This window comes from Pseudomonas sp. Irchel s3b2 (assembly GCF_900187445.1).
Lineage (GTDB): Bacteria > Pseudomonadota > Gammaproteobacteria > Pseudomonadales > Pseudomonadaceae > Aquipseudomonas.
In genome coordinates, this window is record NZ_FYEB01000013.1 from 1 (window position 1) to 56,077 (window position 56,077).

At 59.3% G+C, this 56,077-nt stretch carries 52 protein-coding genes and 2 pseudogenes (1 of these 54 cut by a window edge); 25 read left to right on the plus strand and 29 right to left on the minus strand.

Features of this window, described 5'->3' with window-relative positions; translation table 11 throughout:
- Nucleotides 1–203 precede the first annotated feature (203 nt).
- A complete protein-coding gene (locus tag CKW20_RS22355) occupies nt 204–1,868 on the plus strand; it encodes a SulP family inorganic anion transporter (RefSeq protein ID WP_095054826.1) in 1,665 nt (554 codons plus the stop codon).
- Between the two features lie 51 nt (nt 1,869–1,919).
- Here the strand turns inward: CKW20_RS22355 and acnB are convergent, their stop codons facing one another.
- Complete coding sequence (acnB, locus tag CKW20_RS22360) at nt 1,920–4,520, minus strand: bifunctional aconitate hydratase 2/2-methylisocitrate dehydratase (RefSeq protein ID WP_095054827.1); 2,601 nt, start codon at nt 4,518–4,520, stop codon at nt 1,920–1,922.
- A gap of 406 nt (nt 4,521–4,926) precedes the next feature.
- Between acnB and CKW20_RS22365 the strand changes: the two genes are divergently transcribed.
- A complete protein-coding gene (locus CKW20_RS22365; RefSeq protein ID WP_048394589.1) occupies nt 4,927–5,397 on the plus strand; it encodes a DUF1289 domain-containing protein in 471 nt (156 codons plus the stop codon).
- Nucleotides 5,398–5,516: 119 nt separating this feature from the next.
- Here the strand turns inward: CKW20_RS22365 and CKW20_RS22370 are convergent, their stop codons facing one another.
- Complete coding sequence (locus tag CKW20_RS22370; RefSeq protein ID WP_095054828.1) at nt 5,517–6,380, minus strand: universal stress protein; 864 nt, start codon at nt 6,378–6,380, stop codon at nt 5,517–5,519.
- Between the two features lie 161 nt (nt 6,381–6,541).
- Here CKW20_RS22370 and CKW20_RS22375 point away from each other — a divergent pair, with 161 nt between their 5' ends.
- Complete coding sequence (locus CKW20_RS22375) at nt 6,542–7,150, plus strand: tRNA-(ms[2]io[6]A)-hydroxylase (RefSeq protein WP_095054829.1); 609 nt, start codon at nt 6,542–6,544, stop codon at nt 7,148–7,150.
- Between the two features lie 196 nt (nt 7,151–7,346).
- On the opposite strand, the gene CKW20_RS22380 is transcribed toward CKW20_RS22375, so the two are convergent.
- The 4 genes from CKW20_RS22380 to CKW20_RS22395 all read right to left on the minus strand — a co-directional run bounded on the left by CKW20_RS22380 (nt 7,347) and on the right by CKW20_RS22395 (nt 10,710).
- On the minus strand, nt 7,347–7,835 hold the full coding sequence (locus CKW20_RS22380) for a GFA family protein (RefSeq protein WP_095054830.1): 489 nt from the start codon (nt 7,833–7,835) through the stop codon (nt 7,347–7,349).
- A 233-nt stretch (nt 7,836–8,068) separates the two neighbouring features.
- Entirely contained in the window at nt 8,069–8,686 is a 618-nt protein-coding gene (locus CKW20_RS22385) for a DNA-3-methyladenine glycosylase (protein ID WP_095054831.1), read from the minus strand.
- 75 nt (nt 8,687–8,761) lie between these two features.
- Nucleotides 8,762–9,574 carry an isocitrate lyase/phosphoenolpyruvate mutase family protein gene (locus CKW20_RS22390; RefSeq protein ID WP_095054832.1) on the minus strand — a complete coding sequence of 271 codons (813 nt, stop codon included), beginning with the start codon at nt 9,572–9,574 and terminating at the stop codon, nt 8,762–8,764.
- Nucleotides 9,575–9,618: 44 nt separating this feature from the next.
- Entirely contained in the window at nt 9,619–10,710 is a 1,092-nt protein-coding gene (locus tag CKW20_RS22395) for a bifunctional transcriptional activator/DNA repair enzyme AdaA (protein ID WP_095054833.1), read from the minus strand.
- 127 nt (nt 10,711–10,837) lie between these two features.
- On the opposite strand from CKW20_RS22395, the gene CKW20_RS22400 reads away from it, so the two are divergent.
- Entirely contained in the window at nt 10,838–11,251 is a 414-nt protein-coding gene (locus CKW20_RS22400) for a VOC family protein (protein WP_095054834.1), read from the plus strand.
- A gap of 3 nt (nt 11,252–11,254) precedes the next feature.
- On the opposite strand, the pseudogene CKW20_RS29345 reads toward CKW20_RS22400, so the two are convergent.
- Nucleotides 11,255–11,356, minus strand: a pseudogene (locus CKW20_RS29345) (LysE family translocator); the annotation flags it as partial.
- A 26-nt stretch (nt 11,357–11,382) separates the two neighbouring features.
- Nucleotides 11,383–12,132: a nucleoside deaminase gene (locus CKW20_RS22405; protein ID WP_176466946.1), complete on the minus strand. Its 750-nt coding sequence runs from the start codon at nt 12,130–12,132 to the stop codon at nt 11,383–11,385.
- Nucleotides 12,133–12,323: 191 nt separating this feature from the next.
- Between CKW20_RS22405 and CKW20_RS29640 the strand changes: the two are divergent.
- A pseudogene (locus CKW20_RS29640) lies at nt 12,324–12,464 on the plus strand (hypothetical protein); the annotation flags it as partial.
- A 34-nt stretch (nt 12,465–12,498) separates the two neighbouring features.
- Here CKW20_RS29640 and CKW20_RS22410 read toward each other — a convergent pair.
- Together CKW20_RS22410 and CKW20_RS22415 are read right to left on the minus strand one after the other, a co-directional pair.
- Entirely contained in the window at nt 12,499–13,119 is a 621-nt protein-coding gene (locus CKW20_RS22410; RefSeq protein WP_095054836.1) for a LysE family translocator, read from the minus strand.
- Between the two features lie 103 nt (nt 13,120–13,222).
- Nucleotides 13,223–14,161 (minus strand): LysR family transcriptional regulator, encoded by a 939-nt coding sequence (locus CKW20_RS22415; RefSeq protein WP_095054837.1) that lies wholly within the window; start codon nt 14,159–14,161, stop codon nt 13,223–13,225.
- 92 nt (nt 14,162–14,253) lie between these two features.
- Between CKW20_RS22415 and CKW20_RS22420 the strand changes: the two genes are divergently transcribed.
- The gene (locus CKW20_RS22420) at nt 14,254–15,285 is read left to right on the plus strand and encodes an aldo/keto reductase (RefSeq protein WP_095054838.1); all 1,032 of its coding nucleotides are present in this window, start codon (nt 14,254–14,256) and stop codon (nt 15,283–15,285) included.
- Nucleotides 15,286–15,346: 61 nt separating this feature from the next.
- Here CKW20_RS22420 and CKW20_RS22425 read toward each other — a convergent pair whose 3' ends face one another.
- A complete protein-coding gene (locus tag CKW20_RS22425) occupies nt 15,347–15,559 on the minus strand; it encodes a DUF1059 domain-containing protein (protein ID WP_095054839.1) in 213 nt (70 codons plus the stop codon).
- A gap of 238 nt (nt 15,560–15,797) precedes the next feature.
- On the opposite strand from CKW20_RS22425, the gene CKW20_RS22430 reads away from it, so the two are divergent.
- Nucleotides 15,798–16,385 (plus strand): LysE family translocator, encoded by a 588-nt coding sequence (locus CKW20_RS22430; protein WP_095054840.1) that lies wholly within the window; start codon nt 15,798–15,800, stop codon nt 16,383–16,385.
- 18 nt (nt 16,386–16,403) lie between these two features.
- Here CKW20_RS22430 and CKW20_RS22435 read toward each other — a convergent pair whose 3' ends face one another.
- Entirely contained in the window at nt 16,404–17,237 is an 834-nt protein-coding gene (locus CKW20_RS22435; RefSeq protein WP_095054841.1) for an AraC family transcriptional regulator, read from the minus strand.
- A gap of 34 nt (nt 17,238–17,271) precedes the next feature.
- Nucleotides 17,272–17,775 carry a VOC family protein gene (locus CKW20_RS22440; protein WP_095054842.1) on the minus strand — a complete coding sequence of 168 codons (504 nt, stop codon included), beginning with the start codon at nt 17,773–17,775 and terminating at the stop codon, nt 17,272–17,274.
- 283 nt (nt 17,776–18,058) lie between these two features.
- Between CKW20_RS22440 and CKW20_RS22445 the strand changes: the two genes are divergently transcribed.
- From CKW20_RS22445 to CKW20_RS22460, 4 genes are all read left to right on the plus strand, one after another.
- Entirely contained in the window at nt 18,059–18,514 is a 456-nt protein-coding gene (locus CKW20_RS22445) for a (2Fe-2S)-binding protein (RefSeq protein ID WP_007906916.1), read from the plus strand.
- Between the two features lie 23 nt (nt 18,515–18,537).
- On the plus strand, nt 18,538–20,706 hold the full coding sequence (locus CKW20_RS22450) for a xanthine dehydrogenase family protein molybdopterin-binding subunit (RefSeq protein ID WP_095054843.1): 2,169 nt from the start codon (nt 18,538–18,540) through the stop codon (nt 20,704–20,706).
- 1 nt (nt 20,707) lies between these two features.
- Entirely contained in the window at nt 20,708–21,286 is a 579-nt protein-coding gene (locus CKW20_RS22455; protein ID WP_095054844.1) for a hypothetical protein, read from the plus strand.
- A gap of 73 nt (nt 21,287–21,359) precedes the next feature.
- A complete protein-coding gene (locus tag CKW20_RS22460; RefSeq protein WP_095054845.1) occupies nt 21,360–21,953 on the plus strand; it encodes a GGDEF domain-containing protein in 594 nt (197 codons plus the stop codon).
- 123 nt (nt 21,954–22,076) lie between these two features.
- Here CKW20_RS22460 and CKW20_RS22465 read toward each other — a convergent pair whose 3' ends face one another.
- Nucleotides 22,077–22,502, minus strand: a complete 426-nt coding sequence (locus CKW20_RS22465; protein ID WP_095054846.1) for a VOC family protein — start codon at nt 22,500–22,502, stop codon at nt 22,077–22,079.
- Nucleotides 22,503–22,616: 114 nt separating this feature from the next.
- On the opposite strand from CKW20_RS22465, the gene CKW20_RS22470 reads away from it, so the two are divergent.
- On the plus strand, nt 22,617–23,483 hold the full coding sequence (locus CKW20_RS22470) for a LysR family transcriptional regulator (RefSeq protein ID WP_095054847.1): 867 nt from the start codon (nt 22,617–22,619) through the stop codon (nt 23,481–23,483).
- A 76-nt stretch (nt 23,484–23,559) separates the two neighbouring features.
- Here CKW20_RS22470 and fabI read toward each other — a convergent pair whose 3' ends face one another.
- The 8 genes from fabI to gloB all read right to left on the minus strand — a co-directional run bounded on the left by fabI (nt 23,560) and on the right by gloB (nt 34,360).
- Nucleotides 23,560–24,354, minus strand: coding sequence for an enoyl-ACP reductase FabI (gene fabI, locus CKW20_RS22475; RefSeq protein WP_095054848.1), 795 nt, complete (start codon nt 24,352–24,354; stop codon nt 23,560–23,562).
- 20 nt (nt 24,355–24,374) lie between these two features.
- Nucleotides 24,375–25,985, minus strand: a complete 1,611-nt coding sequence (locus tag CKW20_RS22480) for an ABC transporter ATP-binding protein (protein ID WP_095054849.1) — start codon at nt 25,983–25,985, stop codon at nt 24,375–24,377.
- Between the two features lies 1 nt (nt 25,986).
- Nucleotides 25,987–27,006, minus strand: coding sequence for an ABC transporter permease (locus CKW20_RS22485; protein WP_030130410.1), 1,020 nt, complete (start codon nt 27,004–27,006; stop codon nt 25,987–25,989).
- Nucleotide 27,007: 1 nt separating this feature from the next.
- A complete protein-coding gene (locus CKW20_RS22490; RefSeq protein WP_095054850.1) occupies nt 27,008–28,081 on the minus strand; it encodes a microcin C ABC transporter permease YejB in 1,074 nt (357 codons plus the stop codon).
- Nucleotides 28,082–28,085: 4 nt separating this feature from the next.
- Nucleotides 28,086–29,927 carry an extracellular solute-binding protein gene (locus CKW20_RS22495; protein ID WP_095054851.1) on the minus strand — a complete coding sequence of 614 codons (1,842 nt, stop codon included), beginning with the start codon at nt 29,925–29,927 and terminating at the stop codon, nt 28,086–28,088.
- Entirely contained in the window at nt 29,924–31,756 is a 1,833-nt protein-coding gene (locus tag CKW20_RS22500) for an extracellular solute-binding protein (RefSeq protein ID WP_095054852.1), read from the minus strand. Before CKW20_RS22500 ends, CKW20_RS22495 begins: the two co-directional genes overlap by 4 nt.
- Nucleotides 31,757–32,041: 285 nt before the next feature.
- Nucleotides 32,042–33,493 (minus strand): transglycosylase SLT domain-containing protein, encoded by a 1,452-nt coding sequence (locus CKW20_RS22505; RefSeq protein ID WP_095054853.1) that lies wholly within the window; start codon nt 33,491–33,493, stop codon nt 32,042–32,044.
- A 99-nt stretch (nt 33,494–33,592) separates the two neighbouring features.
- Nucleotides 33,593–34,360 carry a hydroxyacylglutathione hydrolase gene (gene gloB, locus CKW20_RS22510; protein ID WP_095054854.1) on the minus strand — a complete coding sequence of 256 codons (768 nt, stop codon included), beginning with the start codon at nt 34,358–34,360 and terminating at the stop codon, nt 33,593–33,595.
- Nucleotides 34,361–34,425: 65 nt separating this feature from the next.
- Between gloB and CKW20_RS22515 the strand changes: the two genes are divergently transcribed.
- The 5 genes from CKW20_RS22515 to CKW20_RS22535 all read left to right on the plus strand — a co-directional run bounded on the left by CKW20_RS22515 (nt 34,426) and on the right by CKW20_RS22535 (nt 39,864).
- Nucleotides 34,426–35,184, plus strand: coding sequence for a class I SAM-dependent methyltransferase (locus CKW20_RS22515; RefSeq protein ID WP_095054855.1), 759 nt, complete (start codon nt 34,426–34,428; stop codon nt 35,182–35,184).
- Between the two features lie 92 nt (nt 35,185–35,276).
- The gene (rnhA, locus tag CKW20_RS22520) at nt 35,277–35,729 is read left to right on the plus strand and encodes a ribonuclease HI (protein ID WP_003180633.1); all 453 of its coding nucleotides are present in this window, start codon (nt 35,277–35,279) and stop codon (nt 35,727–35,729) included.
- Nucleotides 35,730–35,957: 228 nt separating this feature from the next.
- Nucleotides 35,958–36,716: a DNA polymerase III subunit epsilon gene (dnaQ, locus tag CKW20_RS22525; RefSeq protein WP_095054856.1), complete on the plus strand. Its 759-nt coding sequence runs from the start codon at nt 35,958–35,960 to the stop codon at nt 36,714–36,716.
- 263 nt (nt 36,717–36,979) lie between these two features.
- Nucleotides 36,980–39,235, plus strand: a complete 2,256-nt coding sequence (locus tag CKW20_RS22530; protein ID WP_095054857.1) for an Orn/Lys/Arg decarboxylase N-terminal domain-containing protein — start codon at nt 36,980–36,982, stop codon at nt 39,233–39,235.
- 14 nt (nt 39,236–39,249) lie between these two features.
- Nucleotides 39,250–39,864: a GNAT family N-acetyltransferase gene (locus tag CKW20_RS22535; RefSeq protein ID WP_030130401.1), complete on the plus strand. Its 615-nt coding sequence runs from the start codon at nt 39,250–39,252 to the stop codon at nt 39,862–39,864.
- On the opposite strand, the gene CKW20_RS22540 is transcribed toward CKW20_RS22535, so the two are convergent.
- Both CKW20_RS22540 and CKW20_RS22545 read right to left on the minus strand, forming a co-directional pair.
- Nucleotides 39,830–40,723 (minus strand): LysR family transcriptional regulator, encoded by an 894-nt coding sequence (locus tag CKW20_RS22540; protein WP_095054858.1) that lies wholly within the window; start codon nt 40,721–40,723, stop codon nt 39,830–39,832. The two genes, CKW20_RS22535 and CKW20_RS22540, sit on opposite strands and share 35 nt — an antisense overlap.
- Nucleotides 40,724–40,811: 88 nt before the next feature.
- Nucleotides 40,812–41,039, minus strand: a complete 228-nt coding sequence (locus CKW20_RS22545; protein ID WP_095054859.1) for a hypothetical protein — start codon at nt 41,037–41,039, stop codon at nt 40,812–40,814.
- A 184-nt stretch (nt 41,040–41,223) separates the two neighbouring features.
- Here CKW20_RS22545 and CKW20_RS22550 point away from each other — a divergent pair, with 184 nt between their 5' ends.
- Nucleotides 41,224–41,784 carry an NADPH-dependent FMN reductase gene (locus CKW20_RS22550; RefSeq protein WP_095054860.1) on the plus strand — a complete coding sequence of 187 codons (561 nt, stop codon included), beginning with the start codon at nt 41,224–41,226 and terminating at the stop codon, nt 41,782–41,784.
- 224 nt (nt 41,785–42,008) lie between these two features.
- Here the strand turns inward: CKW20_RS22550 and CKW20_RS22555 are convergent, their stop codons facing one another.
- Nucleotides 42,009–42,959, minus strand: coding sequence for a DUF1853 family protein (locus CKW20_RS22555; RefSeq protein WP_095054861.1), 951 nt, complete (start codon nt 42,957–42,959; stop codon nt 42,009–42,011).
- Nucleotides 42,960–43,083: 124 nt separating this feature from the next.
- On the opposite strand from CKW20_RS22555, the gene CKW20_RS22560 reads away from it, so the two are divergent.
- From CKW20_RS22560 to pepN, 6 genes are read left to right on the plus strand one after another with little or no spacing between them, the layout of a single operon-like run.
- On the plus strand, nt 43,084–43,974 hold the full coding sequence (locus tag CKW20_RS22560) for an NAD(+) kinase (protein ID WP_030130396.1): 891 nt from the start codon (nt 43,084–43,086) through the stop codon (nt 43,972–43,974).
- Complete coding sequence (locus CKW20_RS22565) at nt 43,971–44,945, plus strand: metallophosphoesterase (RefSeq protein WP_176466950.1); 975 nt, start codon at nt 43,971–43,973, stop codon at nt 44,943–44,945. The genes CKW20_RS22560 and CKW20_RS22565 overlap by 4 nt, the downstream gene beginning before the upstream one ends.
- Nucleotides 44,942–45,811, plus strand: coding sequence for a rhomboid family intramembrane serine protease (locus CKW20_RS22570; RefSeq protein WP_095054863.1), 870 nt, complete (start codon nt 44,942–44,944; stop codon nt 45,809–45,811). Before CKW20_RS22565 ends, CKW20_RS22570 begins: the two co-directional genes overlap by 4 nt.
- Nucleotides 45,812–45,843: 32 nt before the next feature.
- Complete coding sequence (locus CKW20_RS22575; protein ID WP_038984092.1) at nt 45,844–46,104, plus strand: YeaC family protein; 261 nt, start codon at nt 45,844–45,846, stop codon at nt 46,102–46,104.
- A complete protein-coding gene (locus tag CKW20_RS22580; protein WP_095054864.1) occupies nt 46,101–46,931 on the plus strand; it encodes a DUF2797 domain-containing protein in 831 nt (276 codons plus the stop codon). The genes CKW20_RS22575 and CKW20_RS22580 overlap by 4 nt, the downstream gene beginning before the upstream one ends.
- 10 nt (nt 46,932–46,941) lie before the next feature.
- Entirely contained in the window at nt 46,942–49,599 is a 2,658-nt protein-coding gene (gene pepN / locus CKW20_RS22585) for an aminopeptidase N (protein ID WP_095054865.1), read from the plus strand.
- A 149-nt stretch (nt 49,600–49,748) separates the two neighbouring features.
- On the opposite strand, the gene CKW20_RS22590 is transcribed toward pepN, so the two are convergent.
- Complete coding sequence (locus CKW20_RS22590) at nt 49,749–50,744, minus strand: aldo/keto reductase (protein WP_095054866.1); 996 nt, start codon at nt 50,742–50,744, stop codon at nt 49,749–49,751.
- A 118-nt stretch (nt 50,745–50,862) separates the two neighbouring features.
- On the opposite strand from CKW20_RS22590, the gene CKW20_RS22595 reads away from it, so the two are divergent.
- Nucleotides 50,863–51,789, plus strand: coding sequence for a LysR family transcriptional regulator (locus CKW20_RS22595; protein ID WP_095054867.1), 927 nt, complete (start codon nt 50,863–50,865; stop codon nt 51,787–51,789).
- Here CKW20_RS22595 and CKW20_RS22600 read toward each other — a convergent pair.
- The 3 genes in view from CKW20_RS22600 to CKW20_RS22610 are tightly spaced (at most 60 nt apart) and all read right to left on the minus strand, a layout consistent with a single transcriptional unit that may run on beyond the window.
- Entirely contained in the window at nt 51,778–52,713 is a 936-nt protein-coding gene (locus CKW20_RS22600; RefSeq protein WP_095054868.1) for a GNAT family N-acetyltransferase, read from the minus strand. The two genes, CKW20_RS22595 and CKW20_RS22600, sit on opposite strands and share 12 nt — an antisense overlap.
- Nucleotides 52,713–54,002, minus strand: a complete 1,290-nt coding sequence (locus CKW20_RS22605) for a phenylacetate--CoA ligase family protein (RefSeq protein WP_095054869.1) — start codon at nt 54,000–54,002, stop codon at nt 52,713–52,715. The genes CKW20_RS22600 and CKW20_RS22605 overlap by 1 nt, the downstream gene beginning before the upstream one ends.
- Nucleotides 54,003–54,062: 60 nt before the next feature.
- A protein-coding gene (locus CKW20_RS22610) for an aldehyde dehydrogenase family protein (protein ID WP_095054870.1) crosses the window boundary here: on the minus strand, nt 54,063–56,077 show its 3' portion. 388 nt of this gene lie beyond the right edge of the window; the window shows 2,015 of its 2,403 coding nt (coding positions 389–2,403); the start codon falls outside the window, past its right edge; it ends in the stop codon at nt 54,063–54,065.

Sequence of the window (56,077 nt, forward strand, 5' to 3'; positions counted from 1 at the left end):
ACCTTGGTCTGGTCTCAATACTGGATACGATCAACCGGCTTAGCTGCATAACCTGAACCGCCGTATACGGAACCGTATGTACGGTGGTGTGAGAGGACGGCGGATGTAAATCCGCCTCCTACTCGATCCTGCTACCCTTGAGATTGCATAAGCGCACCATGGAGCGTTTGCCGCAGGATTGTCCCTTTCTCTGGAGACGCTTTATGGCAGGTGCCCAAGGCGCATTGGCGAAACCCCGCGCCGATACGACTAACCGCTGGCTGGACGTTTTGGCCGGCTTGTCGATTGCCGGTTTGTTATTGCCCGAGGCGGTCGCCTATTCCAGCATTGCTGCGTTACCGCCGCAGGCCGGAGTCATTGCGTTGTTTACCGGTCTGCTGTGCTACGGCCTGTTAGGCACCAGTCGTTTTGCCATCGTTTCCGCGACCTCGTCCTCCGCCGCCGTTCTGGCCGCCGCCACCGCCACGCTGGCCAACGGTGATTCCGCCCTGCGTATGTCCCTGGCGATCGGTCTGGTGCTGGTGACCGGTGGGTTCTTTTTGCTGGCTGGGCTGCTCAGGCTCGGCAGCGTGACCTCGTTCATTGCCAAACCGGTGTTGCGCGGCTTTGCCTTGGGTTTGGCGGTGACAATCATCCTCAAACAGGCGGCGAGTGCCGTCGGTGTGCACTTGAACAGCGGCAACCTGATCCGTCTCATGCCACAGTTGTTGGAACAGTTGCCACAGTGGAATCGGGTCGGCGCATTGATGGTGGCCGTGTCATTGGTGGTGCTGTGGCTGTGCGCGCGGGTCCGGCGTTTGCCCGGAGGTTTGCTGGTGGTGGGGCTCGGCATTGCCGCCGGGCAATGGCTGAACCTGCCGGCCTACGGGGTGAAACTGATCGGTGTGATCGACCTGAGCCTTGAAGTGCCTCGGCTGCCAGTGTTGTCGTTTACCGACTGGCTGCGTCTGGGGGAATTGGCGTTTGCCATGGTGATGATCCTGTATGCCGAGTCTTACGGATCGATCACCGCGTTTGCGCTCAAACACGGTGATCGCGTTTCCTCGAACCGCGATCTGCTGGCCCTCGGTACGGCCAATCTGCTGTCCGGGCTATTCCATGGCATGCCGGCGGGTGCCGGTTACTCCGCGACGTCGGCCAATGAGGCGGCGGGGGCCAGCTCGCGTCTGGCCGGCGCGGTGGCGGCGGGTGTGGTTTTGCTCATCGTATTGACGGTGCTGCCCTACATCGCCCTGACCCCCGAGCCGGTACTGGCCGCCATCGTCATTCATGCCCTGGCGCGCGGTTTGAGCTTGCAGCCATTGGGGCGCTATTTCATCTGGCGCCGCGACCGCTTGCTGGTGATCTGCGCGGTGGCGGCGGTGCTGGTGTTGGGAGTGCTGGACGGCTTGCTGGTGGCGGTGGTGATCAGCGTGGTGCTGATGCTAAAACAAATGTCTTCGGCGGATATTCAAGTGCTGGGGCAAATGGGCAGCGGTCACGATTACGTCGATCTGCAGCGTCATCCTCAAGCCGTGGAAACCCCCGGCATATTGATCGTCAGGCCCAGCGAGGCACTGTTTTTCGCTAACGTGGAGCGCATTCTGGGTGGTGCGCTGCACCTGGCCCGGCACTCCGAGCCGCCGGTGCATACGATTATTCTCAGTCTCGAAGAGTCACCCGATCTGGACGGCACCAGCATCGAAGCGCTGGAAGCGTTCTTTTCGCAGGTGCGGGCGCTGAACATGTCGTTGATCCTGGCACGGCTCAAGGACCAGGCTCAGGCGGTACTCTCGATATTGCCCGCACAGGAGCGCGAACAGGTCATTCTCAGCGACCTGAGTGTCGACGTTGCCGTACAACAAGCGCTCACATTGTCGCAGGCATAAAAAAACGCCGCTCATCTCACGATGGGCGGCGTTTTTTATTGCTGTGTAACGTTAGGCTTGAACGACCGGGATATTGGCGTTCGCAGCAGCTTCACGGAACTCGGCGATCTGGTCGAAGGACAGGTAGCGGTAAACATCGGCCGCCATGCTGTCGATCTTGCCAGCGTATTCCATGTACTCCTCGACGGTCGGCAGGCGACCCAGGATGGATGCCACGGACGCCAGCTCGGCCGAAGCCAGGTAGACGTTCGCGCCGTCACCCAGACGGTTCGGGAAGTTACGGGTCGACGTCGACACCACGGTGCTGTTCGGCTCTACACGTGCCTGGTTACCCATGCACAGCGAGCAGCCTGGCATTTCCATGCGTGCGCCGGCCTTGCCGTAGATGCCGTAGTAGCCTTCTTCGGTCAGCTGGTGAGCGTCCATTTTGGTCGGCGGCGACAGCCACAGACGGGTTGGCAGCTGACCCTTGACCTGATCCAGCAGTTTACCGGCAGCGCGGAAGTGACCGATGTTGGTCATGCACGAACCGATGAACACTTCGTCGATCTTCTCGCCAGCAACGCTGGACAGCAGACGGGCGTCGTCCGGATCGTTCGGCGCGCAGAGCACAGGCTCTTTGATGTCGGCCAGGTCGATTTCGATGACTTCGGCGTATTCGGCGTCAGCATCGGCAACCATCAGCTCAGGGTTCGCGATCCAGGCTTCCATCGCTTGGGCACGACGTTCCAGGGTACGCACATCGCCGTAGCCTTCACCGATCATCCAGCGCAGCAGGGTGATGTTCGATTGCAGGTACTCGGTGATCGACTCTTTCGACAGCTTGATGGTGCAACCGGCAGCCGAACGTTCGGCCGAGGCGTCGGACAGTTCGAAAGCCTGTTCGATGCTCAGGTTGTCCAGGCCTTCGATTTCCAGGATGCGGCCGGAGAAGGCGTTTTTCTTGCCTTTCTTCTCAACGGTCAACAGGCCAGCCTGAATCGCGAAGTAAGGAATGGCGTGAACCAGGTCACGCAGGGTGACGCCCGGTTGCATCTTGCCTTTGAAGCGCACCAGGATCGATTCCGGCATGTCCAACGGCATGACGCCGGTGGCAGCAGCAAACGCAACCAGACCGGAACCGGCCGGGAACGAAATGCCCATCGGGAAACGGGTGTGGGAGTCACCACCGGTGCCGACGGTGTCCGGCAGCAGCATGCGGTTCAGCCAGCTGTGGATGATGCCGTCGCCCGGACGCAGGGAAACGCCGCCGCGGGTCATGATGAAGTCAGGCAGGGTGTGGTGGGTGGTCACGTCGATCGGCTTTGGATAAGCCGCGGTGTGGCAGAACGACTGCATCACCAGATCGGCCGAGAAGCCCAGGCACGCCAGGTCTTTCAGTTCGTCACGGGTCATTGGACCGGTGGTGTCCTGAGAACCCACGGTGGTCATCTTCGGTTCGCAGTAGGTGCCAGGACGCACACCGGCTACGCCGCAAGCCTTGCCGACCATCTTCTGCGCCAGGGTGAAACCCTTGGTGCTTTCGATCGGGGCATCCGGTTTCTTGAACAGGTCGAACGGTGGCAGACCCAGTTCGGCGCGAGCCTTCTCGGTCAGGCCACGGCCGATGATCAGCGGAATACGGCCGCCGGCGCGAACTTCGTCCAACAGAACCGGGGTCTTCATTTCGAAGGTGGTCAGGACTTCGTCGGTACCGTGCTTGCAGACTTTGCCAGCATGCGGGTACAGGTCGATCACGTCGCCCATGTTCATGTTGGTAACGTCGAACTCGATCGGCAGTGCGCCGGCATCTTCCATGGTGTTGTAGAAGATCGGAGCGATCTTGCTGCCGAAGCAGAAGCCGCCGGCACGCTTGTTCGGCACATAAGGAACGTCGTCGCCGAAGAACCACAGCACCGAGTTGGTGGCCGATTTACGCGACGAACCGGTACCGACCACGTCACCGACGTAGGCGATCGGGAAGCCTTGACCGCGCATTTCTTCGATCTGCTTCATCGGGCCGATGGCGCCTTGCTGATCCGGCACGATGCCGTCGCGAGCCATTTTCAGCATGGCCAGGGCGTGCAGCGGGATGTCTGGACGGGACCAGGCGTCAGGAGCAGGGGACAGGTCGTCGGTGTTGGTTTCGCCAGTCACCTTGAACACGCGCAGGCTGATCTTGTCGGCCAGCACAGGGCGGTTCTTGAACCACTCGCCGTCAGCCCAGGATTGCAGCACGCCTTGAGCGTGAACGTTGCCGTTCTTGGCTTTTTCCGCGACGTCGTGGAAGGCGTCGAACATCAGCAGGGTGTGCTTGAGTTGAGCGGCTGCAACCGGTGCCAGTTCGGCATCGTCCAGCAGGTCAACCATGGTCACGATGTTGTAGCCGCCCTGCATGGTGCCGAGCAGTTCTACAGCGCGCTTCTTGTCCAGCAGAGGGGAGGTGACTTCGCCCTTGGCCAGTGCGGAGAGGAACCCGGCCTTGACATAGGCAGCTTCGTCCACGCCAGGCGGAACGCGATTGGTGATCAGGTCAACGAGGAAAGCTTCTTCGCCAGCCGGGGGATTCTTCAGCAGCTCGACCAGGCCTGCAGTTTGTTCGGCGTTAAGCGGCTGGGGAACGATACCCAGTGCTGCGCGCTCTTCGATATGTTTGCGGTAGGCTTCAAGCACAGTTATTACCCTCATCAGTGGTCCCAAATGGGTGTCCGGGACGCTCATCCCGAAATTACCGTACTCATGCGCTGCGTGGCGTTTTGGGCCGCTTAGCCAGAATTACCGGCAATTCCTTACAGAAGCTGCTTTCAAAGTTTTACGCCTGCAGAACGGGGAGCTGATGAGGGTTGGCGTCAGGTTTTTCACCGCTGAAAAACCCTTCGCCAACACCGCTCTGAAGGAACGACTGTGCTCGTGACGCTTTGAAAACAGCTTCTAACGGACATTGGCGCCTTAAAAGGCTGGCTGATTCTACGGCAAAAAAAATTTAAAGGTAAGTTAGCCTCAGAATTTTGAAGGGTGATGAATGTTAGACAAAGGGCTAACATGCCGACCTGTTCTGCTTTCCCGTGTTTTGCCTACTATGCCCAATCAGACCATCAAAACCCCCTGCGTCGGCCTTTGCTCCACTGTTTACGGTGACCTGGTGTGCCGTGGCTGCAAGCGTTTCCACCATGAAGTGATTCACTGGAACGGTTACAACGAGGAAGAAAAACGCGCGGTGTGGTTGCGTCTTGAGCAACTGTTGTCACAGGTTATGGCCAGCAAGGTAGAGATTTTCGATCCCGCGTTGCTGCGTCTGCAGCTGGAACAGCGCAAGATCCGCTTTGTGCCGCATCAGTCGGAATATTGCTGGGCTTATCAGCTGATCGCCCGGGGTGCGCGAGTCATCAATAATCTGGAAGCCTACGGGATGGTGCTGCTGCCGGAGTTTCGCGACTGGAACCTGCCGGAACTGCGCGATGCCATTGATCGGGAATTTTTTCTGCTGTCTGAGGCGCATTACCAACGCTACATTGCGCCGGGGTTTCTCAAGGACGCGTTCGGCGGTTAAATCTTAAAAGCTTCGCGGGCAAGCCTCGCTCCTACGGTTTTGTTTCGCATGTGCAATCGACACATGACCCGTAGGAGCGAGGCTTGCCCGCGAAGGCGATCTACCTGACACCACACATCTCAATGCTGGGTCACGATCTCTTCCAGATGATCCATGATCGTATCCGGCTTGAGCACCAGCACATCGCTTTCCAGCGCATCCAGCACCACTTCCGCCGTATTACCGATCAGCGCCCCCGACAACCCGGTCCGCGCCACGGTGCCAATCACTGTCACGGAGGCCCCCAGCTTATGGGCCATGTACGGAATCAACACATCCGCCGGACCTTCCGCGATATGCAGGTGGTCGTCGTCAATGTCGAACTCGGCTTGAAAAGCTTTGCATTGCTCGCGATAGCGGGCCTCAATGGTTTCGCTGAGCTGAAACGTCGGGTCGGCCGCCGAGAGCATCGGCGACGGATGGGCGCTGATAACATGTAAATGGGCTTTGGCCAGGCTGGAGATGTCGTAGCCATGATCGATGATGCTGGCGTGCAAGGTGCGGTGTTCGCCGTCGATATTGCCGACATCGACGGCCGCCAGGATCACGCCGCCGGTCCAGGGTTTGGCGCTTTTTACCAGCAGCACCGGAGTCGGGCAGGAGCGCAGCAGTTTCCAGTCCGCCGGGGTCAGCAGGGCCTTTTTCAATGCACTGTCGGGAAAGTGCTGCTTGATCACCAGCCCGCAGCCTTCGGCTTGCTGCACATCGACGATGGTTTCGTGCAGGCTTTCGTTCCAGGCCTGTTCGGTGGTGACGCTGTAGCCGTCCTCCAACAGCGCTGCCTTGAGCACACTCAGCATGCCAGCGTGGTCGTGCTTTTTATCGCAGACCAGCAGGTGCAGATGGGCCTGGGTCACGCCAGCGATCAGTTTGGCCCGTTTAAGCGCCAGGCTTTCCGAGTGCTCGGGTTCGATGACCACCAGAATGCTGCGAATGGCTTGCATGATCGGAATCTCCCTGGAAGGTAAAAAACACTGCGTTGGACAACTATAGTTGCTGGCCGGTATTCGGCGACTTGATGCATATCAACGGTCGCGGCTGGTGGTCTGTCGGCAGGCCGGTATAATCGGCGCCCTTCGTTCTGTACCTTTTATCCGTGAGCCCCATGATCCTTCCCGAAATCCACGAATTCCTCGGCTGCCGCACGCCCGATGGCTGGGTCCAGGCCGCGCTGGCCGATCAGGAAACCCTGCTGATCGACCACAAAAACTGCGAATTCAAGGCGGCCAGCACGGCGTTGAGCCTGATTGCCAAATACCACTCCCACGTCGATCTGATCAATCTGATGTCGCGGCTGGCCCGGGAAGAGCTGGTACACCACGAACAGGTCATGCGCCTGATGAAAAAGCGCAAGATCGAGCTGCGTCAGCTGTCCGCCGGGCGTTACGCCTCGGGGCTGCGCAAAGTGGTGCGCAGCCATGAACCGGTGAAACTGGTGGACACCTTGGTGGTCGGTGCCTTCATCGAAGCCCGCAGCTGCGAACGTTTTGAGGCATTGGTGCCGCATCTGGATGAAGAGCTGGGCAAGTTCTACTTCGGCCTGCTGAAAAGCGAGGCACGGCATTTCCAGGGCTACCTGAAACTGGCTTATCAGTATGGAGACGCCAAGGACATCGCCCAGGTGATCGACAAGGTTCGTAATGCGGAGCAGGAACTGATCGAGTCGCCGGATGTGGAATTTCGTTTTCACAGTGGTGTGCCGGTAGCGGCGTAACCTCCGTATGCGGACTCGGGTGGGGCGTCGTCTCGCATGACCTGGGTGTGTCTGGATTAGCTGTGTCGTTCTTGCGGACGCCTTCGCGGGCAAGCCTCGCTCCTACAGATCGCCATCTGTAGGAGCGAGGCTTGCCCGCGAAGAGGCCATCTGCAATACCTCAGCATCAAAAGGTGTACGCCGCCTGCTTAGCCCCCTAACGGCTCAAGCCCAGGCGCTCATGCCATTGGGCGATGGATTCTTCGGGCCAGATATCGCATTGTCGATCACCGGGCTGCATCTGGACCTTCACCCATGATGCTTTCGAACCGAGCATAACGTGCGTGTGCTCGGGCGGCACTGGCAACGCCGTGTCAATAGCCGAGGCAAATGGGTGAACAAGGTCCGGCCATTCAGGACTGAACAGCCATAATCCCGAGCCGCAAACGGAACAGAAATGCCGCTCGGCGGTGCTGCGGCGGGCGCGTTTATCACCTTCGTCCTTAAGCCGCGCATGGTAAATCGAGATGTGTTTGCGCCCGCGCACCTTGAGGCTGGCGGCATCGCCAGCGATGTTGATCGCATAACCGCCACCGCCCTGGGTCTTGCGACAGATCGAGCAGTAGCAACGCTGATAAGGATAGGGATTGGCGCTGGTCAGGCTGAACGACACCGCGCCGCAATGGCAGGAACCTTCGAGCTGCATGGGAATCTCCGACGGGTCTTGGGATGACTCAAGACAGCGTAGGAGCCAGGCTTGCCGCAATGCCAGTCAGTTAAGCGAAATTCCTGTAGGCGCGAGCTTGCTCGCGAAAGCGGTAGGTCAGGCGACATCAATGTTGACTGTACTGCCGTCTTCGCGAGCAAGCTCGCTCCTGCAGGGTCTCGCGGCTTAACTGACAGGCATTGAGGCTTGCTCGCGATGAACGATAACGCGGTCTACCGGCTGGGCACCCGCCACAAGTACCACGCCGCCACCGTCCGATATGGCCGCCATGCCAGCCCGATTTCAATCATCTGCTTGCGAGTCGGCTGTACCTCCAATCCCTTCAGCCGCCGATAACCCTCACGCACCCCAAAGTCATCGGCCGGCAAAATGTCTGGCCGCTCCAGGCTATAGATCAGCAGCATTTCCACTGTCCAGCGCCCGACTCCGCGCAAAGTAATCAAGCGCTCGATCAACGCTTCATCGTCCATGGCCAACGCCGTGGCGTAGTCCGGCACCACACCTTCCAGAGCCGCCTGAGCGATACCCTGGATAGTCGCGATCTTGCTGGCGGAAAACCCGCAACTGCGCATTTGATCGAAGTCTGTCGCCAGAATCTGCTCGGGCCTGGGGAAGGTGTTCGAAGGAAATAACGCCAGCAGCCGGCCGACAATCGCATCGCCGGCCTTTGCATGCAGTTGCTGATAGGCAATCGCCCGCACCAGTGACTCATAAGGATCGCGAGCCGCGTGGGGCTGATGCAGGCAGGGGCCGATGGCGCTGATGTGACGTTGCCAATCGGCGTCGAGGGCCGAGAGAAATTCGCTGGCCAGTTGATAGGTGTCGGGCATGGAACATCCTGAAGCGAGGGTGACTGCGGGGAAGATTAGTCGTCCCCCCGCAGCGCCGCACTCCATTGCTTGCGGTCAAACTTTGCCGGTGGGGGCTAACAGGGCGTTCACTTGGCCATAAGTGAAGGTCTTGATGTCGCTGCTATCGAGCTTTCCGGTTTCCAGAAAGCTTTTCGCCAGCGACGCCATGGCGCCGTAGAGGAATTCGGCGATGCTCGAGCCGGCGCTCAAACGGCGCACGCCGAGGGTTTTCAGTTCCTCAGGCGAAGGCAGGCCCGAGAAACCTAGTACGTTCACCGGCAGCATCGTGCCACGGCACAGCGCTTCAATCTCATACGCCGCCGTGACGCCCGCCGCGAACAGCCCGTCGGCCCCGGCTGCCTGATACAACGCGGCCCGTTCAAGTGTCTCTGCCACGCGATCTTCGGCTGGCACCAGGCCTCTGAGGTACACGTCGGTACGAGCGTTGATGAACAACTTCACATCACGGCGATTGGCGACCTGGCGAGCGATTTCGATCTTGCGGGCCAGCAGTTCGGGCGGCGAAGCGCCGTCCTCGATATTAATCCCCACGGCACCGGCGGCGATGACTGCGTCGATCACTTGCGCGACCCGCCCCAAGTCATCGGAGTAACCCGCCTCAATGTCCACGGTCAAGGGCACCGTGATGACTCGGGCGATGGATTCGACGGTGGAAACGAGACGTTCAAGCGGCAAGGTGTTGCCATCCGGGTAACCATGAACCCAAGCCACCGCCGCGCTGCTGGTGGCGACGGCCTTGCTGCCCAGTTGCTCCACCAGTCGCGCCCCGGTGGCATCGGCGACGTTGGTCAGAATCAGCAGGCCACCCTGGTGCAGTTGGTGGAATTGGTTGTCGAGTGTGTCCATCGAATGTCCCTCCTTATGACTTTTTTGAATAAACGGCGGACTGATCAGAATGCGAGTTGTTGAGTGATTTGCATCGCGGCGCTTTCCAGTCTGAGCAGAAACGCCTTGCGCGGTTGCCCTCCACCATAGCCGGTCAACGAGCCGTCTGCACCGATCACCCGGTGACAGGGCAGGATAATCGCCAAGCGGTTTTGTCCGTTGGCCAGACCCACGGCGCGACTGGCGCCGGGCTTGCCCAATTGTGTGGCGATGGCGCCATAAGTGCAGGTCTGGCCGTAGGGAATTTTCATCAGCTCGGCCCACACCTGCCGGGCGAAAACGCTGCCGGGCAGGTGCAGTGGCACGTTGAATTCGGTGCGTTTGCCGGCGAAGTATTGCGCCAGTTCTTCTTCGATCTGCTGCAAATGCCCGTTGTGCCCGTTGTGCCCGGGGGCTACGGCGTAGCCATAACGGTTTTGCAGCTCTTCGATTTCCTTGGTCAGTGCCGGTCTATCGAGAAACTCCAGCAGTACCAGCCCACGCTGTTCGGCCATGGCGATCATCGGCCCCAGTGGCGTGGTCAGCCGAGTGAACAGCAGTGGCTCGCTGTGGGCGGCGCGGCCGGGTGTGATATGGAACGACTTTTGAAACGCATCGCGAAAACCGCTCAGGGATTCGTAGCCGGAGTCGAACGCGGCATTGTCGATGGATTCGCCTTGTTTGATGCCACCGAGGGCGATGCCCAGGCGCCGACTGCGCAGCCAGGCGTGAAAGGTCATGCCGAAATGCTGCTTGAACCAGCGGCGCAGTTTCAGCGGCTCGATGCCCTCGGCAAGCAACTGGGCATCGGTCCAGCGCAGGTCGGGATCGGTGTCGACGGATTTGAGCAGCCGTTGCACCCAGTCCGGCGCGATGGCTGCGGCGTCCAGCGGCTTGCAACGCAGGCAGGCGCGATAGCCTGCCGACATCGCCTCATCGGCATGGGCGAAAAACTCGACGTTTTCCGGTTTCGGTTTGCGCGCCGTGCAGCCGGGGCGGCAGAAAATGCCAGTGGTTTTGACCGCGGTAAAGAACACCCCCTCGTAGGCGGTGTCGCGTTCGAGCATGGCGCGAACCATCTCGGCATGGGGCGGAAGCACAGCGTTTTGTAGGTTCATGGGCTGAGCATAGGCCGCGTCGCCCGGCGTCTCCACCGGAAAATCGACAGTGAATTTTTGTCGCCCTGAGCTACAGTCATCGGGTCACCGGTACTGCTGAAAACGATATTTTCAGGAATCCATCCCAATGCAAGCGTTCACGATTAAACACATCGATCACATCGTCCTGCGCGTCAAGGATCTCGAACGAAGCATCACTTTTTATCGCGAGGTATTAGGCGCCGAACTGGTCAAGCGCCGCGACGATTTGGGCCTGGTGCATTTGCGTGCGGGCACCTCGATGATCGACCTCGTCGACATCCAGGGCGAACTCGGCCGCAAGGGCGGTGCTGCCGCTGGCCGCGAACGGCGCAACGTCGATCACTTCTGTCTGCGCATCGAACCGTTCGACGAGGACGCGCTGGTCAGGCATTTGCAGTCCTTCGGCCTGACACCCGAGAAAGCCGCCGTGCGTTTCGGCGCCGAAGGTAAAGGGCTGTCGATCTATTGCTACGATCCGGACGGCAACCAGATCGAACTGAAAGGACCGTCTCAAGGGTAAAGGTCACGCCCGTTTCGCCATCAACAACACCGAAGCCGCTGCCGACAACAATACCGCGCAGCAACGGTTGAACATCCGCTTGCCCCGTGGCTTTTGAATACACCGCGAAGATTGATTTCTGTTTCAGGCGATTATTTCGTTGGACAATAGTCGGGCAGGTGATCATCACCCTCAACGCCTGGCACCTGATTGACGAAGGCCTGTGCGCTCGCGACGATCGAGGCATTTTCCGGGTAGGTCGTCTTGTAGTCGCTCAATTGTTTCTCGGCACTGCTAAATGCATTTCGCGCTTCGACTGTCAGCAGGAAGTCCGTTATTGAAGGATTGTTTTCCCCCTGCGAGTAGTTTTGAAAACCTGCTTCCAGAGCCTTCTTCTGATCCAGGTCGGAAGGCGAATACTGATCGAAGACGTTGGGGTAATTGATTTTCTTGAGCGCATCCCGGGCATGCCCAAAGCCGGGGTCCGCCTGCACATACACCACCCTGGAAACCCGAGTCAGAGTCATCAACCCGGTACACATGGCACAAGGTTCAAGCGTGGTATACACGGTGTATCCCTTGGCATATTTGCCAACGGACGGGCAATTCAAAAAATTCTGGATCAGGCGGACTTCTCCGTGCTGGCTGGCATTGTCAGTTTTGTTAGCCGCATTTCTAGCCCAGAAAACCGGTTTCGAATCGTTATCCACCAGTATGGAGCCGATGTTGTGGCCTCGGCTGGCAGGTGTTACGGGCGCTTTTTGCCAGTCGCGGTAAACCACTGCCAACGCGGCCAAAGAGAGAATCTGATCGCGCTCGACCTGTTGCGCGGTGGGTGTGGCCTCCTCGGCGCCTGCCTCTAGGATCAGGCTTAATAAGGCTGCGGAAACCAGGGTTTTCATGCTGTTCATCCTGACCTACCTCGTTAGTTGCTCCCGGAGTGCAAGAAATAAGCTAGAAGCAATTACATGGGTGTCAAGGTGCCAGCTATCACAAGAGAGAAAGCAACAAGCCAGCTCGGCCATCGCGGCATAGCTTTTCGCGAGCTTATCGAAACCAAGTAATTTCGCGAGAACTGGAGAGATGCTCATGAATGGCCCATAAGGCAAAGAAGCCGAAACCGATGCTGAATGCGTCCGTCAGCGATACCAATCCGGTGCACGTAGTCGACGTCTTCGTCAATGAACTCGATTTGGTCAAGCTGGGTTTTGAAGGCGTCATTCCAGCCGATACCTTTTTATAGAAAGTAGACAGAGAGCTCGTAAATTTCAGGCCCGTTTCGCCATCAACAGCACCGAAGCCGCCGCCGATAACAATCCCGCGCAGCAACGGTTGAACATCCGCTTGCCCCGTGGTTCGGCGAACCAGCGGCGCATGTGCAGGCCCATGTAGGCGTAGGCGCTGATGGCGATCCATTCCAGCATCAGGAATAACACGCCGAGCACAACGAATTGCGCGGCAATCGGTCGAGTCGGGTCGACGAACTGCGGCAGGAATGCGGTGAACAGCAAAATAGCCTTGGGATTGCCCGCCGCCACCAGAAACTCCTGCCGCGCCAGAGCGACAATTCCAACTGGCGTGCCGGTCACAACCTGCTCGGCCTCGGGATTGGCGCGCCACAATTGCCAAGCCAGGTACAACAAGTAAGCGGCGCCGATGATCTTGATCGCATAAAACAGCCATTCCGAGGTTTGCAGCACCACTGACAAGCCGGCTGCGGCCAGGGCGATCATCCCGGCAAACGCCAGCAAACGACCGACGCCGGCCACACAGGCGCTGCGATAGCCATAACGGGTGGCGTTGCTGACCGACAGCAGATTGTTCGGGCCGGGGGCCATGTTCAGAGCAAAGCAGGCCGGGAGAAACAGGGCGAGGGTGGCGAGGTCCATGACGACGGCTCCAGTAACGAGAACCGTATTTTTATCATGAGTGACGAGTGGGCCGGCCCATACAGCGATGAGCGCAAATCGCCGTACACTTGTGCCGGCTTGGTTAAGGCTGCTTTTCAACAGGCGAAGTGACTAACTCTGCGGATCGATATTGTCCAACGCTGATGAATTCGATAAGCGCCTTCAAGGCCGGTGGCACGTGACGCCGGCTGGAGTAGTAAAGAAAGAATCGGTCAGGTGGTGCTTTCCATTCCTCGAGTATTTCTGTGAGATGCCCGTTCCGTATATCGTCGCGAGCCAGTTCCTCGTAGACATAGGCGATACCGGCGCCATCTTTGGCCGCCTGGATCATCAGCGCGTCGTCTTCCAGAATGAGCGGGCCATTGACAGCCAAGCGTATCGGTTGCCCGTCTGCCTGATACTCCCAAGCGTAAAATTTACCACTGGGGAAACGCCTGGCAATGCACGTATGGTCAAGTAAGTCGCGGGGTGCGTGCGCCATTCCCCTCGCGCTCAGATAGGCATCCGCCGCAACGGTTACGAACGATTGAGGTGCGCCGACAGGGACTGCGATCATGTCTCCGGCCAGGCTTTCACCAAAACGAACGCCAGCGTCAAACCCGCCGCTCACAATATCGGTTAAACCATCATCGGCGACCAGCTCCAACTGAATACGTGGATACCTGGCCACGAAGGTAGCGAGCAATTGCGCAAACACAATGCGAGCCGCCGGACGCGCCACGTTCAGGCGAAGTTTGCCTGCGGGTACTTCCTGCATCGAGGTCAGTTGTGCCAGTGCATCGGCAACCTGATGCAGGGCCGGAACCAGTGTCGCCAATAGCTGCTGGCCGGCCTCGGTCGGGGTCACGCTACGCGTGGTTCGGTGTAGCAGCCTGATGCCCAGGCGCGCCTCCAGCGTGCGCATCGCGTGACTCAACGCAGAAGCCGATACGCCACGCTCGTCGGCGGCCTTACGAAAGCTGCGATGGCGGGCCACGGCGGCGAAAGCATCTAGTTCGGAGAGGTCGGGATTATTACTCATGAATACAGTTCAGTAGTACAAATACGATTACCCATCTTATCGACACTAACCACCTCCCGGATACTTCTCACATCATTTGTCGAGAGGTCACCATGCAAAAGAATCGTCTTGGAACGTCGGATTTCCTGATTTCTCCTATTGGACTCGGGACATGGGCAATCGCCGGTGCCGGTTGGGAGTACAGCTGGGGAGCGCAGGATGACAAGGACAGTCTGGCCGCACTTGAATATGCCGTCGAGCGCGGTGTGAACTGGATTGATACCGCTGCGGTTTATGGCTTGGGCCATGCGGAGCAATTAGTGGGGCAATTGTTGCGTCGGGTGTCGGCCTCGCGGCGTCCTTTGGTGTTTACCAAAGGCAGTTTGGTCTGGGATCCTGTAACGAAGGAAATTACCCACTCGCTGGCCCCTCAATCCCTGCTCGCCGAGATCGACGCAAGCTTGCGCCGGCTTCACGTCGAGACTATCGATCTCTATCAGATTCACTGGCCTGCTTTTCCTGCCGATGCAAACAGCGAGGGTATTGAAATGGCACTTTCGACGTTGGCAGCTGCGCGCGATCAAGGAAAGATTCGTGCTATTGGTGTTTCGAATTTTGATGTCGCTCAGCTCACACGGGCGCAAGCGGTGACAGAAATCGTTTCGCTCCAGCCGCCATACTCCGCCTTGATGCGAGACATCGAGAACGACGTCCTGCCGTTCTGTGAGCAGGCCGGGATGGGTGTGCTCGCCTATTCCACCCTTCAATCAGGGCTGCTTTCCGGTGGCATGACCCGCGAGCGCATCTTGCGACTGCCTGAAGACGATTGGCGCAAAACCCGAAGTGCTGATTTCCAGGAGCCCCGGCTCAGTGCAAATCTGGCATTGGTTGACGTCATGGCACGTATTGGAGAAAGGCACGGTGTGAGCGCTGCTGCGGTGGCCATTGCTTGGGTGCTTCGCAAGCCGGTGGTGACCGGCGCCATTGTCGGTGCCCGCCGTCCCACACAGGTGGATGGGGTGATCGCCGCTGCGGAGTTGCGCCTTAGCGTTGCGGAAATCGACGAAATTCGACCTTATCTGCCATTGGGCATGGGAACAAATGTCCCTGGCGCCGCTGCTCAGACCGAGGCGGCGATCTTTTGATCTTGAATGTCGACAGTCCTGGTGAAATCAAGATCAAAGATCGCCCGAACATGGCCCCAGCCTACCCGGGACGCGGTGCTTCAACGGGCGGTGTGCCGTCGTGAAACATCGTCTTCAGTTGAGCACGCAACTCCGGTGAGTCGGTGTGCTTGTGAACACTGACCGCATGCTGTGCGGCGGCCTCGAGCAGTTCGTTTTCAGAGTCTGCGGACAGCGCGACCGAGCATTTGGAATCGCTTGGAAACTCGCGGCAGTCGATATATTTACGCGCCATGATCTTCTCCTCCCTACGATGAAGGCAGGCCGGGGCCTGCGTGAATGATCACTCGAGGTGCCATCCCATACATCAAACACGATGGCACGACTCTTAGAGTATAGGCCCCGCTATGAGGTGCATCGTGACATCCAACACCACTGCATCGCGGCACCGGACAGGGCAGTTTTCTTCAATACGGCGTTCAGGCGGTTCCTTACCTTGAGGCCTGGTTCAACTGAATTGAAGAAGGTATGCGATGAGTCTGATTCTTTCCATGGCCGCGTTTGCGCTGGTCGCCTCTATAACCCCGGGACCGGTGAATATCGTGGCGTTGAGTTCCGGCGCGCAATTCGGATTCCGTGCCAGTCAGCGGCACGTGGCCGGAGCGACCCTGGGGTTTGTATTGCTGCTGGTGCTGATGGGGCTGGGGTTGCATGAACTGCTGAAACTGTGGCCGTTCATGACTCGAGTGGTGCAATTGGCCGGGGTGGCTTTTCTGCTGTTCATGGCTTTCAAATTGGCCACTGATAACGGTCATCTCGATGCCAAGGAGTCAGGCCGGGCGCCGTCGATGCTGTACGGCGCAGTGATGCAATGGCTCAACCCGAAAGCCTGGCTAGCCTGTGTGGCGGGGATGGGTGCGTTTGTCGCCGACGGCGAGGCGTGGCTGGTTTGGCAGTTTGCGGCGGTGTATCTGGTGATTTGCTATTTGTCGGTGGGTTGCTGGGTGTATGCCGGGACGTTTTTGCGCGGCTATCTGAGCAATCCGGCGGGGATGAGGTTGTTTAACCGGATCATGGCGTTGTTGCTGGCGGTGAGTGCGGTGTATTTGTTGTTGCCTTGAGTCAATCCGCTGTCTGCCTCAGCCGCGGTACTGCCCCGGTGTCGCCGCCAGATGCTGTTTGAATGCGCGCTGAAAATGCGCTTGATCGGCAAACCCGGCTTCCAGCGCCACATCGGCGATTAACTTGCCGCTGCGCAATCGATCCCGGGCGAACTGGATGCGCCGGTTGACTAGAAACGCATGAGGCGTCATGCCGTAATGCTGCTTGAACGCGCGGATCAGGTAGGACGGTGACAGTTGCGCCGCCTCGCAAATGTCTTCGAGTTTGAGCATAAGCGTGCAGTTGTCGCGGATATAGTCGGCGGCCCGTTCCAGCTTGAAATTGGGCTCGCGCAGCGGTTGATCGACGGGGTTGAGCCGCTGTTGCACCTCGGTGAAAAACTCCACCGCCGCGCTGTGCTTGTGCAGCACGTCTTGCTGCTGATCGACCAACACCTCGTACAAATTCTTCAGGCCGGCAAACAGCTCAATGTCACGATTGTGAGTGATGGAAAACCGGCGAAACGCCGAGTCCTGGCTGACGCCGAGCTGATGCTGCAAATCGGTCAGCCACGGCGTTTCGATGTATAGCATCAAGTACGACCAGGGCTGGTCGTCGATCGGATTGCAGGCATGCACATCGCCGGGGTTCATCAGCACCACCGTGCCGGCGCTGACCTGATACTGCGATTGCTCGTGGATATAAGTGCTGCGCCCGGCGGTAATCGCACCGATGGAAAAGTGTGCATGGGAATGCCGGCTGTAGCAGACCTCGCGACCATCGGCGATGGAACGGGCTTCGATGAAGGGCAGGGCGTCGTCGCGCCAGAAGCGCGGGGCCTTGTCTGCATCTTTGGCAACGGTGTGCTTCATTTCGGGGTCCTCGGCAGGCCAGTGCCCGAGTGTATTAGCTCTGGCCGGCAAAGGCTCGCTCCAGTTCGGCGATGTCGAGTTTTTTCATCTGCAACATCGCTTGCATGGCGCGCTGGGATTTTGTTGTGTCGGGGTCTTGCATCATGTGCATCAGCGCCACGGGCACGATCTGCCACGACACGCCGAATTTGTCTTTGAGCCAGCCGCATTGCTGCGCCTCAGCGGGGCCGCCCGCAGACAGGCGCCCCCAAAAGTGGTCGACTTCTTCCTGAGTATGGCAATTGACCTGGAATGAAATCGCCTCATTGAACTTGAAAACCGGGCCACCGTTAAGGCCAGTGAAGCTCTGCCCATCGAGCTCGAAACTGACGGTCATCACCGAACCTTCCGGCCGGCCATGGATTTCCTGACCTGCCTTGCCGTAATGGGTAATGCCGGCGATTTTTGAATGATCGAAGATCGCGCAATAAAACTTTGCGGCTTCCTCGGCCTGATCGTCGAACCAAAGGCAGGGCGTGAGTTTTTGAACGCGATGCATGGCGGTGCTCCTCTGCAGGTTTATCACTCTGGATTATCAGCGTAGTCAGCCTGTGATGGTCCGGTTGTGCCATAGATCGACAAGTCGCGAGAATTCCCCTCAACCCGGCAGCTGCTACGTAGAGCGGGTCGGCGGCGACCGGTGGTCGATGAACATGGCTTGTGGGTCAAATTGCGCTTAGCTGTAGGGATAACCCAAGGCACGTGTAAATCCGCCTACAGAAAAATAATGGCGTCGCGGCAAAGGCGCCCCTTCAGAACACCGTGAGTCTGAGGAAACCCGCATGCTGACCCTGAACATTAATGGCAAGGACCAGGAACTGGATGTCCCCGCGGACATGCCGTTGCTCTGGGTGCTGCGCGATGTCGCGCACCTGACGGGCACCAAATTCGGTTGCGGCATGGCCCAGTGCGGCGCCTGCACCGTACACGTCGACGGCGCGCCGCTGCGCTCCTGCATCACGCCCGCCACGGCGGTGGCTCATGGGCAGAAAATTCTCACCATCGAGGGCTTGTCCGCCGATGGCTCGCACCCGGTCCAGCAAGCCTGGGCCGAACTCGATGTGGTTCAGTGCGGTTATTGCCAATCGGGGCAGATCATGTCGGCGGCCGCGTTGCTGGCGAAGATCCCCAAGCCCACCGACAGCGACATCGACCAGGCGCTGTCCGGCAACATTTGCCGCTGTGGCACCTACCCAAGAATCCGCGCCGCGGTCAAACGCGCCGCCGAGATCGGTTGATACACGTCGAAGGGAGCTGACCCATGAACAGAACCAACCCTGTCTCGCGTCGCGGTTTTCTCAAGGGCAGCGCAGTGTTGGGCGGTGGTCTGGTGGTGGCGTTTGTCATCCCGGGTGCCAATCGCTTTGCCCTCGGCGCCGAGAATCAAGGAAACGCCTTCGCGCCCAATGCCTTTTTACGCATTGGCAATGACAACAGCATCACCGTGCTACTCGGTCATTCGGAAATGGGCCAGGGCATCTGGACCGGCCTGACCATGTTGATCGCCGAAGAGCTGGACGCCGACTGGTCGAAAATCCGCGTCGAACATGCGCCGGCGTCGGCGGCCGATTATGGCCTGCCGGCGTTTGGCGGGATGCAGATCACCGGCGGTTCGACGTCGACCTGGATGGAGTTCGATCGCTATCGCCAGGCCGGAGCGGCGGCGCGCTTGATGCTGATCGAGGCGGCGGCCAAGCGATTCGACGTGGCACCTTCGCAGATCCGCACCGAGTCGGGCGTGGTCATTGCCGGCGACAAGCGCGCCACTTACGGCGAACTGGCGGATGACGCCGGCAAATTGCCGGTGCCGGATCCGGCCTCGATCAAGTTCAAGGAGGCCAAGGACTGGAAGGTCATCGGCAAACCCACCAAGCGCCTCGACACTCCGGAGAAAATCACCGGGCAGGCGAAGTTCGGCATGGATGTGCAATTCGATGGGCTGATGACGGCGATGGTGGCTCGGTCACCGGTGTTTGGTGGCAGCGTCAAATCCTTCGAGGGCGCCGAAGCGCTGGCGGTACCGGGCGTGCACAAAGTGGTGCAGGTACCCACGGGTGTCGCGGTGATTGCCGATCATTATTGGGCGGCGAAGCTGGGGCGTGATGCGCTGAAGGTCGAATGGGATCTGGGGCCGAACGCCGGGCTCGACAGTCAACAGTTGCTGGAAAGTTTTCGTAAACTCGCTGGCACCCCCGGCACTTCCGCCAGTCAGGCCGGGGATGCGACGGCGACGCTGGGCAAAGCGGCGAAGACGATTGAGGCTGAATACAGCGTGCCGTACCTGGCTCATGCGCCGATGGAACCGCTCAATTGCACGGTGAAAATCTCCAAGGACAAATGCGAAATCTGGACCGGCACGCAGTTTCAGACGCTGGATCAGATGATCGCGGGGAAGATCACCGGGCTCAAACCCGAACAGGTCGAGATCCACACCCAATTCCTCGGCGGCGGCTTCGGGCGGCGGGCCAACCCGACCTCGGATTTTGTCAGCGAAGCCGTGTACGTCGCCAAGGCAGCGGGCGGGCCGGTGAAAACCGTCTGGGCCCGAGAGGATGACATTCGCGGCGGTTACTACCGTTCGGCGTTCCTGCATCAGGCGCGCATCGGGCTGGGTGCCGACGGCATGCCGATGGCCTGGAAGCATGTTCTGGTCGGGCAGTCGATTCTGACGGGCACTTCGTTCGCGGCGACCATGGTCAAGGATGGCGTCGACAAAACCTCCGTCGAAGGCGTGGCCGACAGTCCTTATCTTGAGGGCCTGGCCAATCATCAGGTTGATCTGCATTCACCGCAAACCGGCATCAGCGTGCTGTGGTTGCGCTCGGTGGGGCACACCCACACTGCATTCGTCATGGAATCGTTGATCGATGAACTGGCAGATGCGGCAGGCAAGGACCCGGTGGAGTACCGACGCGCCTTGCTAAAGGCGCATCCACGGCATCTGGGCGTACTGAATTTGGCGGTAGAGAAAGCCAACTGGAAAGCACCATTGCCCGAGGGTCATGCATTGGGCGTAGCGGTGCATGAGTCCTTCGGCAGTTACGTCGCCCAAGTGGCCGAGGTGTCGCAGGACAATCTGGCGATTCGCGTGCACCGGGTGGTGTGTGCGGTGGATTGCGGCATTGCGGTCAACCCGCAGGGCATCGCCGCGCAGATGGAATCGGGCATCACCTTCGGTCTTGGATTTACCTTGCACAGCAAACTGACGTTCAAGAACGGTCAGGTTGAGCAGTCCAATTATCACGACTATCAGGTCCTGCGCCTGAACGAGATGCCAGTGGTCGAGGTGCATATTGTCCCCAGCAGCGACAAACCCGGCGGCATCGGCGAGGTCGGTGTACCACCCGTGGCGCCGGCCGTGGCGAACGCGGTGTTTGCCCTGACCGGGCAGCGTCTGCGGGAACTGCCGCTGCAACTGTCGGGGGTGTGAGATGAGACGACATCTGTTTCTGGGCGCGGTGATGTTGATCGGCCTGGGTGGCTATGCCTCGGACCTGTTCGCTGATGATAAAGAGGCAGTGAAAGCGTTCGACACGGTGCAGAAAGTGTTCCAGAGCCCGCGTTGTCAGAACTGTCATATCCCTGGCGATTCACCGTTGCAGTTCGATGCGGGCATTCCTCACGCGATGAATGTGGTGCGTGGCCTGGATGGCAAAGGGGCGGCGGGTTTACCGTGTGCCAGTTGTCATGCCGAAAGGAATCCGCCAGCCAGTTATGGCCCCAACGCGCCACCCGGAGCACCGCATTGGAGCCTGCCGCCGGCCGCGCACAAAATGGCCTGGATCGGTCTGCCGGCCGATAAATTGTGCGCGATGATCAAGGACCGTTCCAGCAATGGCGATCGTGATTTTGCGGCGCTGATCAAGCACGTCAGCGACGACAAGCTGGTGCTTTGGGGCTGGAATCCGGGTGAGGGAAGGGCGCCGGTGCCGGTGCCCCACGATATCTTCGTCACCCAGTTCAAACGCTGGGCAGATGCTGGAGGGCCGTGTCCGGTGGCGGGTAGCTGACCAGCGGCGCGTTTATAGGGAGTCATACCGGGTGTGAGCGACTCTAACGTTCATACCCATCAAGGAGTGAGTGATGTTAACCCCAGGCAAACCGCTAAAACCCGGCGCTGGCGCAGATATTGCGCCGAGCGTCCTCGACAGCGCAGTGCAGGATCGCGACGTATTGCGCGACTTGGCGCGAAAGGCCGAGCAGGAGTTGATGGGCGTGCAGATGGCGAGCATGGATGAACTGACGCTGCTCCCCAATCGTCATGGCTTCGAGGCTTTGGCCCGGTTGGGGCTGGAGGCCTGTCAACAGTTGGGCAAACCCGCGACGCTGCTGTTTTTCGACCTTGATGATTTCAAACACATCAACCAGCTGTACGGCCGCGCCGAAGGTGACAATGCCCTGAAAACCTTTGCCGATGTACTGCGCATCGCCTTTCGTGAAAGCGATGTGATCGGCCGGCTAGGCAGCGATGAATTCGCCGCTTTGTTGACCGGCGCCAGCGCGGTGGAGGTTGGTGCGGTCAGAGCGCGGCTTGAAGAAATACTCGATGAGCGCAATGCCACGGTGCATCGTGGCTATGACATTCGCTTCAGTGTCGGGCAGATCGAGTTTGATCCGACGGTTTATGACTCGATTGTAGAGCTGCTGGGTGAGGCTGAGAAGGTGATGGGCCGATAGTGCATTGTTGTGTTGACGGGCCTCTTCGCGAGCAGGCTTGCTCCCACACAGATGTCTGCGAACACATAATTTGTGAACCTGTGGGAGCGAGCCTGCTCGCGATAGCGGCCTGACAGCCAACACCTATTTGGCAAACAGCTGCCCAATATCCTTGAACGCCTTGAATTCCAGGGCGTTGCCGCAGGGGTCGAAGAGAAACATTGTCGCTTGTTCGCCCACCAATCCCTGAAAACGGATACCCGGCTCGATCACGAAGCGCATGCCCAAGGCTTTCAAGCGCTCGGCCAGGGCCTCCCATTCCTCCATCCCCAATACCACACCGAAATGCGGCACCGGTACGTCGTGACCATCCACGGCGTTGGTATGGGCGGCTTCCTGAGAAGCGTTTTTCGGTGCCAGATGAATCACCAGTTGATGGCCGAAAAAGTTGAAGTCGACCCAATGGTCGCTGGAGCGACCTTCTTCCAGGCCGAACACTTCGCCATAAAAGCGCCGGGCAGCGGCCAAGTCGTAAACCGGGATGGCCAAATGAAAAGGGGACAGTTGCATCGGATATGCCTCGACGGGTTGGGAGTTGAGACTGAGTTTAGTCCTGTGCTTTTTGATTGAAAGACGATAGTTTTTGCAGCGAGCTCAAATTATTTCGATCAATTGGAGAGCCGCATGCTGCGGGAACTGAAAACTTTCATTGCCGTGACGCGTCATGGCACGTTCGCTGCGGCAGGCATGCACATCGGCCTGACCCAGTCGGCAGTTAGCGCGCAGATCCGTAATCTCGAACAGGCATTGGGCATACGCCTGTTCGATCGCACCGGACGTCAGGCAATTCTCAATGCGGCGGGGCAGCGGGCGTTGCCGATGGCTCGGGAAATTCTTGAGACCTTTAGCCGCATGGCCGTCAGTGATGGCGTCGGCGAGTTTCGTGGGGAATTGAAGATCGGCGCGGTGGCCACCGTCCAGACCGGGTTGTTGCCGCGAGCGCTGTTGCGACTCAGGCAACAAGCGCCGTTGCTGGAGGCGAAACTTGTGCCGGGGGTATCTCTGAACCTGTTGAGTCAGGTGGACACCGGCGAAGTGGACCTGGCGATTCTGATCAAGCCGCCCTTTGAATTGCCCAAGGAATTGTCGGCGCAAGTCATCCGCCGGGAACCGTTTGTGCTGATCGTGCCGGCAGATCTTGAGGGTGACGACCCGCTGCTGTTACTCGCCAACCACCCCCACGTACGCTACGACCGCACTTCTTTTGGTGGGCGCTTGGTGACTCGCTTTTTACGCGAGCAGCAGATTGATGTGCAGGTGGCTCTGGAGCTGGATGAGCTGGAAGCTATCGTCAAAATGGTTGAGTGCGGGCTGGGTGTTTCTTTGTTGCCCGAGGCCGGACTGTGGCTTGAACATGGCGCTGGGGTGAGGGTGATCGAGTTGGGAGAGCTGACGTTCTACCGGGAGATCGTGCTGTTGCAGCGTTATAGCCAGCGGACACAGCCGATCCAGCAGTTGTTTGCGCGGTGTTTGACACAGATCGACGACTGAGCAGCTGCATCGATTTTGAAATGGCAGGCATAAAAAAACCCGCCAATCGGCGGGTTTTTTAATGGCTAACCGAAGATCACTCTTCGATGTTGCCCATGGCGGTGGTGTTGAAGCCGCCGTCTACGTACATGATTTCGCCGCTGATGCCGGACGCCAGGTCCGAGCACAGGAAGGCGCCGGCGTTGCCGACTTCGTCGATGGTGACGTTACGACGCAGCGGGGTTTGCGCTTCGTTGGCGGCCAGCATTTTACGGAAGTTCTTGATGCCGGAAGCGGCGAGGGTGCGGATCGGGCCGGCCGATACGCAGTTGACGCGGGTGCCGTCCGGGCCCAGGGAGCCGGCCAGGTAACGCACGCCAGCTTCCAAAGAAGCCTTGGCCATGCCCATCACGTTGTAGTTCGGCATGGTGCGCTCGGCACCCAGGTACGACAGGGTCAGCAGGCTGCCATTGCGGCCTTTCATCATTTCGCGACCAGCCTTGGCCAGGGCCACGAAGCTGTAGGCGCTGATGTCGTGAGCGATGCGGAAACCTTCACGGGTGGTGGCTTCGGTGAAGTCGCCGTCCAGTTGGTCGCCCGGGGCGAAGCCGACGGAGTGCACGATGCAGTCCAGGCCGTCCCACTTCTGGCTCAGTGCTTCGAAGACCTTGGCGATTTCTTCATCGCTGGCCACGTCGCACGGGAAGCACAGCTCAGGGCTCGAACCCCAGCCTTGTGCGAATTCTTCGACACGACCCTTGAGTTTGTCGTTCTGATAAGTGAAGGCAAGCTCAGCGCCCTCGCGATGCATGGCGGCAGCAATGCCGGATGCGATGGACAGCTTGCTGGCGACACCGACGATCAGTACGCGCTTACCGGCGAGAAAACCCATGTGTTGCTCCTCTTTTCAGGTTATTGCGCAGTGGCTGGTGCCAGAAAAGCGGCTTCCAGCAACTGCTGTGTATACGGATGTTGGGGGGCGGCAAAAATGCTTTGCGCGTCTCCCTGTTCGACCACTTGGCCATGCTTGACCACCATCAGCTGGTGGCTCAGCGCTTTGACGACAGCCAGGTCATGGCTGATAAACAAATACGTCAGGTTGTACTTGGTTTGCAGTGAACGTAGCAGCTCCACCACTTGGCGTTGCACGGTGCGGTCGAGGGCCGAAGTCGGCTCGTCCAGCAGAATCAACGCCGGTTTTAGCACTAATGCCCGGGCAATGGCGATTCTTTGCCGTTGCCCACCGGAAAATTCGTGGGGGTAGCGGTGCCGGGTTTCCGGGTCCAGACCTACCTCCTTGAGTGCCGCAATGATCGCTTGTTCCTGTTCAGCCTCAGTGCCCATCTTGTGGATCCGCAGGCCTTCGCCGACGATCTGGCTCACGCACATCCGTGGGCTCAGGCTGCCGAAGGGGTCCTGGAACACCACCTGCATTTCCCGCCGCAGCGGCCGAATTTCTTGCTGCGTCAGGCAGTCTAGCTGCTTGTCTTCAAAACGGATGGTGCCTTTGCTACCGATCAGCCGCAAAATTGCCAGACCGAGCGTCGACTTGCCGGAACCGCTTTCTCCCACAATTCCCAGGGTCTGGCCCTGGGGCAGGCTGAAATTAATCCCGTCTACCGCTTTGATATGGTCCACGGTCTTTTTCAGAAAGCCTTTCTTGATCGGGAACCAGACTTTCAGGTCCTCGACCTGCAGCAGCGGCGGGCCAATCACATTGCTTGCCGGTTTGCCGCTGGGCTCCGCTGCCAGCAGTTCCCGCGTGTACGGATGCTGCGGCGCGCGGAACAATTCTGCGCACGATGCCTGTTCGACGATGCAACCCCGCTGCATGACACATACGCGATGCGCAATTCTTCGCACAAGGTTCAAATCATGACTGATCAGTAACAACGCCATGCCCAGACGGGCCTGCAATTCCTTGAGCAGTTCGAGAATTTTCAGTTGAACGGTCACGTCCAGCGCCGTGGTCGGTTCGTCGGCGATCAACAATTCCGGCTCATTGGCCAGGGCCATCGCGATCATTACCCGCTGACGCTGGCCGCCGGACAATTCGTGGGGCAGAGCCTTGAGGCGCTTGTGCGGTTCGGGGATGCCGACCATTTCCAGCAGTTCCAGCGTGCGTTTGGTTGCGATTTTGCCGGTCAGGCCTTTGTGGATGCCCAAGATTTCGTTGATCTGTTTCTCGATCGAATGCAGCGGATTGAGCGAGGTCATCGGCTCTTGAAAGATCATCGCGATCCGGTTGCCGCGGATGTGGCGGATGGTTTTCTCTTTCAGGTCCAGCAGGTTCTGGTCGGAATAGGTAATGGTTCCGGATGGATGCCGGGCCAGCGGGTAGGGCAGCAGTCGCAGGATCGAGTGGGCGGTCACCGATTTGCCGGAGCCGCTTTCGCCCACCAGCGCCAGGGTTTCGCCACGCTTGATGTCGAAGTTCACACCCTCGACCACCCGCTGAATGCGCTCGCCGACGACAAATTCGACGGCCAGGTCGCGCACTTCGATCAGATTGTCCTGATTCATTTCACTTCCTCGGGTCGAAGGCATCGCGAGCGGACTCGCCGATGAACACCAGCAGGCTCAACATCAGCGCCAGCACCGCAAATGCACTCATACCCAGCCACGGCGCTTGCAGGTTGGATTTACCTTGGGCCACCAGCTCACCCAGGGACGGCGCGCCCGGCGGCAGGCCGAAGCCGAGGAAATCCAGAGCGGTCAGGGTGCCGATGGCGCCGGTCAGGATGAACGGCATGAAGGTCATGGTCGAGACCATGGCGTTGGGCAGAATGTGGCGGAACATGATCGCACCATTGCGCATGCCCAGCGCCCGCGCCGCGCGCACGTATTCCAGATTCCGGCCGCGCAGGAACTCGGCACGCACCACATCCACCAGGCTCATCCACGAGAACAGCAGCATTATCCCCAGCAGCCACCAGAAGTTCGGCTGCACGAAGCTGGCGAGGATGATCAGCAAGTACAGCACTGGCAGCCCGGACCAGATCTCCAGAAAACGCTGCCCGGCCAGATCGACCCAGCCGCCATAAAAACCCTGCAAGGCCCCGGCGATCACGCCGATGATCGAACTGAGAATGGTCAGCGTCAAAGCAAACAGCACCGAAATCCGGAAGCCGTAAATCACCCGGGCCAGCACATCGCGGCCCTGGTCGTCGGTACCCAGCAGGTTATCGGCCGAAGGCGGCGCGGGGGCCGGGACTTTCAGGTCGTAGTTGATGCTCTGGTAGCTGTAGGGAATCGGCGCCCACACCACCCAGGCGTCCTTGGCCTTGAGCAGTTCGCGGATGTAGGGGCTCTTGTAGTTGGCTTCCAGCGGGAACTCGCCGCCGAACGCGGTTTCCGGGTAGCGCTTGAGCGCCGGGAAGTACCAGGCGTTGTCGTAGTGCACCACCAGCGGTTTGTCGTTGGCGATCAGCTCGGCACCGAGGCTTGCGCCGAACAGAATCAGAAATAGCCACAGCGACCACCAGCCACGCTTGTTGGCCTTGAACAGTTCGAAACGTCGGCGATTGAGAGGGGATAAGTTCATCTCAATGCTCCCGGCTTTCGAAGTCGATGCGCGGATCGACAAAGGTGTAGGTGAGGTCGCCGATCAGCTTCACCACCAACCCCAGCAGGGTAAAGATGAACAGCGTGCCGAAAACCACTGGGTAATCGCGGTTGATCGCCGCCTCGAAACTCATCAAGCCGAGGCCGTCGAGGGAGAAAATCACTTCCACCAGCAGCGAGCCGGTGAAGAAGATCCCGATGAATGCCGAAGGGAAACCGGCGATCACCAGCAGCATGGCGTTGCGAAATACATGGCCGTAGAGCACGCGGTGGCGGGTCAGGCCTTTAGCCTTGGCGGTGACCACGTATTGCTTGTTGATTTCATCGAGGAAGCTGTTTTTGGTCAGCAGCGTCATGGTCGCGAAGTTGCCGATCACCAATGCGGTCACCGGCAGTGCCAGGTGCCAGAAATAATCGAGGATCTTGCCGCTGGTGCTCAGCTCGTCGAAGTTGTTCGAAGTCAGGCCCCGTAGCGGGAACCAGTCGAAATAGCTGCCGCCGGCGAACACCACAATCAGCAGGATGGCGAACAGGAACGCGGGGATCGCGTAGCCGACGATGATTGCCGAACTGGTCCAGACGTCGAAGTGGCTGCCGTGGCGCGTCGCCTTGGCGATCCCCAGCGGGATCGACACCAGGTACATGATCAACGTGCTCCACAACCCGAGGGAGATCGACACCGGCAGCTTTTCCTTGATCAGATCGATGACCTTGGCGTCGCGGAAAAAGCTGTCGCCGAAATCCAGGGTGGCGTAGTTCTTGATCATGATCCACAAACGTTCCGGCGCCGATTTGTCGAAGCCGTACATGTGCTCGATTTCCTTGACCAACGCCGGGTCCAGGCCCTGGGCGCCGCGATAGGCGGAACCTGCCACCGATACTTCGGCGCCGCCGCCGGCAATGCGGCTGGTGGCGCCTTCGAAACCTTCGAGCTTGGCGATCATCTGTTCCACCGGCCCACCGGGGGCGGCCTGGATGATCACGAAGTTGATCAGCAAAATGCCGAGCAGGGTCGGGATGATCAGTAGCAGTCGCCGAAAAATATACGCCAGCATCTGATTACTCCGTGCCCGCAGGGTCGGCTTGCAGTTTGATTTCGACTTCTATCGGCAGTGCCGCGTTGGGCTTGACCCACCAGGTATTGATGCCGATGTCGTATTTGGGCGAAACCTTCGGGTGGCCGATGTGGTTCCAGTACGCCACGCGCCAGGTCTTGATGTGCCAATTGGGGATCACGTAATAGCCCCATTGCAGCACCCGGTCCAGCGCCCGGGCGTGGGCCACCAGGCTTTGGCGCGAATCGGCATTGATCAGTTGTTCGACCAGTTGGTCTACCACCGGGTCTTTCAAGCCCATGGAGTTGCGGCTGCCGGGTTTGTCGGCGGCGGCGGTCATCCAGTACTCGCGCTGTTCGTTACCCGGCGAGTTCGACTGCGGGAAGCTGCCGACGATCATGTCAAAATCCCGCGAGCGCACGCGGTTGACGTATTGCGAGACGTCGACCCGACGGATCACCAGATCAATGCCCAAATCACTGAGGTTGCGCTTGAACGGCAGCAGTATCCGCTCGAACTCGGTCTGGGCCAGCAGAAATTCGATGGTCACCGGTTTGCCGTTGGCGTCGACCATTTTGTCGTCGACGATCCGCCAGCCGGCCTCTTGCAGCAATTGCCAGGCCTGGCGCTGCTGGACGCGGATCATGCCGCTGGCGTCGGTCACCGGGTTCTGGAACGCCTCGCCGAACACTTGCTCGGGAATCTTGCCGCGGAACGGGTCTAGGATCGCCAGTTGATCGGCGTCCGGCAGGCCGGTGGCGGCCATTTCCGAGTTTTCAAAGTAACTGCGGGTGCGCGCGTAGGCGCCGTTGAACAATTGCTTGTTGGTCCATTCGAAGTCCAGCAACAGGCTCAGTGCGTGGCGCACGCGCACATCCTGAAACACCGGGCGGCGCAGGTTGAACACGAAGCCTTGCATGCCAGTGGGGTTGCCGTTCGGGATTTCTTCCTTGATCAGCCGACCTTCGGCCACCGCCGGAATGTTGTAGGCCTTGGCCCAGTTTTTCGCGGCCGATTCCAGCCAATAGTCGAACTGACCGGCCTTGAGCGCTTCCAGCGCGACGGTGTTGTCGCGGTAGTAGTCAGTGGTCAGCACGTCAAAGTTGTAGAAGCCGCGATTGACCGGCAGGTCCTTGCCCCAGTAATCCTTGACCCGTTCATAGCGCACCGAACGCCCGGCCTTCACTTCGCTGACTTTGTACGGGCCGCTGCCCAGTGGCAATTCCAGGTTGCCCTTGTTGAAGTCGCGGGTCGCCCACCAATGTTTGGGCAGTACTGGCAACTGTCCGAGGATCAGCGGCAGTTCGCGGTTGTTGGTGTGCTTGAACTTGAACAGCACTTTGAGCGGGTCTTCGGCGACCACTTCTTCCACGTCGCTGTAATAGCCGCGGAAGAGCGGGGCGCCGTCCTTGATAAGAGTCTGGAAGCTGAATACCACGTCTTCGGCACGTATCGGGTGGCCGTCGTGGAAACGTGCTTCGGGACGCAGGTAGAAGCGCACCCAGCTGTTGTCCGGGGCTTTTTCGATTTTGCCGGCGATCAGGCCGTATTCGGTAAACGGCTCATCCAGGCCGTGTTTGGCCAGGGTGTCGTAGATCATGCTGATGTCGTCGGCTGGCACGCCTTTGTTGATGAACGGGTTGAGGCTGTCGAAGCCACCGAACCCGGCCTGGCGAAAGATTCCGCCCTTGGGCGCATCGGGGTTCACGTAATCGAAATGTTTGAAATCGGCCGGGTATTTAGGCGGCTCGTTGTACAGGGTCAGGGCATGTTGCGGGGCGGCGCAGGCCAGCCCGGCGAACAACAGACCGCTGGCCTGCAAGAGCAGGGCACGTACGGGTTTCATCGATCTTTCTCCGAAGATTTCAACCACCATGCGCTCAGGCCCAGGGTATAGGGCGGCGTAGTGACGAAGGCGAACCGGTTGCGGTAGGCCAGGCGGTGATAATTGAGGTACCAGTTGGGAATGATGTAGTGCTGCCACAGCAGCACCCGGTCGAGTGCCTTGCCCGCGGCGACTTGTGCATCGCGGGTCTGGGCGGCGAGCAGTCGTTCGAGCAAATGGTCGACCACCGGATTGGCGATGCCGGCGTAGTTTTTGCTGCCCTTGACCCCAACCTGGCTGGAATGGAAGTACTGCCATTGTTCCAGGCCCGGGCTGAGGGTCTGGTTGAGGGTCATCAGGATCATGTCGAAATCGAACTGATCGAGGCGTTGTTTGTATTGGGCGCGATCGACCGTGCGCAGCCGTGCGTCGATGCCGATGCTGGCGAGGTTCTCGACGTAAGGCTGAAGGATGCGTTCCAGGTTCGGGTTGACCAGCAGAATCTCGAAGCGCAACGGTTGGCCGATGCTGTTTTGTAGCCGCTGACCGTTGAGCTTCCAGCCGGCCTCGGCGAGCAGGCTCAACGCCTGGCGCATGGTTTCCCGGGGAATGCCGCGGCCTTCGGTCTGCGGCAGGCTGAACGGTTCGGTGAGCAGCTTGGCGGGCAACTGATCGCGATAGGGCTTGAGCAACAGCCACTCATGACCGACCGGTAGTCCGGTGGCGGAAAACTCGCTGTTGGGGTAATAACTCATCGCTCGTTTGTAGGCGCCGCTGAACAGCGTGCGATTGGTCCATTCGAAGTCGAACATCAAACCCAATGCTTCGCGGACCTTGGCCTCGGCGAAAGCTGGCCGCCGGGTGTTCATGAACAGGCCCTGGCTCTGGGTCGGGATCTGGTGCGCGATTTGCGCCTTGATCACATCGCCACGGCGCACGGCCGGGAAGTTGTAACCATTGGCCCAGTTCTTCGCTTGGTGCTCGATGTAGATGTCGAACTCACCGGCCTTGAACGCTTCGAAAGCCACGTCACTGTCACGATAGAACTCGACTTCCATGCGATCGACGTTGTACTTGCCGAGATTGACCGGCAGGTCCTTGCCCCAGTAATCCTTGACCCGTTCGAAGACGATTTGCCGCCCGGGCGTTACCGAGGTGATTCGATACGGTCCGCTGCCCAATGGCGGCTCGAAGGTGGTGGCCTTGAAGTCGCGACCTTCCCAGTAATGCTGAGGCAGCACCGGCAACTCGCCCAGGCGCAGGATCAGCAGCGGATTGCCGGCGCGCTTGAAGACGAAACGGATACGCCGTGGATTGAGGATATCCACCCGCGACACTTCCTGAAGGTTGGTGCGGTATTGCGGATGACCTTCCTTTAGCAACAAACGGTAAGAGAATGCCACGTCATAAGCGGTGATCGGCGTGCCATCGTGGAAACTCGCTTCGGGGCGCAGGTTGAATACCACCCAGCTGCGGTCCTCGCTGTATTCCACCGATTGGGCAATCAGGCCATAACTGGAGGTTGGCTCATCGCCGGATGGCGCGTATTGGCCGGTGCCGACCATCAACGGTTCATTGAGTTCGTTGATACCGTATTGCAGGAAGTTGCCGGTGGAAACCGGGCTTGAACCCTTGAAGGTATAGGGATTGAGCGTATCGAAGGTGCCAAACGCCATCACCCGCAACGTACCGCCCTTGGGCGCTTGCGGGTTGACCCAGTCGAAGTGGGTAAATCTGGCCGGGTACTTGAGCGTGCCGAACTGCGCATAACCATGGCTTTCGCTGATCGTCGCGCTTGCGGGGGAGCTCGAGGCCAGGCTGATCAGGAGCAGGAGGAGGGGACGCTTCAAGTCAGAGATCCGATCCAGGCGGCTTGGGCTTTGTGGGCCGTACAGTAACAGCTTGTATCGACAGGAAAAAGACGGGGGCTTAATGCGTGGTTATTTGCGCAGGTGAAGGTCCGGCGGATCGCAGAACCTGTGGCGAGGGAGCTTGCTCCCGCTCGGCTGCGAAGCCGTCGTAAACCGGAATACGCGGTGTGTCAGAAATCACCGGGTTTCAGGTTTTGGGGCTGCTTCGCAACCCAACGGGAGCAAGCTCCCTCGCCACAAAAGCCCCTCGACAGGGCGTGCCGCTTAATTCGGCGAAGCAACCGTCAGCATCTGCCCCGGCTTCAGCGCCTGGCCAACCCGAGGGTTCCAGCGCTTGAGGTGCTGCATTTCAACGTTGAAGCGTTTGGCGACCATGTACAGCGAGTCGCCTTGTTTGACCTTGTACTGGGTCTGCGTCTTGTTGGTTACCTTGCCGCTCGATTTGCTGTTCGCCGCGACCACGGTGTTGACGCGCCCGGATTTGCGCTTGGTGGTGTCCTGCATCACCAGGGTCTGGCCGACTTTGAGATCCTTGCCGGTCAGTTTGTTCCAGCGTTGCAGATCCTTGACGTCGACCTTGTTGGCCTTGGCGATGGTGCCCAGATTGTCGCCGCGCTTGACCCGATAGGCGCGCTTGAGGCTGGCGATTTCGCTGTCGTCTACCCCTTCAAACACCGGCTTGAGCGATCGCTGACTGATCAACTCTTCAGGGCGCATGGTCGACAGACTGGTGGTCAGCAGTTGCGCCTTGGACGTCGGCACCAGCAGATGCTGGGGGCCGTCGATGGTGGTGCGCTGCTTGAAGGCCGGGTTGAGCTGGAACAGTTCGTCTTCGTCGATGTTGGCCACCGCGGCAACCTTGGACAGGTCCATGCGCTGGTTGATTTCGACGACCTGGAAGTACGGTTCGTTGGCGATCGGGTTGAGGTTCACGCCGTAAGCTTCGGGCGCGAGGACCACTTGCGACAATGCCAGCAGTTTCGGCACATAGGCCTGGGTTTCCGCTGGCAACGGCAGGTTCCAGTAGTCGGTCGGCAGGCCGAGTCGTTCGTTGCGCTCGATGGCCCGGCTGACCGTACCTTCGCCGGCATTGTAGGCCGCCAGAGCCAGCAGCCAGTCGCCGTTGAACATGTCGTGCAGGCGGGTCAGGTAATCCATGGCCGCGGTGGTCGAGGCGGTGATATCGCGACGGCCATCATAGAAGCGGGTTTGACGCAGGTTGAAGTAACGCCCGGTGGAAGGAATGAATTGCCAAAGACCCACCGCGTTGGCCCGGGAATAGGCCATCGGGTTGTAGGCGCTTTCAATTACCGGCAACAGCGCCAGTTCCAGCGGCATGTTGCGTTCTTCAAGGCGTTCGACAATGTAGTGAATGTAGAGGCTGCCGCGTTCGCCGGCGTTTTCGAGGAAGGACGGGTTACTGGCGAACCACAGGCGCTGTTGCTCGATGCGCGGGTTGACGCCCAGGTTGTCTTGCAACTGGAAGCCCTGGCGCATGCGCTCCCAGACGTCCTGTGGAATTTGCGGTGTTGGTTTTTCGCTGAGCCAGATGGGTTTCTGCTTGGCTCGAGCGGCAATATTCGGAGTGTGTGTCGCTTCGGTCTGCGGCACATGGCTGGAACAGCCCGCCAACGTGGCGGACACAGCCACCGCGATGGCTTGAGCCAAGCGGGTCAATGCGTCTGAATTGATGGCTTTACGAATAGGTGACGACATTGGCTGGAAGTAAGTTCCGGGCAAAAATGTCGGGCGATTCTAGAAAGCGCACCCCCTGCGGTCAACCATTCAGAATTTTTGTATCAGTAAGCAGCCTCCCTAGAACGTATCTTTCCACGCTCGAAGAGCAGCAAAAACCGCACTCGGAGCCCGGTTATCGGTTCCATTCCGTTCGTCCACTTTTTCTTTAACGGATGTTTCGTCGGTGCGCAAAAACGGATTGGTGAGCTTTTCCAGCGCCAGCGTCGAAGGCAGGGTCATGATTCCAGCGTCGCGTTGCCGGGTGACTATGTCCAGGCGTTCAAGGGTGTTGGGGTTGGCCGGTTCGACTACAGCGGCGAACTTCAGATTGCTCAGGGTGTACTCGTGGGTGCAGTAGACCAGCGTGTCTTCGGGCAGTGCCGCGAGGCGGCTCAGCGAGCGATGCATTTGCTCGGGCGTGCCTTCGAATAACCGTCCGCAACCGGCGGCGAACAGGGTATCGCCGCAAAACAAATGGCCGTGGTGATAAAAGGCGATGTGCCCGAGGGTATGGCCCGGCACTGCGAGAACGTCGAAGTCCCAGCCCAGCACGCTGATACGGTCATTGTCCTTGAGGGCCACGTCCCGCGCCGGGATGCTTTCGCTGGCCGGGCCGTAGACTGTCGCGTCTGTCGCTTTTTTCAGCCGCTCGACGCCGCCGACATGGTCATGATGGTGATGAGTGATCAGAATATCGCTTAACACCCAACCCGGGTGCGCCGCAAGCCACGCTTGTACTGGTGCGGCATCGCCCGGATCGACCACGGCGCAGCGCTGGGTACTGTGGTCTTGTAACAACCAGATGTAGTTGTCGGTGAAGGCGGGCAGGGCACTGATCTGTATCATCGTCGGATTCGCCAAGCGGAAAACATTGGCGCATCTTAGAACTTCCTGGCGCGTTGGAGAATGCAATGACCGATAAAGCGTTCGCTCAGGCCGATCCTGAGTGGCTGACATTGATCAGCGCGGCCCGTGAATGGCTGTCCGGGCCCATCGGGCAATTTCTGCTGGACGAAGAACGCCGCATGCTCGAAGACGAGTTGGCGCGCTTCTTCGGCGGCTACCTGGTGCATTACGGCCCTTCGGCGCAAACGCCGCCGTCGGCGCCGCAGGTTCAGCGCAATGTGCGGCTCGGTGCGCCGTTGCCGGGGGTCGAGATCGTTTGTGAAGAGCAGGCCTGGCCTTTGAGCGAGCACGCCGCCGATGTGGTGGTGTTGCAGCACGGGCTGGATTTCTGCCTGTCGCCCCACGGTTTGCTGCGCGAAGCGGCGAGCAGCGTGCGGCCTGGCGGGCATTTGCTGATTGTCGGGATCAACCCCTGGAGCAGCTGGGGCCTGCGTCATGTTTTTGCTCACGATGGGCTGCGCAAGGCCCGCTGCATTTCGCCGTCGCGAGTCGCTGACTGGCTGAACCTGCTGGGCTTCGCGCTGGAGAAACGCCGCTTCGGATGCTATCGTCCGCCGCTTGCGTCGCCCGCCTGGCAGTCCCGTCTGGCCGGTTGGGAGCGCAAGGCCGGTGACTGGCAATTGTCGGGTGGTGGCTTCTATTTATTGGTCGCGCGCAAGATCGTGGTGGGCCTGCGACCGGTGCGTCAGGAGCGACGCGAACCGATGGGCAAGCTGATTCCGTTGCCGATGGCCAAGGTCAACCGTCGTCACCTCGAACCGTAATACACATTTTATTTTCCCGGTCGGGTTCGCCCCGGCCTCGGGCATCGTCGGTCACCGATCGGCGAGCCGCCGCATTTTCTGGATAGATTGGCATGAGCGATAGCGTAGAACTCTTCACCGATGGCGCCTGTAAGGGCAACCCTGGCCCCGGCGGCTGGGGCGCATTGCTGGTGTGCAAAGGCGTTGAAAAAGAACTGTGGGGCGGCGAAGCCAACACCACCAACAACCGCATGGAATTGATGGGCGCCATCCGTGGCCTGGAAGAACTCAAGCGCTCCTGCGATGTACTGCTGGTGACCGACTCCCAATACGTGATGAAAGGCATCAACGAGTGGATGGCCAACTGGAAGAAGCGCGGCTGGAAAACCGCGGCGAAGGAACCGGTGAAAAACGCCGACTTGTGGAAACTGCTCGACGAGCAGGTCAATCGCCACAACGTCACCTGGAAATGGGTGCGTGGGCACATCGGCCATCACGGCAACGAACGGGCCGACCAACTGGCCAATCGTGGCGTGGATGAAGTGCGTGGGTACAAACAAGCCTAGACCCCTTCACTGATCGTTCCCATGCTCTGCGTGTGAATACAGCCCGGGACGCTCTGCGTCCCATTGGAACGCGGAGCGTCCCCTGAGGCATTCCCACGCAGAGCGTGGGAATGATCAGTGGGAGCGAGCCTGCTCGCGATGGGTGCCACACGGTGTATCTGAAAGACCCCCGCGAGCGTGTTAACATCGCCGCTTTTGCACGATTGACCCGTTGAGAGCTGAGCACTGATGGCCACCAGATCCGTTGTACTCGATACCGAAACCACCGGCATGCCGGTGACCGACGGCCACCGGATTATCGAAATCGGTTGTGTCGAGTTGATCGGTCGGCGCCTGACCGGCCGGCATTTCCACGTTTATCTGCAACCGGATCGCGAGAGTGACGAAGGCGCCATCGGCGTCCACGGCATCACTAACGAATTCCTGGTGGGCAAGCCGCGTTTCACGGAAGTGGCCGATGAATTTTTCGAGTTCATCAAGGGCGCGCAGCTGATCATCCATAACGCGGCGTTCGACGTTGGCTTCATCAACAACGAATTCGCCTTGATGGGCCAGCACGATCGTGCGGACATCACGCAACATTGCTCGATCCTCGACACCCTGATGATGGCTCGGGAACGTCACCCGGGGCAGCGCAACAGCCTCGACGCCTTGTGCAAACGCTATGACGTCGACAACTCAGGCCGTGAACTTCACGGCGCCTTGCTTGACTCCGAGATTCTCGCCGACGTTTACCTGACCATGACCGGTGGGCAGACCAGCCTGTCGCTGGCCGGGAATGCGTCCGATGGCAATGGTTCCGGTGAGGGCGCGGACAACTCCGCCACGGAGATCCGTCGTCTGCCGGCCGATCGTCAGCCGGCCCGGATCATTCGTGCCAGTGAGGAAGATCTGGCGCAGCACATCGCGCGCCTTGAAGCCATCGCCAAATCCGCCGGCGCTCCGTCGCTGTGGCAGCAATTGGCTGAGGCCAAGGCTCAGGCCTGAAAAGAACACAACAGATGCCAATGAACGACGCGAACCTGTAGGAGCCGGCTTGCCGGCGAAGGCGTTTTCATCGGCGCTGCATGCTGTGAGGCCGCCTTCGCTGGCAAGCCAGCTCCTACACCGTGAACGGAGTGCTCAATTCGGGCCAGTTATAATGACCCGGCGCCCCACTTCAGGGCATCCCCCTCGCTACATGCGCTCCAACCCTCTACCCTGAGGTTATTGGCAGGCTACGGTCTGCCGCCTCAGGACACCGAGCCCCCATGTATAAAGATTTGAAATTCCCGGTCCTGATCGTCCACCGCGACATCAAGGCCGACACCGTTGCCGGTGATCGTGTGCGTGGTATTGCGCGGGAACTGGAGCAGGAAGGCTTCAGCATCGTCTCGGCGGTTGATTACAACGAAGGACGTCTGGTCGCCTCGACCCATCATGGCCTCGCCTGCATGTTGATTGCCGCCGAAGACGCCAGCACCCATGCTCATCTTCTGCATAACATGGCTGAGCTGATCCGCCTGGCACGGGTTCGGGCGCCGGACCTGCCGATCTTTGCCCTGGGCGAGCAGGTCACCCTGGAAAATGCCCCGGCCGATGCCATGTCCGAGCTCAATCAGCTGCGCGGCATTCTCTATTTGTTCGAAGACACCGTGCCCTTCCTCGCGCGTCAGGTCGCTCGCGCGGCGCGCAAATATCTGGACGGTCTGTTGCCGCCGTTCTTCAAGGCGCTGGTGCAGCACACCGCCGACTCCAATTACTCCTGGCACACGCCGGGCCATGGCGGTGGCGTGGCCTATCACAAAAGCCCGGTGGGGCAGGCGTTTCACCAGTTTTTCGGGGAAAACACCCTGCGTTCGGATTTGTCGGTGTCGGTGCCGGAACTCGGTTCGCTGCTCGATCACACCGGTCCGCTGGCGGAGGCGGAAGCGAGAGCCGCGCGCAATTTCGGGGCCGATCACACCTTTTTCGTAATCAATGGCACCTCGACCGCCAATAAAATCGTCTGGCATTCCATGGTGGCTCGCGATGATCTGGTGCTGGTGGATCGCAACTGCCACAAGTCGGTGCTGCACTCGATCATCATGACCGGCGCGATCCCGCTGTACCTGTGCCCGGAGCGCAATGAGCTGGGGATTATCGGCCCGATTCCGTTGAGCGAATTCAGTCGCGAATCGATCCAGGCCAAGATCGACGCCAGTCCGCTGACCCAAGGCCGTGAGCCCAAGGTCAAGTTGGCGGTGGTGACCAACTCGACTTACGACGGTCTCTGTTACAACGCCGAGCTGATCAAGCAGAGCCTGGGCAACAGCGTCGAGGTGCTGCATTTCGACGAGGCGTGGTACGCCTACGCGGCGTTTCACGAGTTCTTCGCCGGCCGTTATGGCATGGGCACTTCCCGCACTGAAGACAGCCCACTGGTGTTCACCACCCATTCCACGCACAAATTGCTGGCGGCGTTCAGCCAGGCGTCGATGATTCACGTTCAGGACGGTGGCGCCCGGCAACTGGATCGCGACCGTTTCAACGAAGCGTTCATGATGCATATTTCGACCTCGCCGCAGTACAGCATCATCGCCTCGCTGGACGTAGCCTCGGCGATGATGGAAGGGCCGGCCGGTCGCTCGCTGTTGCAGGAAATGTTCGACGAGGCCCTGAGCTTTCGCCGGGCCCTGGCCAATCTGCGCCAACATATCGCCGCCGATGACTGGTGGTTTTCCATCTGGCAGCCGCCCTTGGTGGAACGCATCGAACAGGTGGTCACCGAAGACTGGCTGCTGCAACCCGACGCCGATTGGCACGGCTTTGGCGGCGTGACCGACGACTATGTGCTGCTCGATCCGATCAAGGTCACGCTGGTGATGCCGGGTTTGACGGCGGGCGGAGCCCTGAGCGCGCGGGGGATTCCGGCGGCGGTGGTCAGCAAATTCCTCTGGGAACGTGGGCTGGTCGTGGAAAAGACCGGTCTGTATTCGTTCCTGGTGCTGTTCTCCATGGGCATCACCAAGGGCAAATGGAGCACGCTGCTGACCGAGTTGCTGGAGTTCAAGCGCAGTTACGACGCCAATGTCAGCCTGGCCACCTGCCTGCCGTGTGTGGCGCAACCCAATATTGCCCGTTATCAAGGCATGGGCCTGCGCGATCTGTGTGATCAATTGCACGCCTGCTATCGCAGCAACGCCACGGCCAAACACCTCAAACGCATGTACACAGTGCTGCCGGAAGTCGCCATGAAGCCGGCGGACGCCTATGATCAATTGGTACGCGGGGAAGTTGAAGCTGTTTCGATCGATGCTCTGGACGGGCGGATCGCGGCGGTGATGCTGGTACCCTATCCGCCGGGGATTCCATTGATCATGCCCGGCGAGCGTTTCACCGAGTCGACCCGTTCGATTGTCGATTACCTTAAGTTTGCCCGTACGTTCGACAGTAGTTTCCCCGGATTTGTCGTAGATGTGCATGGCTTGCAACACGAAGACGAGGGCAATGGACGGCACTACACCGTCGATTGCATCAAGGAATGAGGACCTTTCCTAGTATGCAACCTGTCATGAATCCCAAATATCCAGGCCTCTCGGTGCGTGTCGCCGATGAGGGGTTTGCGGCTTATATCTGGGGCAGTGATTTCAGTTTTGAAGTCGCCGCCTATGGTGCCGCGCAAATCGGTAAGCCGGTGGCGCAGTGGCCGGTGACGCCGATCACACCGTATCGCAAGTGCTACGGCATCGACCCCGAGGAATTCAGCAGTTTTCGCGATGCCGCTGACAGCGCGATTTTCATGGCCTATCTGGATGATGAGCCGGTGGGTCACCTGGTGGTCAGCACCAACTGGAATGGCTTCGCCCATATCGATGAGTTGGCGGTGCATGCTCCGGCGCGTCGCCATGGCGTGGCCAAGGCGCTGCTGGACGTGGCGCAGTTCTGGAGTCGCAAGAAAAAACTGCCGGGCATCATGCTGGAAACCCAGAACAACAACCTGAGCGCCTGTCGACTTTATGAGCGTTGCGGTTACACGGTCGGCGGGATCGATCATCTGCGCTATCGCGGGATCGACCCGAACACCGCCGAGGTGGCACTGTTCTGGTACCGGTTGTTCGATAATCCGCTGGAAAACCCGCTCAGCTCGCCAGCATCGCCACGGCTTGTTCCGTGATGATGTCCAGCAACGCCTGAACCGCCGAAGAGGGCTCGACGCTCTTGAGGCTCAAGGCATAGACGCTGATCGGGACGGCAGGCGCCAGGGGGCAGGCATCGAGCCCGGCCGATTTGGCGCCGAGGGCGGTAAACGGGTCGACGATCGCCAGGCCTTCACCGGCCTCGACCATGCTGCGCATCATTTGATGAGTCTGGACCCGGGTCTGGATGACGGGAGCCGGGCGCAGCGCATGCAGCTTGTGGTCCAGCGCCGGGCTTAACGGATCGTGACCTTCCAGGCCAACCATCGACTGACCGGCCAGATCCTGCAGCGAGATGTACTTCTGTTTCGGTTGCAGCCAGCCATGGGGCGCCAGTAGCTGGAGCTTGCCTTGAGCGATGACCTGGCAATGGATATCGGCGTGGTCCGGGTCATGCAGGCTCAGGCCAAGATCGCTTTCACGCAGCAGCAGGCTTTTGACAATCTCGCGGGTCGGCTGACTCAGGAGGGTGCAAGGTGCGTCGGGGAGGCGTCGGCGCAGGGCCGCGATGCTATGTGGCAACAGGTGTTGTGCCAAAGGCGGGGTGCAGATGATTCGCAGGGGCGGGGCCAAGTATTGCTTGAGGCTGCTGGCCAGTCGCTGGACCGGCTCGAGGGCTTCGTAGACGTGGGCGATCTCGACCTGCAACTCTCGCGCCTCGCGCGTGGCTTGCAAACGACCACGCACGCTGGCAAACAGCATGAAACCCAACTGATCCTCGGCGTCACGCAGGGTGCGTTCGACCTCGGCCACCGGCAGCTGCAGCCATTCGGCCGCGGTGCCCAGATGGCCGGTCTGCAGGAGCGCCTGGATTACTTCGATATGACGTAAACGCATGCGTGAAGTCCATGTTCAGCAGGTGAGGGAGTCAGTCACTGAATCCTAACTCAAGTGCGCGCATATGACTTCTGCTCATAACAGCGGGTTATGAGGCGACGCTTGTTTCAGGTTCGCGAATGAGAGTGACGCCTGACTGCACAAGCAGAAATTCGTTGTCGGCGAGCTTGTTGACCCGGTCGCCAATGGCCAGCTTATAGGTAGTGACAGGCCCCGAGCCGTCTACCGATGGGATAGATTCCTGGAACTCATGCACCGAATAAACGCGGCCTTCCGCGTCTCTTGCATGGAACTGACTGACGAGTACTGCTGCCATCTGCTTAGAACCTCTGGAGATAAATCACTCAATTTGCGGTTCTGTAGACCGTGGTTGGGCGAGGTAAGTTTTCCTACAGGAAAAAAATAGTCAGGGACAGCGATTTTCCGTCGTCCACTGGTTGAATCGTCATTTGATCATCTATAACTAAGGGCTCTTTCCATCGGACAGTCGAGAATTCTCCATGAGCAACGTCTACGAGATCGCCGTTCTGGTCGGCAGCCTGAGAAAAGCATCAATCAATCGCAAGGTCGCGCTGGCGCTGGCCGAACTGGCGCCTGCCAATCTGAAGCTGACTATCATCGAAATCGGTGATTTGCCGCTCTACAACGAAGACATCGATGGCGATTCACCGCCGGCAGCCTACAGCACTTTCCGACAACAAGTGAGCTCATCCGACGCGGTGCTGTTCGTGACTCCGGAATACAACCGTTCGGTGCCGGCGCCATTGAAGAATGCGATCGATGTGGGTTCGCGCCCCTATGGCAAGAGCGCCTGGAACGGCAAGCCGGGTGCGGTGATCAGCGCTTCACCGGGCGCTGTCGGCGGATTTGGGGCCAACCACAACGTGCGCCAGTCCATGGTGTTTCTCAATGTACCGTGCATGCAGCAGCCGGAAGCCTATCTGGGCGGCGCCGGTTCAGCGTTCGACGAGGCGGGCAAGCTGTCGGAGTCGGTCAGGCCGTTCTTGCAGAAATTCATCGATGCGTATGCGCTGTGGGTTGAGCAGCATAAAAAGCAATGACCCGTTTACGTGGCGCTGATTAATTCTTGTGGCCAGCCACAATCCCTGTGGGAGCGGGTTTGCCCGCGAAGAATGCACCGCGGTTTTCAGGTACTGCGCGTCATCGTTCTTCGCGGGCAAGCCTCGCTCCTACAATTAAGCGTCGTTCACAAATTTTGTAATCAACACAAACCCCGTAGGAGCGAGGCTTGCCCGCGAAGAGGCCTACCCAGACGCTACAAAACTCACCCATTACCCGGCACATTCGGCCAAAGATCGGACACCAGAAACAGCCGCTCGGCTTCTTCCCAATCCCCTTTGGCACTCTCTGTCAGCCGCACCATCAATTGCGCCGGTGCCAGCGGGTCCAGATCGCTCAGCCACGCATTCAGCTGTTCAGCGTTCCAGGTTTGCTCTTCGGGGTAGTGCGCCGGCGCCAGCCAGGCATGGCGGGGCAGGGGTTGCCAGCGACCGAACGGGCGCTGCACGACAAAGTCCGCCCAGTCCTTCTGATGCAGCCAGCTACCGCGCAGATGCTGAGGATGCGCGCCGCTGGGTGATTCGGACTGCCCCGGCCACGGATAAAGCAGATAACCGCCCAGCCACAGATGCGCACTGAACTGCTGGATATCCAGCGATGCCAGCACGGCACGGCTTTCCGCCCGCGCGGAAATTGGCAATTGATGCCGGCTCAGGTGCTCCAGTTTACGGTCCAGGCGATCATGACAACCCGGTCCGAGCCACTGCGCAGTGTCATGGCCGTCACCGTTCTGTGGCCCAAGATAGAGCTTGATCGCCAGTTCAAGGTGATGCACGCCATCGCGATCACGCAGCAGCATGTCCAGCTCACCCAAGGTATGGCCTTCACGGCGGATCGGCATGTTGGCGGCAATCAGTTCGATGCCCGGCGCGTTCCGCACGGCGTATTGCCATAGCCGCTCGTAGTAAAGACCCAGGCGCCGGGTCCTGGCCTGGGCCAGCCAGTGCAGCAGGTCGTAACTGTCGCGATCCAGTTGCCTGAGCCAGTGTTCCAGGCGCTCCGGTGCTTGCACCCAGTCGCTGCCGGCCAGCGGATGACGCTGCGGCCACGGGGTGACGCTGAGCATCGGCGGCGCGAGGATGACCCAGGCCAGGTCGCGCACTTCAGGGTGGCGCAACTGGTGGGGTAACTGGAGCAAATCTGGAAATAGGATCATCTTGCGAGCATAGCCCGAAACGCGAGCGCACCGTCGTGGCTGAAAGGGTTTTGTCTACGCCGCGCTTTCGCCCATAATCGTGTTTTTCGCCGTCGCAGGCCCTCCGCGTCCCAATAGGAGCCCCATGGAGCAATTTCGTAATATCGGCATCATCGGTCGCCTGGGCAGTTCTCAGGTGCTGGATACCGTCCGCCGACTGAAACGGTTTCTGCTCGATCGTCACCTGCATGTGATCCTCGAAGACACCATCGCCGAAGTCCTGCCGGGCCATGGGCTGCAAACTTCGTCGCGCAAGATGCTCGGTGAAGTCTGTGACATGGTGATTGTGGTCGGTGGTGACGGCAGCCTGCTGGGCGCCGCCCGTGCCTTGGCCAAGCACAATATTCCGGTGCTTGGTATCAACCGTGGCAGCCTGGGGTTCCTGACCGATATTCGCCCCGATGAGCTGGAAGTCAAAGTCGCCGAAGTGCTCGACGGCCACTATCTGGTGGAAAACCGCTTCCTGCTGCAAGCCGAAGTCCGGCGCCACGCCGAGGCTATCGGCCAGGGCGATGCGCTGAACGATGTGGTGCTGCACCCCGGCAAATCGACGCGGATGATCGAGTTCGAGTTGTACATCGACGGCCAGTTCGTCTGCAGCCAGAAGGCCGACGGCCTGATCGTTGCCACGCCGACCGGTTCGACCGCCTACGCCTTGTCGGCGGGCGGCCCGATCATGCATCCCAAGCTCGACGCTATTGTGATTGTGCCGATGTACCCCCATACCTTGTCAGGTAGACCGATCGTGGTCGATGGCAATAGTGAGCTGAAAATCGTCGTGTCCAAAGATATGCAGATTTACCCGCAAGTCTCCTGTGACGGGCAGAATCACTTCACCTGCGCGCCCGGTGACACCATCACCATCAGCAAGAAAGCGCAGAAGCTGCGGCTGATTCATCCGCTCGACCACAACTACTATGAAGTCTGCCGGACCAAGCTCGGCTGGGGCAGCAAGTTGGGTGGTGGAGGCGACTGATGCTCGATCCCGCGCGTAGCTACGACCTGATTGGTGACGTGCACGGTTGCGCTCTGACCCTTGAGCACTTGCTCGACCGGCTCGGTTACCACAAACAGGCAGGCGTCTGGCGGCATCCGTCGCGCATGGCGGTGTTCCTCGGCGACATCATCGACCGTGGCCCGCGGATTCGCGAGGCGCTGCACATCGTCCACGACATGGTCGAGGCCGGCCAGGCGCTGTGCATCATGGGCAACCATGAATTCAACGCCCTTGGCTGGAGCACGCCAGCGCTGCCGGGCAGCGGCCAGCAGTTCGTGCGTGAACACACGCCGCGCCATGGCCGCCTGTTGCACGAAACCCTGACCCAGTTCGAAGATCATCCTGCGGAATGGCATGACTTCCTGCAATGGTTCTATGAACTGCCATTGTTCGTCGATGCCGGACGCTTTCGCGTCGTGCATGCCTGCTGGGATGCCAGCCTGATCGAGCCGTTGCGCGGGTTGTTCCCCGACGGCTGCATCGATGAGCACTTCCTCCAGGCCTCTGCGGTGCCGGGCAGTTTTGCCAGCACCGTGTTCGATCGCCTGTTGCGCGGCACCGACATGCGTTTGCCCCATGGGTTGACCATGACCAGCGGCGACGGCTTGACGCGCTCGTTTTTCCGCACCAAGTTCTGGGAAGATGACCCGCAAACCTACGGAGATATCGTGTTCCAGCCCGATGCCTTGCCTGAGCCGGTAGCCCGCACGCCGCTATCCTCCACCGAAAAAGACACTTTGCTGCGTTATGGCGTCGATGAGCCGCTGTTATTCGTCGGCCACTACTGGCGCAGCGGCAAACCGGCGCCGATCCGTCCGAACCTGGCGTGCCTGGATTACAGCGCGGTGCTCTACGGCAAACTGGTCGCTTATCGTCTGGATCAGGAAACCCGTCTCGACCCGCATAAATTTGTCTGGGTCGATGTCGAACGGCCGGAGGTGCTGCAATGACGGCGGTAGCGGTATTGCGCCTGCCTTTGGCGGTGGATTTGAGCGGGTTCGTCAAACTGCTGCAGCGCATGCAAGTGCCCCACCGGGTCAGCGAAGAGTCGGGTGAACAGGTGCTGTGGGTGCCGGCCAACATCAGCGAAGACGTGCGCTCGTTGTACGAACGCTTTCCGGCGGGCGACCCCGATCAGCAGCTGGATATCCCGATCGCGCAAACACGGCAGCGTCCGGGCCTGGTCGAGCAGTTGCGCCACAGCAAGGCCACGGCGTTGGTGCTATTGCTGAGCCTGATCGTCGCCATGGTGACCCTGCTTGGCGAAAACCTCGAGACGATGCGTTGGCTGACTTTCCTCGATTTCCGCGTGGTCGGTGACTACATCCATTTCACGCCACTGGCCGACAGCCTCGCGGCGGGGCAGTGGTGGCGTCTGGTGACGCCGATGCTGGTCCACTTCGGCATCCTGCACCTGGCCATGAATGGCATGTGGTACTGGGAGCTGGGGCGGCGCATCGAGTCGCGTCAGGGCAGCATCAACCTGATCGGCCTGACGTTGCTGTTCAGCCTGGTGTCCAACTATACCCAGTTCCTTTTCAGCGGCCCGAGCCTGTTTGGCGGGTTGTCCGGCGTGCTTTACGGCCTGCTCGGGCATTGCTGGATTTTCCAGCTTCTGTCGCCCAACCCGGCGTATCGCCTGCCCCGCGGGGTGTTGGCGATGATGCTGGTGTGGTTGCTGGTGTGCCTGTCGGGGCTGGTCTCGATGATCGGCTTCGGCCAAATTGCCAACGCGGCCCACGTCAGCGGGTTACTCATCGGATGCTTCACCGGTCTGTTGGGCGGTTTGTACAACCGCCGTAAACTGGCCGTCTAAAACAGTTATGAATAAAGAGCGCGGAGCCCTAGATGTCCTCTTTTAACGAAATGATCAAAAACATCACCCCGGATATCTACCAGAGCCTGAAACTGGCGGTGGAAATCGGCAAATGGTCCGACGGTGGCAAACTCACCGCCGAGCAGCGCGAACTGTCCCTGCAAGCGATGATCGCCTGGGAAATCCAGAACCTGCCCGAGGAAGAGCGCACCGGCTACATGGGCCCGCAGGAATGCGAGTCGAAGTCGATTGAAGTGCCAAACATTCTGTTCAAATCGGATGCCATCCATTGATCGAGATTGGCCGCGGTGCAATCAGCAAAATGTCGGCGCGCCTTGACGGGCCGAACGTTCAGTACGCTTTTCGTCTGGGCGACGCCGAGGTACCGGTCAATCCGTTGATCGGCACCACAGTGCGCCTGGAATACCTGGGGGCGATCCACTGCACCCATTGCGGACGCAAGACCAAAACCAGTTTCAGCCAGGGTTACTGCTACCCGTGCATGACCAAACTGGCGCAGTGCGACATTTGCATCATGAGCCCGGAGCGTTGCCACTACGACGCTGGCACCTGCCGTGATCCGGAGTGGGGCGAAAAATTCTGCATGACCGATCATGTGGTGTATCTGGCCAATTCGTCGGGGATCAAGGTCGGCATTACCCGTGCCACACAGTTACCCACCCGTTGGCTCGATCAGGGCGCCAGCCAGGCCTTGCCGATCATGCGCGTCGCGACCCGTCAACAGTCGGGCTTCGTCGAAGACCTGTTCCGCAGCCAGGTAGCCGACAAGACCAACTGGCGTGCTTTACTCAAGGGTGATGCGGTGTCGGTGGACTTGGCGCAGGTTCGCGATCAGCTGTTCGACAGCTGCGCCGAAGGCCTGCAAACATTGCAGGAACGATTTGGCCTGCAAGCAATCCAGACCATTACCGATGTCGAACCGCTCGAGATCCGCTATCCGGTCGAGCAATACCCGGCCAAGATTGTCAGCTTCAACCTGGACAAGAACCCGATTGCCGAAGGCACGCTGCTGGGGATCAAGGGCCAATACCTGATTTTCGACACCGGCGTGATCAATATTCGTAAATACACGGCCTACCAGCTCGCCGTGCATCAGTAAGGATTCCAGCATGCGCACCGAACAACCGAAGATGATCTACCTGAAGGACTATCAGGCGCCTGAGTACCTGATCGACGAGACGCACCTGACCTTCGAGTTGTTCGAGGACCACAGCCTGGTCCATGCGCAACTGGTGATGCGCCGCAATCCTGAACGTGGCCCGGGCCTGCCGCCGCTGGTACTGGACGGTCAGCAACTCGAACTGCTGTCGGTGACGTTGGCCGATCGCGAACTGAGCGCCGCCGACTACCACTTGACCGAGAACCACTTGACCGTGCAACCGACCGACACAAGCTTCACGGTCGACACCAGCGTCCGGATCCACCCGGAAACCAACACCGCCCTGGAAGGCCTGTACAAATCCGGCACCATGTTCTGCACCCAGTGCGAGGCCGAAGGTTTCCGCAAGATCACCTATTACCTCGACCGCCCGGACGTGATGAGCACCTTCACCACCACGGTGGTTGCCGAGCAGCACAGCTATCCGGTGCTGCTGTCCAACGGCAACCCGATTGCCTCAGGTCCGGGCGAAGACGGCCGGCACTGGGCGACCTGGGAAGACCCGTTCAAGAAGCCGGCCTACCTGTTCGCGCTGGTGGCCGGTGACCTGTGGTGCGTCGAAGACACCTTCACCACCATGACCGAGCGCTCCGTGGCGCTGCGCATTTATGTCGAACCGGAAAACATCGACAAGTGCCAGCACGCCATGAACAGCCTGAAGAAGTCGATGCGCTGGGACGAAGAGGTTTACGGTCGCGAGTACGACCTGGACATCTTCATGATCGTCGCGGTCAACGACTTCAACATGGGCGCCATGGAAAACAAGGGCCTCAACATCTTCAACTCCAGCGCCGTGCTGGCCCGCGCCGAAACCGCTACCGACGCCGCGCATCAACGGGTGGAAGCGATCGTTGCCCACGAATACTTCCACAACTGGTCGGGCAACCGCGTGACCTGCCGCGACTGGTTCCAGTTGTCGCTCAAGGAAGGCTTCACCGTGTTCCGCGATTCCGGCTTCTCCGCCGACATGAACTCGGCCACGGTCAAGCGCATCCAGGACGTGGCCTATCTGCGCACCCACCAGTTCGCAGAAGATGCTGGCCCGATGGCCCACGCCGTGCGCCCGGACAGCTTCATCGAGATTTCCAACTTCTACACCCTGACCGTGTACGAAAAGGGTTCGGAAGTGGTCGGCATGATCCACACGTTGCTCGGCGCTGACGGCTTCCGCAAAGGCAGCGACCTGTACTTCGAACGCCATGACGGCCAGGCCGTGACCTGCGACGACTTCATCAAGGCCATGGAGGACGCCAACGGCGTTGACCTGACCCAATTCAAACGCTGGTACAGCCAGGCCGGCACACCACGTTTGGCGGTGAGCGAGTCCTACGACGCCGCAGCGAAAACCTACAGCCTGACCTTCCGTCAGAGCTGTCCGGAAACCCCGGACAAGGTGGAAAAGCTGCCGTTCGTGATTCCGGTGGAACTGGGCCTGCTGGACAGCAAGGGTGGCGAAATTGCCCTGCGTCTTTCCGGTGAAGCCAGTGCTCAAGGCACCTCGCGGGTTATTTCGGTGACTGAAGCCGAGCAGACCTTCACCTTCGTCGACATCGCCGAAAAGCCGCTGCCTTCGTTGCTGCGCGGGTTCTCGGCACCGGTGAAACTGAGCTTCCCGTACGACCGCGATCAGCTGATGTTCCTGATGCAACACGACAGTGATGGTTTCAACCGCTGGGATGCCGGTCAGCAATTGTCGGTGCAAGTGCTGCAAGAGTTGATCGAACAGCAACAGAAGGGTGAAGCGCTGGTGCTGGATCAGCGTTTGGTTTCAGCGCTGCGTACCGTGCTGTCCGACGACACACTGGATCAGGCCATGGTCGCCGAAATGCTCTCGTTACCGGGCGAGGCGTATCTGACTGAGATCAGTGAAGTGGCTGACGTAGACGCCATTCACACGGCCCGCGAGTTTGCCCGTAAGCAATTGGCTGAAGGTTTGTTCGAGGCATTGTGGCTGCGTTATCAGGCCAATCGCGATCTCTCGAAGAAAACGCCATATGTGGCCGAGGCCGAGCATTTCGCCCGCCGTGCGCTGCAAAACATTGCGCTGTCGTATCTGATGCTCAGCGGCAAACCGGAAGTGTTGGCGGCAACTCTTGAGCAGTTCGACACCAGCGACAACATGACCGAGCGTCTGACGGCGTTGGCGGTGGTGGTGAATTCGCCATTCGAAGAGCAGAAAGCCACGGCGTTGGCGACCTTCGCCGAACATTTCAAGGACAATCCGCTGGTCATGGATCAGTGGTTCAGCGTTCAGGCCGGCAGCACATTGCCGGGCGGTCTGGAGCGGGTCAAAGCCTTGATGCAACATCCGGCGTTCACGATCAAGAACCCGAACAAGGTGCGAGCACTGATCGGCGCGTTTGCCGGGCAGAACCTGATCAACTTCCATGCGGCGGATGGTTCCGGGTATCGGTTCCTGGCGGATCTGGTGATCGAGTTGAACGGGTTTAACCCGCAGATCGCCTCTCGCCAACTGGCGCCGCTGACTCGCTGGCGCAAATACGACGACGCTCGTCAGGCGTTGATGAAAGGCGAACTGGAGCGGATTCGTGCTTCGGGGCAGCTGTCCAGCGATGTGTTTGAAGTGGTCAGCAAAAGCCTGGCCTGAGTTTGGCCTTGCTCCTTCAGGGTTCACTCGGACCCCGTAGGAGCGAGGCTTGCCCGCGATATAGGCGGCACAGTCAACATTGATGTCGTCAGATATACCGCTTTCGCGAGCAAGCTCGCTCCAGGTGATCTGACCCCACAGGAAACCGCTTACCGGTCAAGCAACTTCATGACTTCTTCCGGATAACGCAAGCCTGCCGTGGCATTGACCGGGAATATCGCTTCCAGGGCCTGCAACTCTTCGCGACTCAGCTTCACGTCCAGCGCGGCCACATTTTCTTCCAGGTATTTACGCTGTTTGGTGCCTGGAATCGGAATCAAATAATCCCCTTGGGCCAAGACCCACGCCAATGCCAGTTGACCCGCCGTCACACCCTTATCGGCGGCCAAGGCTTGCACCTGCTGCACCAGCAACAAGTTTTTTGCGAAGTTTTGCCCTTGAAAACGTGGACTGAAGCGACGGTAGTCGTCGGCTGCGAAATCATCCGGATTTTTCAGTGCTCCGGTCAGAAAGCCCCGGCCCAATGGACTGTAAGGTACAAAGGCAACGCCCAGGCGCCGGCACGCGGCCAGGCAACCGTTCTCCTCCTGATCGCGGCTCCATAGCGAATATTCACTTTGCAGTGCGCTGATCGGATGAACCTTGTTCGCTCGCTCCAACGTGGCGACCGACGCTTCACTCAATCCCAGATAACGCACCTTGCCTGCCTTCACCAGTTCTGCCATGGCTCCAACGGTTTCCTCGATGGCCACCTGCGGATCGATGCGGTGCTGGTAATACAAATCCAGGGTTTCCACGCCAAGGCGCTTGAGGGTGCCGTCGATAGCGTCGCGAATGTATTCCGGTCGACCGTTGACGCCCCGTGCACCGGGGTTGGATGGGTCGCGGACAATGCCGAACTTGCTGGCCAGAAACACCTGGTCACGCTTGCCGACAATGGCCTTGCCGATCAGCTCTTCGTTGGTGTGTGGGCCGTACATGTCTGCTGTGTCGAGCAGATTGATCCCCAGTTCCAGCGCGCGGTGCAAAGTAGCCGTGGCTTCTCGGGTGTCCACGCCTGTGGTGTAGAAATCGGTCATGCCCATGCAGCCAAGACCAATCGCGCTCACCTGCGGACCGTTTTTGCCCAGTTGACGTGTTTGCATGAAATCAGCTCCCTGTGAATTGAAATCCTATTGTTGACCTCGACAGAAACAAGATAAACCGGCTAAAACTGCTATCACTATTCGTAATTTCTAAATAATCAGCCGGTAAGCCAAAGCAATGGACCGTTTCAACGCCATGCGCGTGTTCACCCGAATCGTCGAACTGGGCGGCTTCGCCAAAGCGGCGGACAGCCTGCAATTGCCCCGGGCTTCGGTGACCATTCTGATCAAGCAACTTGAGGCACATCTGGGCGTGCAACTGCTGCAACGCACCACCCGGCAGATCAGCCTGACGCTCGATGGCGCTGCCTATTACCCGCGTTGCGTGCGGCTGCTGGCGGATCTTGAGGAAACCGAAGCCGTATTTTCCGCTGCTCGCCACAACCCCAAAGGTTCGCTGCGAGTGGATATGCCGGCGGGAGTGGGGCGCTTGATCGTGATTCCGGCCTTACCGCAATTCACTGCCAGGTATCCATTGATCGAACTGGAAATCGGTTTGAATGACCGGCCTGTGGATCTGATCCGCGAAGGTGTCGATTGCGTGTTGCGGGGTGGCTCGACCCTGGACGACTCACTGGTGGCACGGCCGCTGGGAGTGATGGACCAAGTCACCTGTGCGAGCCCGGAATACTTGCAGCGTCGCGGGACTCCGCTGTGTCTGGAGGATCTGAAGGGCCACCAGATGGTGGAATACTTTTTCAGTGACACCGGCAAACGCTACGGACTGGAATTTGTACTCGATGACCAGCTGCGGCTGATCGACCTGCCCAAGCACGTCTCGGTCAATAGCGCCGATGGCTATCTGGCGGCGTGTGAGGCGGGATATGGCTTGGTCCAGACCCCGTATTATCACGTTGCCCGCCAACTGAAGGAGGGGCGTTTGATCGAGGTCCTGAGGGACGTGCCGCCACCGGGTATGCCGCTGACGGCGCTCTATCCTCCTCATCGCCAGTTGTCCCGGCGGGTGCGGGTGTTCGTCGACTGGATGGTGGAACTCTGTGCGCAGTCGGCTAATGGTTTTTACAAAAAAGACTCACGCGGCTGAGCGGTTACCCATAGGGGTGTTGGCGTTTTGCTGTAAGTCGTCATGCAACTGTTGCATGTGCGCGCAGTGCAGGTTGAGGGATCTAGACTGGACGCCCCGATGAAACAGTGCGAACCAGCCATTGTCACTTGGCATGGGCATCAGGCCTGTGAAGGTGAAGCCCAGAGCCGAAAAACTGCGCAAGTTCCGGGCGAAGTGCCGGGACAATTCGAGTCTGGCTGAAATCAGCCAGTGCCTGGGCAGTTGCCAGAGTTGCTCAAGCAAGTGTTTGTTCAAGCGCTGAATGACAATATCGAACCGATGCTGATGTTGCTTGATCTGTAAGGGGATCGCGGGCTGTGACGCCTTGTCCTGGTGGGTTCCAAACACCGAGCACAGGTGTTGCATAAACGCCCGGCAGCTTGCGGGCCAAGGGATATCGGGGAGCGGGCGCGCGTATCCGTCGATCATGTGATAGCCCATCACGATGGTTTCCGGAAGTGGTTCAGCGAATGGCGAAGGAACGTAGTCGGGAAGCAGTCCAGTGCTGTAAAAGCCGACTCTTTCTGCCATCCGTTGAGTATAAGGATGGTGGGTCACTTGCTTGATCGAGACGCTCTTGAGCCCCAGAGCGTCTGACAGCATCAGTAATTCCTGGCCCAGACGGGTGGCGATGTTCTGTCCCTGCGCGGCGGGATGTACCACGCTGAGGGCCAGTTCCGCGGTATTCGACGGGATATCGCGGCACAACGCGGCGTGCCCGACAACGCGCGCGTCGTCCACTGCGAGCATTGATTGCCAGCGACCCTCGGTGTTGTGCTGACTGATCATGTTCGGCAGATAGACATCCGGCTGAACGTAATGACCGCCGTAGACCTCTCGAAACAACCGGCTCACGGCATGTGCGTCGGAAGGGCGGTAGGGTCGAAAAATCAACCGGTTCATCACACGAGCTCCAGCGGCGGAGCGTCATACACTCGCAAATCCAGCACCCGCAGTTGTTTGCCCGAACGAGGGTGAAGCTTCAGGTCTGTGGTTGTGCAGGCCAGCACCCGCAACTCCAGCAGACCCTCACGGCTCAGGTCGTCGATGGCGGGGTAATGGGCAAGTAGCGCTTCACGCAATGCGCGGCGCGCCGGCTCGACGCTTTGTAACTGAGGTTCGGGCACCCACTTCACGCTCAACAGATCCTTGTGTCCGACCTGCTCGATCAGCAATTGCCATTGCTCGCTGTGTGCTGCGCGTTGAACGATCTCGTGTATTTCTTCGGTGAACAGCGACAGCACACCTACTCGTATTCGTTGACTGTGGGCGCTGCGCCCCTTGAGGGCGAATTTACGCATCGGGGTTGCAGCCGGTTCACGCCAACAAGCACGGTCGCCTACCGGGTAACGCAGCAGCGGCATGAGCCGGCGTGTCAGGTTGGTCAGTACCAACAGCCCGGTGCGATCGCATTCTTCAATCACTTCACCGGTGTATTCATCGACGATTTCCAGCAAGGTTTGCGGCTCGAATACACGATGCTCGCCCAATGCACAGTCACGATCGCTGGCGCCTATGAGTCCGGCGTCTACGCTGGCATAGCCAATGGAGGCGATACGGGCGCAGGGGAACACTTCGCCGAGGATTGCCAACTGCGGGGCAAACAGGCTTTCGCCGCCATACAGCAGCGTCTCGACCCCGCACAACACACGCCCATGCTGCGCCAGGTAGGCGGAGAATTGCAGTAACTGTGCTGGCACTCCGGCCAGAACGTTGATCCGATGTCGTGCGATGGCATCCGCCAGTACGTCCAGCTCGACGTCTCCGGTAAACGGAAACTCACAGATGGATCGCCCGACATGGGCCAAAGAATCGTGGATAAACAGAAAGCTGGCATAGAGATCCCCTGAAAAGAACAGATTGGCGACACGGTCGCCATTGTTCAGTTGAGAAGAGAGGCTGTTTCCGAATGTACTGACCAGTGTTTGCCATTCCTCGTAGGAGTAAACCGCAAGTTTTCCCTGACTGGTCGAACCTCCGGTTTTAAACACCAGCGCATCATCGACGTTTCCGGTCAGGACCGGCCAATGACTCAAATCGTTGCTGCCGGTCCAATAGTCGGATACATCGGTTAACGGTAGGTCTTTTAAAGTAATACCCTTCGAGGGCAAATGTTCCAGGTGTTTGCTGTAAAATTTTGAGTGTTGTCTTATATAAGGTACTAAATGTTCAAGCGAATAAGTTTGGTTCACTGGATACTCTTTCTTATCAGGCGTTTTTGCCAGGAAGCAGCAACATTGAAGTGTCTGCTTTTATTTTCTTTGATCGATAATTAATGGTGTTTTGCCGCTGTGTTTGTTTCGGGTGAAGGCTTGTTCGGCGCACAGGGTCACCTCCACAATTAAAAGTGCAGCACTCACCGCACTTGCCACTGCTTCATGGGTCAGCAGTTTTTCGCGTACCCAGACGACATCCGCATCCGCTCGAATTTGCATTCGTTCGACTCCGCTGGCGGTGTGATCCAGAACAATTTGAATGGGGGCACCCACGCTGTGCTCCAACGCCGAAGGGGAAATGAATTCCGTGCCAATGCGCACCAGTTTGCCGTGCCGTTTCAGCAGTTCGAATCGTGGCGTTTCCAGTCCGCAAGGACAGGCCCCGGGTATCCAGCGGCCGGTATCACCGGTGTCATATCGGTGTACGCGCTGACCTTGTCGGGCGCGGGAGGTAAATAGCAGACGGCCGATCTCATTGGCCTGCACTGGCACATCCTGTTCGAGCCGAACGATTTCCAGATGCTGGATTTCGCACATCAAGTGAAACACGCCGTCTGCCGTAGCCCGGCAGGCATGACCCAGTGGGCCTGCATCCACGGAGCCATAGAGGGCGGAGTGAATCGTCGACACCCCACAGCTTTCCATCAGGCGCCGACTGGCCTCTCCCGGATGCTCGCCGCCAAGGAATACTTTGCCGATACCGGCATAGGCGCGAAGTCGGGTCTGCTCATTGAGAAACAGGCGATGCAGCGTACTCGGCATGCCGATCAGCACGGTGACACGCTGCTCCACAATCAGTCGGGCGATTTCGCTGAAGTCGTCGTCCTGGGGAGCTCCCATGGGCAAATGCGCAACGCCCATCTGTTCAAGGATGTTCGAAAAACTGAAAAAACCACCGTACAAGTTGCCGCCATAGAACAGGTTCATCACCCGGTCCTGTGACGGATCGAGCCTGGCAGCGAACATGCCATCAGCCGCGGCGCGCATCTGTCGTTGGAAGTCGCGATAGCTGAAACCGGCCAGGGCCGGGATCCCACTGCTACCGCCGGAGCGGAAATACAACTGTGCTTCGGGACCGATCGGCTGGGTCGTGAAGGTGTCTTTGTCCATGATCGGGTCATGGGCTGTGTCGGGGGCGGACGGAACCGGGTCGAGCGTTGCACGGCCTGTCGATACATCCGGGGGCAGACTCACCGAGAGGCGGCGACTCAGACGCGACAGTGCGTAGACGCCATCGTGAGGCTCGCCGGCGTAGCCATCATGAATCAATCGACAAGGGGCAACGCGGGTGACGCCGGCATTGACCAGTGTTCGAACAAGCTCGGGTGTCTCTGCCGGAGGGCAAATCAGTGCGCAGCTTTGCAGGACGGTGCGCCAGGGCAATAGTGTCTCGGTGATCAGGTGCCGCGGCACCGGCTTTAGCAGAGTCGTCCGAAACAGCGGCGACGGCGCGAGCGTCTGATTGTGCTCCCAGATGACACGCCATCCGGGGCCGGTCCACACCTGGCCGGTCTGGTTCTTGAAACTCAGATCCAGCCGCGCCATGGCAGTGCGGGTAGTGATTTCCGACGCTTCCTGATCTGTCGGCACTAACGCCGGCCATTGTGGGGCGCGACGGTTGAGGGCTTCGGCCAGTCGATTACCCAGTTCCTGCATAACAGCCGGATCGTCGCTGTCCACCAACACCCATTGAGGGCTGGAGCAGGCCTGTTGATCCAGTCGACAGACTTCATCTGCCAACGCATCGAGCGCCGCAGGATTCGCCGTTTCAGGTGACAGATAGGCGAAGCTGATCTTGTGTCCCCAATCGATCCAGCGACAGCCGGCCGGGATCTGCTGACGGATTGCTTTGAGTGCTGTTTCGCCGCCCCAGGCGGATACCCCATCGGCCTTGGCGCAGAGTTGCGCAATGCGAGAAGTGTTCACCGGCAGCACCGCTACGAATTCGGCTAGTCTGCCGCTGATGTCGCAGCGCACAAGGGCGGCGAGCAACTGCGCGGTCAAACCCTGATCGCTGGAGCTGGGGCGAAGCCAGTTGATGTTGCCGGCCA

Excerpts from the sequence above, each read along its gene's own strand:
- dnaQ (WP_095054856.1), top strand. The coding sequence starts at position 35,958 with ATGGCCACCAGATCCGTTGTACTCGATACCGAAACCACCGGCATGCCG.
- CKW20_RS22455 (WP_095054844.1), top strand. The coding sequence starts at position 20,708 with ATGAGACGACATCTGTTTCTGGGCGCGGTGATGTTGATCGGCCTGGGT.
- CKW20_RS22485 (WP_030130410.1), bottom strand. The coding sequence starts at position 27,006 with ATGAACTTATCCCCTCTCAATCGCCGACGTTTCGAACTGTTCAAGGCC.
- CKW20_RS22470 (WP_095054847.1), top strand. The coding sequence starts at position 22,617 with ATGCTGCGGGAACTGAAAACTTTCATTGCCGTGACGCGTCATGGCACG.
- CKW20_RS22530 (WP_095054857.1), top strand. The coding sequence starts at position 36,980 with ATGTATAAAGATTTGAAATTCCCGGTCCTGATCGTCCACCGCGACATC.
- CKW20_RS22370 (WP_095054828.1), bottom strand. The coding sequence starts at position 6,380 with ATGCAAGCCATTCGCAGCATTCTGGTGGTCATCGAACCCGAGCACTCG.
- CKW20_RS22555 (WP_095054861.1), bottom strand. The coding sequence starts at position 42,959 with ATGATCCTATTTCCAGATTTGCTCCAGTTACCCCACCAGTTGCGCCAC.
- CKW20_RS22415 (WP_095054837.1), bottom strand. The coding sequence starts at position 14,161 with ATGAGTAATAATCCCGACCTCTCCGAACTAGATGCTTTCGCCGCCGTG.
- CKW20_RS22595 (WP_095054867.1), top strand. The coding sequence starts at position 50,863 with ATGGACCGTTTCAACGCCATGCGCGTGTTCACCCGAATCGTCGAACTG.
- CKW20_RS22380 (WP_095054830.1), bottom strand. The coding sequence starts at position 7,835 with ATGCAGCTCGAAGGTTCCTGCCATTGCGGCGCGGTGTCGTTCAGCCTG.
- CKW20_RS22365 (WP_048394589.1), top strand. The coding sequence starts at position 4,927 with ATGCCCAATCAGACCATCAAAACCCCCTGCGTCGGCCTTTGCTCCACT.
- CKW20_RS22390 (WP_095054832.1), bottom strand. The coding sequence starts at position 9,574 with ATGGACACACTCGACAACCAATTCCACCAACTGCACCAGGGTGGCCTG.
- CKW20_RS22375 (WP_095054829.1), top strand. The coding sequence starts at position 6,542 with ATGATCCTTCCCGAAATCCACGAATTCCTCGGCTGCCGCACGCCCGAT.
- CKW20_RS22480 (WP_095054849.1), bottom strand. The coding sequence starts at position 25,985 with ATGAATCAGGACAATCTGATCGAAGTGCGCGACCTGGCCGTCGAATTT.
- CKW20_RS22420 (WP_095054838.1), top strand. The coding sequence starts at position 14,254 with ATGCAAAAGAATCGTCTTGGAACGTCGGATTTCCTGATTTCTCCTATT.
- CKW20_RS22600 (WP_095054868.1), bottom strand. The coding sequence starts at position 52,713 with ATGAACCGGTTGATTTTTCGACCCTACCGCCCTTCCGACGCACATGCC.
- pepN (WP_095054865.1), top strand. The coding sequence starts at position 46,942 with ATGCGCACCGAACAACCGAAGATGATCTACCTGAAGGACTATCAGGCG.
- CKW20_RS22395 (WP_095054833.1), bottom strand. The coding sequence starts at position 10,710 with ATGAACCTACAAAACGCTGTGCTTCCGCCCCATGCCGAGATGGTTCGC.
- CKW20_RS22400 (WP_095054834.1), top strand. The coding sequence starts at position 10,838 with ATGCAAGCGTTCACGATTAAACACATCGATCACATCGTCCTGCGCGTC.
- CKW20_RS22425 (WP_095054839.1), bottom strand. The coding sequence starts at position 15,559 with ATGGCGCGTAAATATATCGACTGCCGCGAGTTTCCAAGCGATTCCAAA.
- CKW20_RS22590 (WP_095054866.1), bottom strand. The coding sequence starts at position 50,744 with ATGCAAACACGTCAACTGGGCAAAAACGGTCCGCAGGTGAGCGCGATT.
- fabI (WP_095054848.1), bottom strand. The coding sequence starts at position 24,354 with ATGGGTTTTCTCGCCGGTAAGCGCGTACTGATCGTCGGTGTCGCCAGC.
- CKW20_RS22570 (WP_095054863.1), top strand. The coding sequence starts at position 44,942 with ATGACGGCGGTAGCGGTATTGCGCCTGCCTTTGGCGGTGGATTTGAGC.
- CKW20_RS22535 (WP_030130401.1), top strand. The coding sequence starts at position 39,250 with ATGCAACCTGTCATGAATCCCAAATATCCAGGCCTCTCGGTGCGTGTC.
- CKW20_RS22495 (WP_095054851.1), bottom strand. The coding sequence starts at position 29,927 with ATGAAACCCGTACGTGCCCTGCTCTTGCAGGCCAGCGGTCTGTTGTTC.
- CKW20_RS22430 (WP_095054840.1), top strand. The coding sequence starts at position 15,798 with ATGAGTCTGATTCTTTCCATGGCCGCGTTTGCGCTGGTCGCCTCTATA.
- CKW20_RS22490 (WP_095054850.1), bottom strand. The coding sequence starts at position 28,081 with ATGCTGGCGTATATTTTTCGGCGACTGCTACTGATCATCCCGACCCTG.
- CKW20_RS22440 (WP_095054842.1), bottom strand. The coding sequence starts at position 17,775 with ATGCATCGCGTTCAAAAACTCACGCCCTGCCTTTGGTTCGACGATCAG.
- gloB (WP_095054854.1), bottom strand. The coding sequence starts at position 34,360 with ATGATACAGATCAGTGCCCTGCCCGCCTTCACCGACAACTACATCTGG.
- CKW20_RS22445 (WP_007906916.1), top strand. The coding sequence starts at position 18,059 with ATGCTGACCCTGAACATTAATGGCAAGGACCAGGAACTGGATGTCCCC.
- CKW20_RS22435 (WP_095054841.1), bottom strand. The coding sequence starts at position 17,237 with ATGAAGCACACCGTTGCCAAAGATGCAGACAAGGCCCCGCGCTTCTGG.
- CKW20_RS22575 (WP_038984092.1), top strand. The coding sequence starts at position 45,844 with ATGTCCTCTTTTAACGAAATGATCAAAAACATCACCCCGGATATCTAC.
- CKW20_RS22560 (WP_030130396.1), top strand. The coding sequence starts at position 43,084 with ATGGAGCAATTTCGTAATATCGGCATCATCGGTCGCCTGGGCAGTTCT.
- CKW20_RS22515 (WP_095054855.1), top strand. The coding sequence starts at position 34,426 with ATGACCGATAAAGCGTTCGCTCAGGCCGATCCTGAGTGGCTGACATTG.
- CKW20_RS22460 (WP_095054845.1), top strand. The coding sequence starts at position 21,360 with ATGTTAACCCCAGGCAAACCGCTAAAACCCGGCGCTGGCGCAGATATT.
- CKW20_RS22465 (WP_095054846.1), bottom strand. The coding sequence starts at position 22,502 with ATGCAACTGTCCCCTTTTCATTTGGCCATCCCGGTTTACGACTTGGCC.
- CKW20_RS22505 (WP_095054853.1), bottom strand. The coding sequence starts at position 33,493 with ATGTCGTCACCTATTCGTAAAGCCATCAATTCAGACGCATTGACCCGC.
- CKW20_RS22410 (WP_095054836.1), bottom strand. The coding sequence starts at position 13,119 with ATGGACCTCGCCACCCTCGCCCTGTTTCTCCCGGCCTGCTTTGCTCTG.
- CKW20_RS22545 (WP_095054859.1), bottom strand. The coding sequence starts at position 41,039 with ATGGCAGCAGTACTCGTCAGTCAGTTCCATGCAAGAGACGCGGAAGGC.
- rnhA (WP_003180633.1), top strand. The coding sequence starts at position 35,277 with ATGAGCGATAGCGTAGAACTCTTCACCGATGGCGCCTGTAAGGGCAAC.
- CKW20_RS22385 (WP_095054831.1), bottom strand. The coding sequence starts at position 8,686 with ATGCCCGACACCTATCAACTGGCCAGCGAATTTCTCTCGGCCCTCGAC.
- CKW20_RS22405 (WP_176466946.1), bottom strand. The coding sequence starts at position 12,132 with ATGAAAACCCTGGTTTCCGCAGCCTTATTAAGCCTGATCCTAGAGGCA.
- CKW20_RS22550 (WP_095054860.1), top strand. The coding sequence starts at position 41,224 with ATGAGCAACGTCTACGAGATCGCCGTTCTGGTCGGCAGCCTGAGAAAA.
- CKW20_RS22355 (WP_095054826.1), top strand. The coding sequence starts at position 204 with ATGGCAGGTGCCCAAGGCGCATTGGCGAAACCCCGCGCCGATACGACT.
- CKW20_RS22450 (WP_095054843.1), top strand. The coding sequence starts at position 18,538 with ATGAACAGAACCAACCCTGTCTCGCGTCGCGGTTTTCTCAAGGGCAGC.
- CKW20_RS22540 (WP_095054858.1), bottom strand. The coding sequence starts at position 40,723 with ATGCGTTTACGTCATATCGAAGTAATCCAGGCGCTCCTGCAGACCGGC.